This is a genomic window from Agromyces sp. NPDC055520 (assembly GCF_053619715.1).
In genome coordinates this window covers 1-41683 of sequence record NZ_JBSHJY010000029.1, presented here as the reverse complement: position 1 = coordinate 41683, position 41683 = coordinate 1, and the positions used below count along the sequence as shown (strand labels likewise).

41 protein-coding genes are annotated in these 41683 nt (G+C 68.3%); 18 read left to right on the top strand and 23 right to left on the bottom strand.

The window, feature by feature from the left end:
• Positions 1–44: 44 nt before the first annotated feature.
• A complete protein-coding gene (locus ACWGST_RS12250) occupies positions 45–656 on the bottom strand; it encodes an HdeD family acid-resistance protein (RefSeq protein WP_452046944.1) in 612 nt (203 codons plus the stop codon).
• A gap of 132 nt (positions 657–788) precedes the next feature.
• On the opposite strand from ACWGST_RS12250, the gene ACWGST_RS12245 reads away from it, so the two are divergent.
• Together ACWGST_RS12245 and ACWGST_RS12240 are read left to right on the top strand one after the other, a co-directional pair.
• A complete protein-coding gene (locus ACWGST_RS12245; protein WP_452046943.1) occupies positions 789–1493 on the top strand; it encodes a M23 family metallopeptidase in 705 nt (234 codons plus the stop codon).
• Positions 1494–1545: 52 nt separating this feature from the next.
• Positions 1546–1956, top strand: coding sequence for a VOC family protein (locus ACWGST_RS12240; protein ID WP_452046942.1), 411 nt, complete (start codon positions 1546–1548; stop codon positions 1954–1956).
• Positions 1957–1991: 35 nt separating this feature from the next.
• On the opposite strand, the gene ACWGST_RS12235 is transcribed toward ACWGST_RS12240, so the two are convergent.
• From ACWGST_RS12235 to ACWGST_RS12225, 3 genes are all read right to left on the bottom strand, one after another.
• Positions 1992–2216 (bottom strand): DsbA family protein, encoded by a 225-nt coding sequence (locus ACWGST_RS12235; protein ID WP_452046941.1) that lies wholly within the window; start codon positions 2214–2216, stop codon positions 1992–1994.
• A gap of 324 nt (positions 2217–2540) precedes the next feature.
• A complete protein-coding gene (locus tag ACWGST_RS12230) occupies positions 2541–3692 on the bottom strand; it encodes a M20/M25/M40 family metallo-hydrolase (RefSeq protein ID WP_452046940.1) in 1152 nt (383 codons plus the stop codon).
• The gene (locus tag ACWGST_RS12225; protein WP_452046939.1) at positions 3689–4852 is read right to left on the bottom strand and encodes a diaminopropionate ammonia-lyase; all 1164 of its coding nucleotides are present in this window, start codon (positions 4850–4852) and stop codon (positions 3689–3691) included. The genes ACWGST_RS12230 and ACWGST_RS12225 overlap by 4 nt, the downstream gene beginning before the upstream one ends.
• Positions 4853–5041: 189 nt before the next feature.
• On the opposite strand from ACWGST_RS12225, the gene ACWGST_RS12220 reads away from it, so the two are divergent.
• Positions 5042–5542 (top strand): hypothetical protein, encoded by a 501-nt coding sequence (locus tag ACWGST_RS12220; protein WP_452046938.1) that lies wholly within the window; start codon positions 5042–5044, stop codon positions 5540–5542.
• Positions 5543–6034: 492 nt separating this feature from the next.
• Here the strand turns inward: ACWGST_RS12220 and ACWGST_RS12215 are convergent, their stop codons facing one another.
• The 4 genes from ACWGST_RS12215 to ACWGST_RS12200 form a co-directional block, all read right to left on the bottom strand.
• Positions 6035–6262: an RNA-binding S4 domain-containing protein gene (locus tag ACWGST_RS12215; RefSeq protein ID WP_452046937.1), complete on the bottom strand. Its 228-nt coding sequence runs from the start codon at positions 6260–6262 to the stop codon at positions 6035–6037.
• A 183-nt stretch (positions 6263–6445) separates the two neighbouring features.
• On the bottom strand, positions 6446–6829 hold the full coding sequence (locus tag ACWGST_RS12210) for an MmcQ/YjbR family DNA-binding protein (protein WP_452046936.1): 384 nt from the start codon (positions 6827–6829) through the stop codon (positions 6446–6448).
• Between the two features lie 59 nt (positions 6830–6888).
• Positions 6889–7098, bottom strand: coding sequence for a hypothetical protein (locus ACWGST_RS12205; protein ID WP_452046935.1), 210 nt, complete (start codon positions 7096–7098; stop codon positions 6889–6891).
• Between the two features lie 15 nt (positions 7099–7113).
• Positions 7114–7446: a hypothetical protein gene (locus ACWGST_RS12200; protein WP_452046934.1), complete on the bottom strand. Its 333-nt coding sequence runs from the start codon at positions 7444–7446 to the stop codon at positions 7114–7116.
• Positions 7447–7554: 108 nt separating this feature from the next.
• Between ACWGST_RS12200 and ACWGST_RS12195 the strand changes: the two genes are divergently transcribed.
• A complete protein-coding gene (locus tag ACWGST_RS12195; protein ID WP_452046933.1) occupies positions 7555–8319 on the top strand; it encodes an SDR family NAD(P)-dependent oxidoreductase in 765 nt (254 codons plus the stop codon).
• Between the two features lie 73 nt (positions 8320–8392).
• Here the strand turns inward: ACWGST_RS12195 and dhaM are convergent, their stop codons facing one another.
• Genes dhaM through dhaK form a run of 3 tightly spaced genes read right to left on the bottom strand, consistent with a single transcriptional unit; the run spans position 8393 to position 10832 of the window.
• A complete protein-coding gene (gene dhaM, locus ACWGST_RS12190) occupies positions 8393–9157 on the bottom strand; it encodes a dihydroxyacetone kinase phosphoryl donor subunit DhaM (protein WP_452046932.1) in 765 nt (254 codons plus the stop codon).
• 1 nt (position 9158) lies between these two features.
• Complete coding sequence (dhaL, locus tag ACWGST_RS12185; protein WP_452046931.1) at positions 9159–9806, bottom strand: dihydroxyacetone kinase subunit DhaL; 648 nt, start codon at positions 9804–9806, stop codon at positions 9159–9161.
• Between the two features lie 24 nt (positions 9807–9830).
• Positions 9831–10832 carry a dihydroxyacetone kinase subunit DhaK gene (gene dhaK, locus ACWGST_RS12180; protein WP_452046930.1) on the bottom strand — a complete coding sequence of 334 codons (1002 nt, stop codon included), beginning with the start codon at positions 10830–10832 and terminating at the stop codon, positions 9831–9833.
• Between the two features lie 208 nt (positions 10833–11040).
• Between dhaK and ACWGST_RS12175 the strand changes: the two genes are divergently transcribed.
• Together ACWGST_RS12175 and glpK are read left to right on the top strand one after the other, a co-directional pair.
• Positions 11041–11826 (top strand): MIP/aquaporin family protein, encoded by a 786-nt coding sequence (locus ACWGST_RS12175; RefSeq protein WP_452046929.1) that lies wholly within the window; start codon positions 11041–11043, stop codon positions 11824–11826.
• Between the two features lie 116 nt (positions 11827–11942).
• A complete protein-coding gene (glpK, locus tag ACWGST_RS12170) occupies positions 11943–13457 on the top strand; it encodes a glycerol kinase GlpK (RefSeq protein ID WP_452046928.1) in 1515 nt (504 codons plus the stop codon).
• A 115-nt stretch (positions 13458–13572) separates the two neighbouring features.
• Here glpK and trpD read toward each other — a convergent pair whose 3' ends face one another.
• Complete coding sequence (trpD, locus tag ACWGST_RS12165) at positions 13573–14625, bottom strand: anthranilate phosphoribosyltransferase (protein WP_452046927.1); 1053 nt, start codon at positions 14623–14625, stop codon at positions 13573–13575.
• Between the two features lie 138 nt (positions 14626–14763).
• On the opposite strand from trpD, the gene ctaE reads away from it, so the two are divergent.
• Genes ctaE through ACWGST_RS12140 form a run of 5 tightly spaced genes read left to right on the top strand, consistent with a single transcriptional unit; the run spans position 14764 to position 19819 of the window.
• Positions 14764–15393, top strand: a complete 630-nt coding sequence (gene ctaE, locus ACWGST_RS12160) for an aa3-type cytochrome oxidase subunit III (RefSeq protein ID WP_452046926.1) — start codon at positions 14764–14766, stop codon at positions 15391–15393.
• A gap of 49 nt (positions 15394–15442) precedes the next feature.
• Positions 15443–16237 carry a cytochrome bc1 complex diheme cytochrome c subunit gene (gene qcrC, locus ACWGST_RS12155; protein WP_452046925.1) on the top strand — a complete coding sequence of 265 codons (795 nt, stop codon included), beginning with the start codon at positions 15443–15445 and terminating at the stop codon, positions 16235–16237.
• A gap of 38 nt (positions 16238–16275) precedes the next feature.
• A complete protein-coding gene (gene qcrA / locus ACWGST_RS12150; RefSeq protein ID WP_452046924.1) occupies positions 16276–17352 on the top strand; it encodes a cytochrome bc1 complex Rieske iron-sulfur subunit in 1077 nt (358 codons plus the stop codon).
• Complete coding sequence (gene qcrB / locus ACWGST_RS12145; protein ID WP_452046923.1) at positions 17349–18959, top strand: cytochrome bc1 complex cytochrome b subunit; 1611 nt, start codon at positions 17349–17351, stop codon at positions 18957–18959. The genes qcrA and qcrB overlap by 4 nt, the downstream gene beginning before the upstream one ends.
• A gap of 32 nt (positions 18960–18991) precedes the next feature.
• Positions 18992–19819 (top strand): methyltransferase domain-containing protein, encoded by an 828-nt coding sequence (locus ACWGST_RS12140; RefSeq protein WP_452046922.1) that lies wholly within the window; start codon positions 18992–18994, stop codon positions 19817–19819.
• 174 nt (positions 19820–19993) lie between these two features.
• Here the strand turns inward: ACWGST_RS12140 and ACWGST_RS12135 are convergent, their stop codons facing one another.
• From ACWGST_RS12135 to ACWGST_RS12115, 5 genes are all read right to left on the bottom strand, one after another.
• Positions 19994–20425, bottom strand: a complete 432-nt coding sequence (locus tag ACWGST_RS12135; RefSeq protein ID WP_452046921.1) for a cytochrome c oxidase subunit 4 — start codon at positions 20423–20425, stop codon at positions 19994–19996.
• A complete protein-coding gene (gene ctaD / locus ACWGST_RS12130) occupies positions 20425–22161 on the bottom strand; it encodes an aa3-type cytochrome oxidase subunit I (protein WP_452046920.1) in 1737 nt (578 codons plus the stop codon). The genes ACWGST_RS12135 and ctaD overlap by 1 nt, the downstream gene beginning before the upstream one ends.
• A 6-nt stretch (positions 22162–22167) precedes the next feature.
• The gene (gene ctaC, locus ACWGST_RS12125; RefSeq protein WP_452046919.1) at positions 22168–23061 is read right to left on the bottom strand and encodes an aa3-type cytochrome oxidase subunit II; all 894 of its coding nucleotides are present in this window, start codon (positions 23059–23061) and stop codon (positions 22168–22170) included.
• Positions 23062–23259: 198 nt separating this feature from the next.
• Positions 23260–23610 carry an iron-sulfur cluster insertion protein ErpA gene (erpA, locus tag ACWGST_RS12120; RefSeq protein ID WP_452046918.1) on the bottom strand — a complete coding sequence of 117 codons (351 nt, stop codon included), beginning with the start codon at positions 23608–23610 and terminating at the stop codon, positions 23260–23262.
• An 84-nt stretch (positions 23611–23694) separates the two neighbouring features.
• Positions 23695–25137, bottom strand: a complete 1443-nt coding sequence (locus ACWGST_RS12115) for a M20/M25/M40 family metallo-hydrolase (protein WP_452046917.1) — start codon at positions 25135–25137, stop codon at positions 23695–23697.
• A gap of 37 nt (positions 25138–25174) precedes the next feature.
• Between ACWGST_RS12115 and ACWGST_RS12110 the strand changes: the two genes are divergently transcribed.
• Complete coding sequence (locus tag ACWGST_RS12110; protein ID WP_452046916.1) at positions 25175–25759, top strand: DUF3043 domain-containing protein; 585 nt, start codon at positions 25175–25177, stop codon at positions 25757–25759.
• A gap of 33 nt (positions 25760–25792) precedes the next feature.
• On the opposite strand, the gene ACWGST_RS12105 is transcribed toward ACWGST_RS12110, so the two are convergent.
• Complete coding sequence (locus ACWGST_RS12105; protein WP_452046915.1) at positions 25793–26941, bottom strand: alkaline phosphatase family protein; 1149 nt, start codon at positions 26939–26941, stop codon at positions 25793–25795.
• A 74-nt stretch (positions 26942–27015) separates the two neighbouring features.
• Between ACWGST_RS12105 and ACWGST_RS12100 the strand changes: the two genes are divergently transcribed.
• Together ACWGST_RS12100 and ACWGST_RS12095 are read left to right on the top strand one after the other, a co-directional pair.
• The gene (locus tag ACWGST_RS12100) at positions 27016–29490 is read left to right on the top strand and encodes a DNA gyrase/topoisomerase IV subunit A (protein ID WP_452046914.1); all 2475 of its coding nucleotides are present in this window, start codon (positions 27016–27018) and stop codon (positions 29488–29490) included.
• A gap of 110 nt (positions 29491–29600) precedes the next feature.
• A complete protein-coding gene (locus tag ACWGST_RS12095; protein ID WP_452046913.1) occupies positions 29601–30938 on the top strand; it encodes an FAD-binding oxidoreductase in 1338 nt (445 codons plus the stop codon).
• 5 nt (positions 30939–30943) lie between these two features.
• On the opposite strand, the gene ACWGST_RS12090 is transcribed toward ACWGST_RS12095, so the two are convergent.
• Complete coding sequence (locus tag ACWGST_RS12090) at positions 30944–33022, bottom strand: DNA gyrase/topoisomerase IV subunit B (protein WP_452046912.1); 2079 nt, start codon at positions 33020–33022, stop codon at positions 30944–30946.
• 146 nt (positions 33023–33168) lie between these two features.
• Here ACWGST_RS12090 and ACWGST_RS12085 point away from each other — a divergent pair, with 146 nt between their 5' ends.
• On the top strand, positions 33169–33405 hold the full coding sequence (locus ACWGST_RS12085) for a DUF7455 domain-containing protein (RefSeq protein ID WP_452046911.1): 237 nt from the start codon (positions 33169–33171) through the stop codon (positions 33403–33405).
• Between the two features lie 143 nt (positions 33406–33548).
• Here ACWGST_RS12085 and ACWGST_RS12080 read toward each other — a convergent pair whose 3' ends face one another.
• From ACWGST_RS12080 to ACWGST_RS12065, 4 genes are all read right to left on the bottom strand, one after another.
• Positions 33549–34286, bottom strand: coding sequence for a type 1 glutamine amidotransferase (locus ACWGST_RS12080; RefSeq protein ID WP_452046910.1), 738 nt, complete (start codon positions 34284–34286; stop codon positions 33549–33551).
• Complete coding sequence (locus ACWGST_RS12075; protein WP_452046909.1) at positions 34283–35554, bottom strand: Mur ligase family protein; 1272 nt, start codon at positions 35552–35554, stop codon at positions 34283–34285. Before ACWGST_RS12075 ends, ACWGST_RS12080 begins: the two co-directional genes overlap by 4 nt.
• A 7-nt stretch (positions 35555–35561) precedes the next feature.
• Positions 35562–36884, bottom strand: coding sequence for an RNA polymerase sigma factor (locus ACWGST_RS12070; protein WP_452046908.1), 1323 nt, complete (start codon positions 36882–36884; stop codon positions 35562–35564).
• Positions 36885–37150: 266 nt separating this feature from the next.
• Positions 37151–38077, bottom strand: a complete 927-nt coding sequence (locus ACWGST_RS12065) for a proteasome assembly chaperone family protein (protein WP_452046907.1) — start codon at positions 38075–38077, stop codon at positions 37151–37153.
• A gap of 86 nt (positions 38078–38163) precedes the next feature.
• On the opposite strand from ACWGST_RS12065, the gene ACWGST_RS12060 reads away from it, so the two are divergent.
• The 3 genes from ACWGST_RS12060 to ACWGST_RS12050 all read left to right on the top strand — a co-directional run.
• Complete coding sequence (locus ACWGST_RS12060; protein WP_452046906.1) at positions 38164–39636, top strand: leucyl aminopeptidase; 1473 nt, start codon at positions 38164–38166, stop codon at positions 39634–39636.
• Positions 39637–39733: 97 nt separating this feature from the next.
• Entirely contained in the window at positions 39734–41107 is a 1374-nt protein-coding gene (gene lpdA, locus ACWGST_RS12055) for a dihydrolipoyl dehydrogenase (protein ID WP_452046905.1), read from the top strand.
• A 69-nt stretch (positions 41108–41176) separates the two neighbouring features.
• Positions 41177–41683, top strand: a 507-nt coding sequence (locus tag ACWGST_RS12050) for a biotin/lipoyl-containing protein (protein ID WP_452046904.1), incomplete at its 3' end; no start/stop codon positions are given.

The window sequence follows — 41683 nt, the reverse complement described above, 5'->3', positions numbered from 1 at the left end:
CCGCCGAAGCGAATCGCTTCGGCGGGCTTCGTCGTCGGTTCGGGCTACTCCGCGGCGGGCGTGACGCCGCGGCCGAAGGTGAACGCACGCACGATCTGCACGATGCCGAGCACGATCAGGCTGATGCCCGCGATGATGAAGAGCACGACGGCGCCCCAGAGCGGCGAGAACAACAGGATGATGCCCGCGACGATGCTCAGGATGCCGAAGAAGATCGCCCAGCCCCTCGAACCCGCGTCACTCGACTGTGCGAGCGCCACGACCCCCTCGACGATCCAGAGGATGCCGACGAGGATACCGAGGAAGATGCCGAGGAAGACGGCGGACTCGCTCGGGTTGGCGAGTACGATGATGCCGCCGATGATGAACAGCACCCCGAGGATGATGTCGAGTGCCCTGGCGCCGCCCGAGATGCCCTTCGAGAAGATGCCGAGGCCGAGGTAGGCGATGCCGGCGATCAGGAAGTAGATGCCGAACAGCACCGTGATGACCACGGCCGAGTTCTTCGGCCAGAACGTGATCAGCAGGCCGAAGATCAGCGCGACCGCACCGCTGATGCCGAGCGTCGCACGGATGGTGTTGATCGCCGACTTCGTGAGCGACGAAGCGTCGAGCGAGAATGACGCGAAGACCCCGGTGGGTTGCGACGTTGACATGATGAGTCCCTTCCGGCGGCGGGTGCCGCGCACGGTCAGGCTACGACCGCACGTCGCCTGAGTGTTGGATGTGAATCAGCGAGTCGCCGGATGTCGCGGGGTGACGTGTGCATCGTCTGCGAGTATCGGGGGGTGACCGAACCGGCCCCGAGCGACGCAACGCCCACCGCGACCGCGCTCGCCCTTCCGTTCGCGGGGCTGTGGATGGCGCAGAACAGCCCCGCCCGTCGAGTGCCGAGCCACGGGGTCGATCTCTTCGGCGAGCGATACGCGATCGACTTCGTCGCGGTCGACCTGCGGCGACGCTCGTCGGAGCGACGGGACTGGCGCACGATCCTGGCGACCGAGCCGGTCGAGCGGTTCCGCGGCTTCGGGCGGCCCCTGCTCGCCCCGGTCGACGGCGTCGTCGTCGATGTGCACGACGGCGAGCCCGATCACGAGGGCCGGCGTTCGCAGCTCGCGCTCGTGCCGTATGTGTTCGGGCAGGCCGCCCGGCTTCGGCAGGGGATTCATGCGATCGCGGGCAACTCGGTGACGATCGCGCGTTCAGGCGGACGCGCGTTCGTGTCGCTCGCGCACGTGAGGCTCGGCTCGATCAGCGTGGCGGTCGGCGACTCGGTGACGACGGGGCAGGTGATCGCCGAGTGCGGCAACTCGGGCAACTCGACCGAACCCCATGTGCATCTGCAGGTCATGGATCACGCCGATCCAACCGTCGCCGAGGGGCTCCCGCTGACGTTCCGGCACTTCAGGGAGTGGCGACGCGGTTCGACACGAGCGATCGTCGTCGAAACGGGCATCCCCGGGGAGCGGTCCATCGTCGATCCGATCCTCTGAATCGCGCAGGAACAGAGAAGCGGCGCGTGACCGCGACTACTAGCGTGGCGCCATGGGCATCACGATCCACTCGAGTTTCCTGCCGTACACCGACGCCGAGGCATCCGTCGCCTTCTACCGCGACGTGCTGGGATTCGACGTGCACACCGACGTCGAATACGAGGGGATGCGCTGGATCACCGTCGGCCCGGCCGAGCAGCCCGGCATCTCGATCGTCTTGGAGCCCCCGGCGGCCGACCCCGGCGTCACCGACGCGGAGCGCGACCTCATCGTCGAGATGATGGCGAAGGGCACGTATGCGGGGATCCTGCTCGCGACACACGACCTCGATGCCGTGTTCGGCCGCTTGCAGGCGGCCGGCGTCGAGGTCGTTCAAGAGCCGCTCGACCTCGGCTACGGTGTGCGCGACTTCGCGGTGCGCGACCCGGGCGGCAACCTGATCCGAATCCAGGAGGCGAGCTGAGAAGAGCTGCGGCGAGCTGAGACGCGCCGCGGCTGCTACTTCGACGCCGCGATCGCCCGGTCGAGCGCGGCGCGGATGTCGTCGGGCGACGTCAGCGGAATGAGTTCGTCGTCGATGAAGATGGTCGGTGTTCCCTCGGCTCCGAGCGCCACGGCGGCGTCGAAGTCGAACTGCACGCGGGCTTCGGTCGCGGGGTCGGCGACGGCTGCGTCGTAGGCATCCATGTCGAGCCCGAAGTCGGCGGCGTACGTGCGGAACACGTCGGCCTTCGACTCCTGCTGCTCGCCCCAGCCCTCCGATCACGGCGAGTTGGATCTTCGTATGGTTCTTCATCGCCACGGGGGGAGTGGCCTCTCGTGTTCACGGCAGGGCGGATGCCTCGGAGCGCGTCAGCTCCGAGGCATCCGTCGGTCGAATACAGCGTACGGGAGCGGCCTCAGGGAGGCGCTCAGTCTTCGGGAACGGCCCACCCGAACAGCCAGCGCGGACGCTGACCCACATCTTGGTCTCGATGATGACCTCGCCGCGCGCCAGGCGCTGATCTACGTTCGCGCAACAACGGGCAACAAGAGGAGGAGCCGGGGTCATCGGCAGAGCTCGCCGATGCTCCGCTCGAGAACGCGGGTCACGGTGTGCAGCGAGGCGACGTCGACCCACTCCTCTGCGGCGTGCGCGCCGCCACCGTCGACGCCGAACAGCACCGCCGGGATGCTGGCATCGGCGATCAGTGCGCAGTCGGTCCAGAACGGCTCGCCCCGAGTGGTGGCCGGCTCGCCCGTCACCACTTCGATCTGCTCCGCGACGATCCGCACGATCGGGGCATCCTGATCGACGGCGAAGGGTCTGCGGTGCAGCCCGGTGCGGAGCTCGTAGCGGAAGGCGTCGTCGGTGCGTGCGAGCTCGTCGAGGATGCCCCGCACCTCTCGCTCCGTGGTCGCCTCGTCTTCGCCGGGGACGGTTCGGCGCTCGAGCGAGATCGTGCAGCGCGCGGGATAGCTGGAGAATTCGTCGCCGCCGGAGATGAGGGACGCGTGCACATTGCCGGTGCCGAGCAGTGGATGTCGCGGGCCGATCGCGAGCGCCTCGTCGAGCTTCCCGAGCTCGACGAGGAACCGCCCCGCCTTGACGATCGCGTCGACGCCGAGGTCGGGGCGCGAGCCGTGGGCTGCCACGCCGTGCACGTCGACCTCGAACCAGGCGAAGCCCCGGTGCGCGACCACGAGGTCGAGCCCGCTCGGCTCGACGACGATCGCGCCGTCTGCCGAGACGGTTCGCAAGACCTCTTCCGTGCCCGCGCTGCCGTACTCCTCGTCAGCGACCAGGGTGACGATGATGTCGCCCCGATGCGGGCGGGCTGCTGCCGCAGCCGCGGCGACCATGATGGCCGCGACGCCCGACTTCATGTCGTACGCGCCGCGCGCGAAGATCTTGCCGTCGCGGTGCACCGGTGCGAGCCCGTCGCCGTCGTAGCTCGCCAGCGACACCGTATCGAGGTGTCCGTTGAGCATGATGCTGCTCCCGCCGCCGCTGCCCGTCGCGATGGCGACGACGGAGGGGCGGCCGCTACGGGCCTCGAGCAGGCGGACATCGAAGCCGCGCGAGCTCAGCCAATGCACGGTGTACTCGGCGATGCGCGACTCGCCGGCGGCCCCCGGCACGAGGTCGGGATTCGAGGAGTCGATCCGCAGCAGTGCATCGAGGAGTTCGGTGACCTCGCCACGTTGCAGCGCGCTCACGGTGCGTCGCCGCCTTCTGCGTCGCCGGCTTCTGCGGGGAGCGGATTGGCGGCCCGGCCCTCGGTGCTGAACAGCACGAGCACAGATGCCTCGTCGAGTCCGAGCTCGTCACGCCGCTCCGGCGTCGACAGGGCGATGCGAACGCCGGCGAGTGTCGCGGCGCCGCACGGGCCGGCGTCGATCCCGTGCCGTTCGAGATCGTGAACGGCGATCGTCGCCTCGAGCTCGGTCACCGTCGTGGCCGCATCGACGCCGCGGGCCAGGTACGGCCACGCGAGACTCGACGGGGTGCCGCAGTTCAGCCCGGACATGATCGTGTGGCGGGTCGCGACGGTGGTCGGTGCGCCGTTGCGGAGCGACTCGATGATCGCCGGCGCGTTCTCCGACTCGACGGAGAGGACGACGGGAGCCGCGACATCCGACCGGTAATGCCGAACCGCAGCCTGCGCGAAGGAGCCGACTCCTACCGGAACGGCGACCAGGTCGGGGCCGTCGGAGCCGACACCGGCGGCTGCGAGCTGGTGGTCGACCTCGCGGAACAGCGTGGAGTAGCCGTCGACGATCCACTGCGGCACGTCGACGTAGCCGGGCCAAGCCGTGTCTTGGATGACGATCTCGTCAGCCCCCTTCGCGGCAGCGACGCGAGCCATCTCGGCCACCACGTCGTCGTACGGCAGGTCGAGTTCGACGGTGGTCGCGCCCTCATCGGCGATCGCCTGTTTCGCGGCATCCGTCAACCCTGCCGGATAGAAGACGGTGGCCCGAACACCCAGCAGCCTGGCTACATGGGCCACGGCACGGCCATGATTGCCGTCGGTGGCGGCGGTCAGCCCGAGCGACGGATCGCGCGTCGCCCGATCGGCGAGCTCGGGAAGGCTCAGTGCGACGTCGGGGGAGCCGTACCTCGACGACAACGCACGGGAGACAGCGTAGGAGGCACCGAGGATCTTGAAGGCCGGCAGCTCCATTCGTGACGACTCGTCCTTGACGAAGACGCGTCCGACACCCAGTTCTTCTGCAAGAGCGGGATCCTCGACCAGCGGCGTCTCGGTGTAGGCGGGAATCGAGCGATGGAATGCGAGCACGTCGTCGCTGATCGGCTCGTTTCGCCATGCTCGGGCTTCAGGATGCGTGAACCAGGGTCGTGTGGGGGAGTGCATGTCGACCATCCTGTCGGCTTCTGGTGCTTCTGTCTCGTGCGCGGCTCGCTCGTGATCAGGGCGTGTGACCGCTCGCGGGTTCGTGGTGGAGCCAAGGAGTGGACTCTGGCGTCGAACGGGTGATATCGGTTCCAGAACGATGCCGCGGGCAGCTTTCGCAGTGCGTGACGAGCAGGGCAGACTGCCGACATGGATACATCAGTGGCCAGTAGCCTTCCGCGGGCCACACGAACTCGAGCCTGGTGGCCACCGGTCGCGACCGGTGCCGCCTCGATCTATGCGCTCGCACTGATCGCACCTGTCGGCGAGATCTGTTCGGCGGTGTACCCGAGCGTGTGCGCTCCGGAGACGCGTGAGTCTGTCGCAGTGCAGAGCGTGCTGATTCTGCTCGTCGTCGTCGCTGCCGGGCTCATCCTGCTCGCGCTCGTCGGTTCGGCGCGACGACGCACCGTGAGCCGTTGGGTAACGGCCGGAATCGTGGTGGCGGGGGTGATTCTGTTCGGAAGGACACTGCTGTTCACAGGGTTCGGCTTGTCGCCGATCCCGCGGATCGATGCATCATTGACGACGCCGCTGATCCTCACGGCTGTGTCTGCCGTGATTGCCGTGATCGGTTGGGTCCTCGACAGCCACGTCCAGTCAGTCTCGCCAACGGTCAGTCATTCGATCCTTCGCGTGGGTCAGGTGTGACTCCTGGCCAGCGGCGCGTGGTTGCTCCTCTGGAGCACCTTCTTCATCCAGCAGTGATCTGTGGGTTACGCCAACGGACATAATCTATGCGGGCTGTCCAGTGGTTGCGTACCGGAACTTGCGGAGCAGACCTGATCAGTTCGTCAACCTGAATCGGCTGACGCGCCCTGCCGCTTGCAGGCGTCGCGAGTCGTTCTCGTGAGTTCGCTACGACAGAACCAACGCGAATTGGCTCTCGTTGAACATGGCGTCGCCGGTCGCAGGATGCATCCGGACGGCCCGAGCGCGTGTGCGCCGATAATGCACATTATGTCCGACTGGCGGGCCGAGGAGGCCGCTCCGTGGTCCACGGATCGCTCCGTGCTCCAGGCCTGGGCGCGTGATCAGCGCGGCATCCAGCCCGCCGATGCGTCACAAGCCAGTCCTCCACCTGGCACGACCAGGCACTCGGAGCGAGGTGCTGGCGATCCTAGATCCGCCGCATCGGTAGCCTCACGGGCACACGCGCACCCTGCGTCCATCGAAACTGACGATGTCACCGAGCTGCAGCTGGCGCCCTCGACGGCGATCGATCTCGCCGTTCACAGCCACCTCGCCGTCGATGATTGCCTCTTTCACGTCTCCACCGGAGTCGAGGAGCCCAGCGAACTTCAGAAATTGCCCGAGGCGAATGACCTCGCCACCGATCTGGACGTCGTCGATCGGAGCTGGATTCGTCATCCCCGAATGCTAGTAGACCAGGTGCACGAGTTGGTCCGGACGCACACTTGGAGCTCGAGTGCACGAGTAGGCGCGTCGTTCAACCGGCTAGCGTTGCGCTTACTGATCAACGGGTCCACTCCCCTGCCTCGGTCGAGTCACGTCCAGATGAGTCGTCGGCAACACGCGCCCACGATAGGAACCCTACGACTCATCGTGCGAGCGCACGAGGTACTTCGGCGCCTGCACCCGCCAGGCATCGGTCACGAGTTCGGCGAGATGAGCCAGGTCGAGACCGGCCATGCGGAACGCGATCTTCGGCTCGCCCCAGGCGGTCGTCGTGCGCAGGAATACGTCTGGCGCCATCTGGATCAAGGCGAGGGCATCGAGCGGATCGGCGACTTTCACCCCGACGACGAGTTCGCTCGCGATGATCTCGCGCATGTCTGCCGGAATGCTCGGCCACGGATGACACTCCCACGCGAACAACTTGTTGCGAACGAACCACGCGGCACCGCCCGTCGTGGCGCGCTCTCCACTGCCGGGCAACGCGGCTGCGACCCGGCGCACGTCGTCGAGAGTGGCCACGAGTCGAGCCTATTCCGCACCCCCGACAACTTGTCCGCGTCGACTACCTCGCCGGCAGGCTACTCGTCGGCGCCGTCGACGACGGCATTCACGTCCTGTCGAGCGCGCCGCTGCTGCCAGCGAACCCCGCGTGCGAGCAGAGAAGTGGGCACGAATCGCGGGTCGTCGTGATGCAGCAGCTCAGTGCGCACCGCACGAATGGCGAGAGGAATGCACAGCACGATCCCGATGACTGCGCTCCACGCGAGGAAGTCCAGAGCGAATTGCATCGGCAGAGGCCTGCCTCAGTCGTTCGCGTGACGCTCGGTGTACTTCTCGAGCCGCCGGCCCGTTGCCGGCATGCCGAGTTCGTTGTACGGCCCCGTGACCTCGTGCTCGGGCAGCCGCTCGTCGGTCGGGCAGACCAGCACGGTGTTGGGCGTCGAATGATCGATGAAGTGCTCGAACATCGGGTGTCCGCAGATCGGGCACGCCTTGCCGTCGGTCGGCTCGAGCGGCGCCTCGTTCGTCGGGTTCGGGGGGTTGCCGAACGCGGGCTCCAACGCCCGTTCGACCCGTTCGAAGAAGTGGGTGAATGCGTTGCCGTCTTCTCGGCTCGCTTCGTCACGTGCCATCATGCGCCTGATCGTACGCCCCGTTCACGCTTCGGCGCCAGCACTCCCGCGCGCGCCGAACGCCCGGCACTCTCCTGACTGACGGCCGGGCGACCGGAATAGGCTGAGGGCATGACGGATGCCGCAGCCACACGCCAGGTCACGATCATCACGGGTGCGAGCCGGGGAATCGGTGCTGCGATCGCCGAACGCCTCGCCGCAGACGGCCATGATCTCGTGCTCACATACCGTGAGCGACGCGACGAGGCCGATGCGGTCGCACGGCGATGCGCGGCATCCGGCGCCCGGGTGCTGTTGCTCCAGATCGACCTCGCCGATCTCACGGCTGCGGCCACCGTGGTTCCCACGGCGATCGCCGAGTTCGGCCGGGTCTCGGGCCTCGTCAACAACGCCGGCATCACAGGGCGCATCGGCGGGTTCCTCGATGCGACGCTCGACGAGAGCGAAGAGCTGTTCCGAGTGAACGTGCTCGCGCCCATCGTGCTCACGCGCGCCGCGATCGCGCACATGGCGACCGATCGCGGCGGGGCGGGCGGCAGCATCGTCAACATCTCCTCGGGCGCGGCCCGCAGCGGTGCCCCGAACACGTACATCCCCTACGCCATGAGCAAGGCGGCGCTCAACGCGCTCACGACTGGTGCGGCGAAGGAGTTCGGCCCTGTCGGCGTGCGAGTCAACACGGTCTCCCCCGGCACGACGCATACCGAGATCCACGCTGCGGCGGGTCGCCCCAACGCGCCAGCAGAGCGGGCGCCGAACATTCCGATGCGCCGGGCAGGCGAGCCGCACGAGATCGCGGGCGCGGTCGCCTACCTCTTCTCAGCGGATGCCTCGTACACCTCGGGTGCCGACATCCGGGTCGCCGGCGGCAACTGATCCGCGGCGCGATCGAACCCGACGGCAGCACCGTCGGGCCAGATCGCGCCGATCACGCCGATCGCGCCGGTCGTCAGGCCTCGCCGAAACCCGACTCCGCAAGTGCCGCCAAGGCGTCGACCGCCTCGCGACCGCTGAGGTCGCCGCTCGCGATCTCGACCTCGGCGCCCTTCGTGAGGCCGAGCGACATGATGCCGAGCAGGCTCTTGGCGTCGGTTCCGTTGACGGTCACCTTCTGCGGGAACGTACTCGCGAGTCTGACCAGCTCGGCGGCCGGTCGCGCATGCAGACCGTCTGAATTCACGAGACGGATGCTTCGGGCATAGCCGGATGTCGCGGGCGACGCGTGCCGCGCGGCATCCGTCGACACCGTGTTCGTCGGCCCCGCGCCCGCCGTACCGTCCATGCCGGGCACCGCACCGGCCGCGACCCCTCCCCCGTCGCCCGCCCAGCGGGCCGACTCGGCGGCCGCCACGACGAGGTCGAGGGTGTCGCCCGATTCCGCGGCGACCGCGGCAGCGACCCCGCCTTCGACGAGCGGCGCATCGACGATGCGCACGCGATCGCGCACCTCGTCGTCGAGGAAGTCGAGGGCGGTCTCGGCCGTGAGGATCGCGGACCCGAGATCGCACAGCACGACGACGCCCGCCCCGGAGTCGGCCGCCGCGATGCCGGCCGACACGAGGTCGAAACTCGTGCCGATGCGGCCGTCGTCGGTGCCGCCGGCGGCGAAGAGCGTCGCCGTCGGCGCCATCTGCCGGGCGAGCTGCACGAGGCCGTCGGCGATGCCCGCCGAGTGCGAGACGAAGACGACGCCGACCTTGCCGGGCGTGCCCATCTCAGGCCCCCGCTGAGGCCGCCGCTGCGTCGGCCGCCGCTCGGATGAGGAGAGCGCTCGATTCGGCGCCGGGATCGCGATGCCCGGCCGAACGCTCGCCGAGGTAGCTCGCGCGGCCCTTGCGGGCGACGAGCGGCTCGGTGGCGACGGCTCCGGCCTCGGCCGCGTCGGCAGCGGCGGCGAACACGCCGGCCGCGTCGGTACCCGCCGCCGCCGCGGCATCCGCCGCTTCGACGGCGGGCGTCAACGCATCGACCATCGTCTTGTCGCCCGACTCGGCCTTGCCGCGCATGACGACGCCGTCGCGCGCAGCCGTGAGAATCGCCGCGATCGCGGGCCCGTCGAGCGACACGGCGCTGCCGGCCGCCGCGGCCGCCTTCAGGTAGGCGGTGCCGTAGAGCGGGCCGGCCGCGCCGCCGACCGTCGAGATCAGCGTCGTCGCGACGAGCTTCAGCACATCACCGGGAGTCGAGCCCGCGGCGAGGTCGTCGAGCTTCGGCAGCACAGCCTGGAAGCCCCGATCCATGTTCTCGCCATGGTCGCCGTCGCCGATCTCGCGATCGAGCGTGATCAGCTCGACGCGGTGCTCGGAGATGACCTGTGCGCTCCGTCTGACCCAGTCCACTGCCCAGGTGATGTCCAATCCCACCGAGATTCCCCCTTCGATCGTTCTCTATCGTCCCCACCGCAGTGCAGCCGTCTGCACCGGAGCGTCCCACAATTCGATCATCTCGTCGTCGAGCTTCAGCAAGGTGATCGACATGCCCTGCATCTCGAGCGCCGTGATGAAGTTGCCGACGAGCGAGCGGGCGATCAGGATGCCGCGCTCTTCGAGCACTTCCGCTGCCCGACGATACGCGAGATACAGCTCGATCTGCGGCGTGCCGCCCATGCCGTTGACGAACAGCAGGGTGCGTTCGCCGCGCTCGTACGGCAGATCCTCGAGGATCGGCTCGAGCAGGCGGTCGACGAGGCGGTCGGCGGGTTCGAGCTTGATGCGCTCGCGGCCCGGCTCGCCGTGGATGCCGATGCCGATCTCGATCTCGTCTTCGGCGAGGGTGAAGCTCGGCTCGCCCGCGTGCGGCACGATGCACGGCGTCAGGGCGAGGCCCATCGAGCGGGCGTTGGCGTTGACGCGTTCGGCGACCGTTGCCACCTCGTCGAGCGAGTCGCCGCGCTGGGCCGCGGCGCCGGCGATCTTCTCGACGAGCACGGTGCCTGCGACGCCGCGCCGACCCGCGGTGTAGAGCGAGTCCTTGACGGCGACATCGTCGTCGGTGATAACGGCGCGCACGTCGATGCCGTCGGCCGCGGCCAGGTCGGCGGCGGTCTCGAAGTTCAGCACATCGCCCGTGTAGTTCTTCACGATGTGCAGCACACCGGCGCCGCCGTCGACCGCCTTCGTTGCGGCGAGGATCGGGTCGGGCGTGGGCGAGGTGAACACCGCGCCGGGCACGGCGGCGTCGAGCATGCCGAACCCCACATAGCCGGCGTGCAGCGGTTCGTGTCCGCTGCCGCCCCCGCTCACGATGCCGACCTTGCCGGCGATCGGCGCATCGGCGCGCACGACGTGGATCGGCTCGAACTCGACGCGCACGAGATCGGCGTGGGCCATCCCGAACCCGGCGACCGATTCGTCGACGACCCGCTTCGGATCATTGATGATCTTCTTCACGACATCCCTTCCCCTCAGCTGCCGGACGCCGTGCAGCCGTGCATCGACGCCGACGCAGCACTCCCCCGCCAACCTACGCCCGACGCGCGCTCAACCGTAAGGGGTCGAGCCGAATCTCACCCGCCCCATTCCCCGCCACGGTCGGTCTGAGTATCGTTGGCAGTGTTCCGCCCCTGGGCGACGCCCACCGGGCTAGCGAAAAGGATGGATGGTCAACGTGGACAATCTCGGAGTGCTGTTCCTCAGCGAGCTCGTCGGTACCGCGATGCTCGTGCTCCTCGGCTGCGGTGTGGTGGCGAACGTCGCCCTCGCCAAGACGAAGGGCTTCAACGGCGGGTTCCTCATGGTGACGATCGGCTGGGGCCTCGCGGTCTTCGCCGGTGTCATCGTCGCGTACGCCTCTGGCGCGCACATCAACCCGGCCGTCACCCTCGGTCTCGTGGCCAACGGCGCCACGGAGTTCGGCAACGCGAACCTCGGCCTCACGGTGCCGGTCGATGCACTTTCGGTGAGCGCCTACATCGGCGCCCAGCTCATCGGAGCGATCATCGGTGCGGTCTTCGTCTGGCTCGCATACAAGCAGCACTTCGACGCGGAGCCGCAGGCGGCGTCGAAGCTCGGCGTCTTCTCGACGGGCCCCGGCATCCGCAACTACGGCTGGAACTTCGTGACCGAGGTCATCGGCACCTTCGTGCTGGTCTTCGTCGTGATCGGCTTCGGCGGCGGCCGCCAGGGCGACGGCGGCCTCGCTGCTCTCGGCGCCCTGCCCGTGGCACTGCTCGTGATCGGCATCGGCGTCTCGCTCGGTGGCCCGACCGGGTATGCGATCAACCCGGCCCGTGACCTCGGCCCGCGCATCGCACACGCCATCCTGCCGATCCACGGCAAGGGCGGCAGCGACTGGTCGTACTCGTGGGTGCCGGTATTCGGCCCGATCGTCGGCGGCCTGCTCGCAGGATGGCTCGCGATCCCGCTCCTGCCCATCATCACCTGATTCGTCGGGGGCCGGTCCGTCGGGCCGGCCCCGACTCATCGGCCGACCGCGGCTGACACCGCTGACACCGCCGACCATCGCCGGTTCGACCGGCAGAGCAGATTGAGAGAAAACGAATGGCCGACTACATCCTCGCGATCGACCAGGGCACGACCTCGTCGCGCGCGATCATCTTCGACAAGGCCGGATCGATCGTCTCGACCGGCCAGCTCGAGCACGAGCAGATCTTCCCCCAAGCGGGCTGGGTCGAGCACAACGCCACCCAGATCTGGGACAACACGCGCGAGGTGATCGGTCAGGCCCTCTCGAAGGCGAGCCTGACCCGGCACGAGATCGCCGCGGTGGGCATCACGAACCAGCGCGAGACCGCGGTGGTCTGGGACAAGACCACCGGCCGGCCCGTGTACAACGCGATCGTGTGGCAAGACACCCGCACGCAGCCGATCGTCGACCGGCTCGCGGCCGACGGCGGCGTCGAGCGGTTCAAGCAGCAGGTGGGCCTGCCGCTGGCGACCTACTTCTCGGGCACGAAGATCGTGTGGATCCTCGAGAACGTGCCCGGCGCACGCGAGAAGGCCGAGGCCGGCGACCTGCTGTTCGGCACGACCGACAGCTGGGTGCTGTGGAACCTGACGGGCGGCGTCGATGGCGGCGTGCACGCGACCGACGTGACGAACGCGTCGCGCACGATGTTCATGGACCTCGAGACCCTCGCGTGGGACGACGAGATCCTCGCTGCGTTCGGCGTGCCGAAATCGATGCTCCCCGAGATCAAGTCCTCCTCCGAGATCTACGGCACCGTGCACGGCTCGAGCCTCCTCCGCGAGGTGCCGGTCGCCGGCATCCTCGGCGATCAGCAGGCCGCGACTTTCGGCCAGGCGGCGTTCGATGCCGGCGAATCGAAGAACACCTACGGCACCGGCAACTTCCTGATCTTCAACACCGGTGAGGAGATCGTCCACTCCAAGAACGGGCTGCTCACCACGCTCGGCTACAAGCTCGGCGACGATGCACCGCACTACGCGCTCGAGGGTTCGATCGCGGTCACCGGGTCGCTGATCCAGTGGCTCCGCGACAACCTGGGCCTCTTCTCGAGCGCACCCGAGGTCGAGGCGCTCGCCAAGACCGTCGACGACAACGGCGGCGCGTACTTCGTGCCGGCGTTCTCGGGCCTGTTCGCGCCGTACTGGCGGCCCGACGCCCGCGGTGCACTCGTCGGCCTCACGAGGTTCGTGAACAAGGGCCACATCGCGCGCGCCGCCCTCGAGGCGACGGCCTTCCAGACGCGCGAGGTGCTGGACGCCGTGAACGCAGACTCGGGAGTCGACCTCACCGAACTCAAGGTCGACGGCGGCATGATCGCCAACAACACGCTCATGCAGTTCCAAGCCGACATCCTCGGCGTGCCGGTCGTGCGGCCCGTCGTCGCCGAGACGACCGCGCTCGGCGCGGCGTACGCGGCGGGCCTCGCGGTCGGCTTCTGGTCGAGCCTCGACGAGCTGCGCGCCAACTGGCAGGAGGACTCGCGCTGGACCCCGTCGATGGATCCGGCCGAGCGCGACCGTCAGATCAGACTGTGGAAGAAGGCGGTCACGAAGACCTTCGACTGGGTCGACGACGACGTGAGGTGATCGAAGCGACCGGATGCCGCGGCGGAATCGGACTCGGTTCCGTCGCGGCGTCCCGTGCCTGATCTGCCTGGCGCCTGGTCGGGCGAGCCGCTTGGATCGAACCGGCCGCGCCCGCTCACGACCGCGTTGCCGCGATCCACTCGTCGAGCTTGCGGGCGGCGGCGCCGCTGTCGATGGACGCTTCTGCGATGGCGATCTTCTCGGTGAACCGTTCGAGGATCGCTCGCTGGAACTGGCTCGGATCCTTCGCCAGCTCGAACGAGACGAGACCGGCGGCCGCGTTCAGCACGACGATGTCGCGTACCGGGCCGCGGGCTCCGCCGAGCACCTCGTGCACGATGCCCGCATTGTGCTCGGCGCCGCCGCCGGCGAGCTGGTCGATCGTCGCGCGGGCGATGCCGAGGTCGCGCGGGTCGAGGTCATGCTCCTTCACGGTGCCGAGCGAAACCTCCCACACGTGGCTGTGACCGGTCGTCGTGAGCTCGTCGAGGCCGTCGTCGCCGCGGAAGACCAACGCGGTCGCACCCCGGGTCTGGAAGACGCCGACGATGAGCGGCACCCGGTCGAGCTGCGCGACACCGACGGCGGAGGCCTCGGGGCGGGCGGGGTTCACGAGCGGGCCGAGGAAGTTGAAGACCGTCGGTACGCCGAGCTCGGCGCGCACGCGCCCCGCGTGACGGAACCCTGGATGGAACGCCGCGGCATAGGCGAAGGTGATGCCCGCCTCGCCGAGCACGCTCGCGACGCGCTCGGCAGGCAGCTCGAGATCGAGGCCGAGGGCGGCCAGCACGTCCGACGAACCCGAGGACGAGCTCGCCGCGCGGTTGCCGTGCTTGATGACCGGCACGCCGGAAGCCGCGGCGACGATCGATGCCATCGTCGACACGTTGACCGTGCCGAACCGGTCGCCGCCGGTGCCCACGATGTCGAGCGCCATCGGGTCGACGGGCAACGCCACCGCGTGTTCGAGGATCGCGTCGCGGAAGCCCACGATCTCGTCGACGGTCTCCCCCTTGACGCGGAGCGCGATGAGGAATCCGGCCAGCTGTGCCTCGCTGATCGCACCCGTCATGACCTGTTCCATGCACCACGCGGCATCCGAAACACTCAGATCGGCACCCTCGAGGAGGGAATTCAACATGTCTGGCCAGTTCTGTGCTGCGGGCATGGGTCGATCCTAGCGGCGGGATTCACGGCGAATTCGCGGCCTTCGCACAGCGGAACTTAGGCTTGCCTTACTCGACGGGAACGACACGACTCCTCCGGATGACGAAAACTCAGCGCTCGTTTCAGCCATAATGGGAGGGTGACGAGCACCTCAATCACTTATCAGGCGAGCGCGCCCCTGATCAAACGACCCAACACCGTAGCTGTTGGAACGATCGTCTGGCTGGGCAGCGAGGTCATGTTCTTCGCGGGCCTCTTCGCGATCTACTTCACGCTGCGATCGACATCGCCCGAGCTCTGGAACTTCGAGGCCGGTCGGCTGAACGTTCCGTTCGCGGCGGTGAACACGCTGATCCTCGTGCTGTCGTCGGTCACGTGCCAGTTCGGCGTCTTCGCGGCCGAGCGGCTGCAGCCGTACGCCACGGGATGGAAGCCGACCCAGTGGGGCGTGGTGGAGTGGTTCTTCCTCACCTACGCCATGGGCAGCGTCTTCGTCGCGGGCCAGGTCTGGGAGTACGCGACCCTCGTCTCTGAGGGCATCGCGATCGACTCCAACGCCTACGGTTCGGCCTTCTACCTCACGACGGGCTTCCACGCCCTGCACGTGACCGGTGGCCTGATCGCCTTCCTCTTCGTCATCGGACGCGTGTTCGCCGTCAAGAACTTCGGCCACCGCGAGGCGACCAGCGCGATCTCGATCTCGTACTACTGGCACTTCGTCGACGTCGTCTGGATCGGACTGTTCTTCGTCATCTACGTCCTCAAGTAAGTCGCATCAGGAGCGTCATCACAGCATGCCCGTGAACAGGAAGATACCCATGACTCGCCAGAAGCGACGCACCGGACGCCGGCACCCGCTCGCCACCGTCGCGCTCCTCGCGCTCGGCCTCGTCTTCACCGGCGGCGCGTACGCCGCGCTGAGCAGCGGCACCATCGCACAGGCCGAGGTGGACCCGAGCTCGCAGCAGACGATCGAAGAGGGCAAGAAGCTCTTCGCCGCCAACTGCGCGACCTGCCACGGGCTCTCCGCCCAGGGCACCACCGAGGGCCCGAGCCTCATCGGCGTCGGTGCGGCGGCCGTCGACTTCCAGGTCGGCACCGGCCGCATGCCGATGCAGATGCAGGGCCCGCAGGCGCAGCAGAAGCCCGTGCAGTTCACCGACGAGCAGGTCAAGCAGCTGGCGTACTACGTCGCCTCGCTCGGCCCGGGCCCCGACATCCCCAGCGACCACGTCGTCAACGGTGGCGGCGACGCGGCCAACGGCGCAGAGCTCTTCCGCATCAACTGCGCGATGTGCCACAACGTGGCGGGTGCCGGCGGTGCGCTCACCGAGGGCAAGTTCGCTCCCCCGCTGACCGATGTCTCGGGCGTGCACATCTACGAGGCCATGGTCACCGGCCCGCAGAACATGCCGGTCTTCAACGACCTGAACATCTCGCCCGAAGACAAGCGCGATGTCATCACGTACCTCAAGTACCTGCAAGACAACCGCTCGCCCGGCGGCATCGAACTCGGCTCCATCGGGCCGGTCGCAGAGGGTCTGTTCATCTGGATCTTCGGTCTCGGCGCGATCGTCGCGATCACCGTGTGGATCACGGCGAAGTCCAACTAGCGCTCGCCCGGCACAGAAGTAGCTGAAGAAGGAGAACCATGGCACAGGACGACCACAGCGGCGCGGAGCTCGTCGCTGCCGACTCGTCGCACGCCGCGCACGATTTCGCCGGAGATTCCGGCACAGCGGTCATCCCACACGACGGATTCGAGAATCCTGGGTTCGAGCCGCACCGCCCTCGTGTCACCGACGAAAACCCGAAGCGCGAGAAGCGGGCCCAGCGCACCGTCTACACGCTCTTCTACCTGTCGATCCTCGGCAGCGTGTGGGCGATCGCCGCCTACATGCTCTTCCCGATCGAGTCGAACGACGTCGGCGCCGTCCGCCTCAACAACATGTTCATCGGGCTCGGAGCGACCCTCGCGCTGCTCGGTATCGGGTTCGGCGCGGTGCACTGGGGCAAGTCCCTGATGACCTCGAGCGAGTCCATCGACATCCGCCACCCCATCGGTGCGAGCCAGGCCACCCAGCAGGGCGCCGTAGAGGTCTTCCGCCAGGCGGACGAGGAGTCGGGGTTCTCCCGCCGCACCGTCATCCGCAACAGCCTGATCGGCGCACTGCTGGTCTTCCCGCTGCCGGCCGTCGTGCTGTTCCGCGGCCTCGCGCCGCAAGACCAGATTCCGGTCGAGTTGCTCAGCCACACGATGTGGAAGAAGGGCACCCGCCTCGCGCTCGACCCCTCCGGCGTGCCGATCAAGGCCGCCGACGTTACGATCGGCAGCGCGTTCCACGTCATCCCCGAGGGCCTGCAAGACCTCGAGCACGGCAAGCTCGAAGAGAAGGCCAAGGCCGCGGTGCTGCTCATGCGCCTCGAGCCGGGCGATCTCAACCCGGCACCGGGCAAAGAGAACTGGTCGTATGAGGGCATCGTCGCCTACTCCAAGATCTGCACGCACGTCGGGTGCCCCGTCGCCCTGTACGAGCAGCACACGCACCACCTGCTGTGCCCGTGCCACCAGTCGCAGTTCGACGTCGCCAACAACTGCGAGGTCATCTTCGGCCCGGCAGCGCGTCCGCTGCCACAGCTTGCGATCGAGGTTGACGACGAGGGCTATCTCGTCGCGCAGCACGACTTCACCGAACCCGTCGGCCCGAGCTTCTGGGAGCGCAATTGACCACCGCACCGACTCAATCACCCGCGCCCGTCAAGCGCTCGATCACCGCATCGGCTTCCGAATACATCAATGACCGCACCGGCATCGCCGTCGCGATCAAGGGGCTCGGTCGCAAGGCATTCCCCGACCACTGGTCGTTCCTCCTCGGCGAGGTCGCGCTCTTCAGCTTCATCGTCGTGCTCGTCTCAGGCACCTTCCTGACGTTCTTCTTCCAGGCGTCCATGGTCGAGGTGCACTACGACGGGTCGTACGTGCCGCTCAAGGGCGTCGAGATGTCCGTCGCGATGGCGTCGACCCTCGACATCTCGTTCGACATCCGCGGCGGCCTGTTCGTGCGCCAGATGCACCACTGGGCGGCGCTGTTGTTCGTGGCGGCCATCGGGCTGCACATGCTCCGGGTGTTCTTCACCGGTGCGTTCCGCAAGCCGCGCGAGATCAACTGGGTGTTCGGGTTCGTGCTGTTCATCCTCGCGATGGCCGAGGGCTTCACGGGCTACTCGCTCCCCGACGACCTGCTCTCGGGCAACGGCCTCCGCATCATCGACGGCATGGTCAAGGGCATCCCGCTGATCGGCACGTGGACCTCGTTCCTGCTCTTCGGCGGCGAGTTCCCCGGCACTGCCATCGTCGGCCGCCTGTACACCCTGCACATCCTGCTGCTGCCGGCACTCGTCGTGGCGCTCATCGGGGTTCACGTCGTGTACGTGTTCATCCACAAGCACACCCAGTTCGCCGGCCCCGGTCGCGAGCCCACGAACTCCGTCGGCCCGCCCATCCTGCCGATCTACGCCGCGAAGGCCGGCGGCTTCATGTTCATCGTCTGGGGCGTGATCGCCGTCATCGCGGCGCTCTTCACAATCAACCCGATCTGGAACTACGGTCCGTACGACCCCTCCCCCGTGTCCGCCGGCACCCAGCCCGACTGGTACATCGGATTCGCCGACGGCGCCCTGCGACTGATCCCGCCGGGCTGGGAGTTCGTCTGGCTTGACCGCACGTGGTCGTTCAACATCCTCGTGCCGTTGATCGTGATCGGCATCTTCATCGTCACCGTGCTGATCTACCCGTTCATCGAGGCCTGGGTCAAGGGCGACAAGCGCGAGCACCACATCGCCGACCGCCCTCGCAACGCTCCGACCCGCACGGCGATCGGTGCCGCCGGTGTCACGTTCTACGCGGGCCTCTGGGCCGCTGCGAGCTCCGACATCCTGGCGACGCACTTCTCGCTCACAATGGAGGGCGTCATCCACGCACTCCAGGCGGTCGTCATCATCGGCCCGTTCATCGCCTACTTCATCGCGAAGCGCGTCTGCCTCGCGCTGCAGAAGAAGGACCGCGAGATCGTGCTGCACGGCTACGAGTCCGGTCGCATCGTGAAGCTGCCCGGCGGCGAGTTCATCGAGGTGCACCAGCCTCTCGACGAGTACGACCGGTGGAGGCTCGTCAGCTTCGAAACCTACGAGCCGCTCATGATCCGCCCGAACGCGCGTGGCAAGATCACGATGGGCCAGCACGTGCGCGCCGCAGTCTCGCGTTGGTTCTTCGAAGACCGCATCGCGCCGGTCTCGAGGGGCGAGCTCGAGTCCGGCCACGACACCCACCACTGACGATCCCGTCAGACGGTACCGGGCACCGCACCATGTCGATCGATTCGACGTGGTTGCGGTGCCCGAACTGCTTTCACGACCTCGACGCGATCTCCGATCGTGTGCTCGGCTGCGAACTCGGCCACCGGTTCGATCTGGCCAGACACGGTGCCGTCACGCTGCTCCCCCCTCGAGCGCCTCGCACCGTCGGCGATGACCGGCAGATGCTCGATGCGCGCTCCAGGCTGCTCGAGTCGGGCGCGTACGCGCCGATCGTCGATGCGCTGAGAGCGTCGATCGGCGTTCACTCGGCGCCCCTGAGAGTCGCGGATCTCGGCTGCGGCACTGGGTACTACGCTCGCGGTGTGGCGGCGAGAGCCGATGTCGGCTCGGTACTGCTCGCAGACCGCTCGTCGACGGCTGTGCGCCTGGCCATGCGATCCGTGCCCGGCTCGACGGGCGTCGTGCTCGACCTGTGGCGTCCTCTCCCCCTCCGCGACGCGAGCGCTGATGTGGCGATCAACGTCTTCGCCCCCCGCAATCCGCCCGAGTTCGCGCGCATCGTTCGCGCCGGCGGCCGGCTACTCGTGGTCGTGCCCACCGGTTCGCACTTCATCGAGCTCCGCCGCATGGGAGCCGCCCTCGACATCCCCGAGGGCAAGGCCGAGTCTGTCACGGCTCAGCTGAGCGCACACGGCTTCTCCGCACTGCGATCGACCCGGGTTGAGTACCCTCTCGTCACCGATGCCGAGACGCGCGAGCTCTTGGTCGACATGGGTCCGGCCGCGCATCACCGCACCGCCGACGCCAACGCCGACCAGGCAGCGGCGCTCGTCGTCACCGTGTCGATCGACGTCATCACCTTCGTTCGCACGCCGTAGCGCCGTCCTCGCGCGCTGACCTCGGGCCCGCCCTGGCCAAGTTCCCTCGTAGCCCAACTCCTTCCGAGCCCGCTCCTCTGTCGCGGGTCATCGCTCCATCCGCGCATCCTTCCCCGGGCGCACGAAACGGGCCCCGTGCGCGATGCACGGGACCCGTTCACGGGCCGACCTGGGTCAGCGCGCGAAGTGTCCGCGGTAGTACTCGTAGACCCAGCCGACGAGCGCCACGATCCCGACGACCACCGCGATGTACGAGATCCAGAAGCCGACGGCCAGACCGAGCACCAGCAACGCTGCCGCGCCGGCGAGCATGATCGGCCACCAGCTCCACGGGCTGAAGAAGCCGAGCTCGGGGTCGCCGTCGTCGATGTTGGCGTCGAGGCGGTCTTCAGGCAGCTCCGCGCCCTGAGCCTTGTGCACACGACCGAGGTAGAACGCGATGAACGCGCTCAGCACCGCTGTCAGGGCGAGCGCCACGGTACCCGCCCACTCGGGGTGGTTCATGCCGTGCGCCTGGTTGTCGGCCAAGGACCACACGCAGTACACGGCCGCGACGATCCCGAGGAAGACCGTGAGGATCCAGAACATGTTGGCATTGGCGCGCATTACTTGATCTCCTCCGAAGCGGCGTCATACGTGGGCGACTGCGGTGCGTCTTTCGCCGGACCGATGCCGACCGGAATACCGGCCTCGGGGTGGTTGAGATCGAACGCGGGGCGCTCCGAACGGATACGCGGGATCGACGTGAAGTTGTGTCGCGGCGGCGGGCAGCTCGTCGCCCACTCGAGCGATCCGCCGTAGCCCCACGGGTCGTTCACGGTCACCTTCGGTGCGCGACGCGCGGTGATGTAGACGTTCAGGAAGAACGGGATCATCGAGACCGCGAGGATGCCGGCGCCGAAGGTCGACAACTGGTTCATCCACGTGATGTTGTCTTCGGGCAGGTACGAGTAGTACCGGCGGGGCATCGCCACGACTCCGAGCCAGTGCTGGATCAGGAACGTGGTGTGGAAGCCGATGAAGAGCAACCAGAAGTGCCACTTGCCGAGCGTCTCGTTCAGCATCTTGCCGGTCCACTTCGGCCACCAGAAATAGAAGCCGGCGAACATCGCGAAGACGACGGTGCCGAACACCACGTAGTGGAAGTGCGCCACCACGAAGTACGTGTCGGAGACGTGGAAGTCGAGCGGGGGCGACGCGAGGATCACGCCGGTGAGGCCACCGAACACGAAGGTGACGAGGAAGCCGAGCGACCAGATGAGTGGGGTCTCGAAGGTGATCGAGCCGCGCCACATGGTGCCGATCCAGTTGAAGATCTTCACACCGGTGGGCACTGCGATGAGCATCGTCATGAGCGCGAAGAACGGCAGCAGCACCGAGCCGGTGACGTACATGTGGTGCGCCCACACCGTGACCGAGAGAGCGGCGATCGAGATCGTCGCGTAGATCAGCGTCTTGTACCCGAAGATCGGCTTGCGGCTGAACACAGGGAAGATCTCGGAGACGATGCCGAAGAACGGCAGCGCGATGATGTACACCTCTGGGTGGCCGAAGAACCAGAAGAGGTGCTGCCACAGGATGACACCGCCATTGGCGGGATCGAAGATGTGGGCGCCGAAGACTCGGTCGGCGGCGGCGGCCAGGATCGCAGCGGCGAGCACCGGGAACGCCATCAGCACGAGGATCGACGTGACGAGCGTGTTCCACGTGAAGATCGGCATGCGGAACATGGTCATGCCGGGTGCACGCATCGTGATGATCGTCGTGATGAAGTTCACCGCACCGAGGATCGTGCCGAAACCGGACAGACCCAACCCGAGCATCCAGAGGTTGCCGCCGACTCCTGGTGAGAATGTCGTGGATGCCAGTGGTTGATAGGCGAACCAGCCGAACGATGCGGCGCCCTGCGGGGTGAAGAAGCCCGCGACGGCGATGAGCGAACCGAAGTTGAAGAGCCAGTACGCGAAGGCGTTCAGCCGCGGGAAGGCGACGTCGGGAGCGCCGATCTGCAGCGGCATGATCACGTTTGCGAATCCGGCGAACAGCGGCGTCGCGAACATCAGCAGCATGATCGTGCCGTGCATCGTGAAGAGCTGGTTGTACTGCTCGCGCGTCTGCACGATCTCGAGGCCCGGCTCGAAGAGCTGCGCCCTGATGATCAGCGCCATGACGCCGCCGATGCAGAAGTAGATGAACGAGGTGATCAGGTACATGTACCCGATGACCTTGTGGTCGGTGGACGTGATCCACTTGACGAGGATGTTGCCCTTGTGTTCGACCTGTGAAGAGCCGAACGGAGACGTGCTCGCAGAGGGGCGAGCCGGTGCGGTCGTGGTGCTCATCGCGGCTTAGTGCTCCTCTTTCAGTTCGGGCGCGCCCGTTCCGGGCAGGTTCTGGTTGCGGTCGTACTCGTTCGACAGCTGGCCCTCCTGGCCGGCGTCGCGCAGCGACTGGATGTAGTCGTCGTACTCGGCCTGAGAGACGACCTCGACGTTGAAGAGCATGAGCGAGTGGTATTCGCCGCAGAGCTCGGCGCACTTGCCCGCATAGGTGCCTTCGCGCTCGGGCACGAGCGACATGTAGTTGGTCTTGCCCGGGAACATGTCTTTCTTGTAGAGGAAGTCGGCGACCCAGAACGAGTGGATGACATCTCGCGACTCGAGTTCGATCTCGACGTTGGCGCCGACCGGCAGGTACAGGGTGGGCAGCTCGGCCTCGACGAGCGAGCCGTCGGGCCCCTCTGCCGATGGCTGGCCCTGGATGCCGGGAGAGTACACGTCTTCATTGACGTAGTTGAAGTCCCATGCCCACTGCTTGGCGATGACCTCGACCTTGACGTCGATGTCCTCTTCGGCGAAGCGCTGCTCGATCGCGGCCTGGTCGCGTGCCGTGAAGGCGAAGAAGCCGAGCACCAGGATCAGCGGGATGACCGTGTACAGGATCTCGATCGGCATGTTGTAACGCAGCTGCACCGGCAGGCCCGTCTGGCCCTTGCGGCGGCGGTAGGCGATGACGGCCCAGATCGTGAGACCCCAGGTGATGACACCCACGATCAGCAGCACGATCCACGAGGTGACCCACAGGCCCGAGACACGCTCGGTGTGGTTCGTGACCGGTGGCTCGCCCTCGACGAACCCGGGGAGGAATCCGTGCAGCTGGGCCTGTGTGCACCCTGCGAGGACAAGACTGAGCGACGCTGCGATCGGGATTGCAGCCCATCGGAGTCGGCGGTTGTTGCGCACCGGTGACCTTTCGGGAGACTCGAAGGCGCTTCACAGTGAAGCGCGGTGATCGTTGTCTAGCCTACTCCGACTCGACCCCCGGGGTGTGCACTCTGAGGCGGTGTCGGGCGAGTCGCAGCCCGGAATTCAGGTTCCACCGGCGGAAACGACGAAGGGAGGCCGCGGACGCGGCCTCCCTTCGGAGTGGATCGGGATCGTTCAGTGGAACGAATCACCGCACGCGCAGCTGCCTGCCGCCTGCGGATTGTCGATCGTGAAGCCCTGCTTCTGGATGGTGTCCTCGAAATCGATGGACGCTCCGTCGAGGTACGGCACGCTCATCTTGTCGACGACCACCTCGACGCCCTCGTAGTCGACGACGGCGTCGCCGTCGAGCAGACGCTCGTCGAAGTAGAGCTGGTAGATGAGGCCCGAGCAACCGCCGGGCTGCACGGCGACGCGCAGGCGCAGGTCATCGCGGCCTTCTTGCTCGAGGAGGCTGCGCACCTTGCCGGCAGCAGTGTCGCTCAGCTTCACGCCGTGCGTGGATTCGGTGATCGTGTCGCTCATGTCTCTCCTCGATGCGTCGGAAACGCCGTTACGCCTTCCATGCTAACCGCAGAAGTCGCAACCGCGCCCGGCGCGCTCTCAGGTTCATTCGTTCCGCGCGTCGAGTCGAGCGAGGAAGAGCGCTTCGCTCAGCAGCGCCTTCTGGAATACGCCGAGGTGCAGCGACTCGTTCGGGCTGTGCGCGCGCGAATCGGGGTCTTCGACGCCGGTCACGAGGATCTGGGCCGTGGGGAACTCCGCGACGAGTTCGGCGATGAACGGGATGGACCCGCCGACGCCGATCTCGACCGGCTCCTCGCCCCAGGCCTCGGCCATCGCCGCATTCGACTCGGCGACCGCCCAGCCGGAGGTGTCGACGAGGAACGGGTTGCCGAGCTCGACCGCATCGAACTCGAGCTTCGCCCCGAACGGCGCGTTCGCCTCGAGGTGGGATCGGATCGCCGCGAGTGCGTCGACGTCGCGCTGCCCGGGTGCGACGCGCGCGCTGACCCGCACCGCGACGCTCGGTACGAGCGTGTTCGAGGCGTTGGCGACCGAGGGCGCGTCGATGCCGGTGACCGTGATCGCCGGTTGCGCCCAGATGCGCGAGAGGATCTCACCCCGGCCGATCGGCGAGACGCCGTCGAGCAGACCGGTCTCGGCACGCAGCTGGGCCTCGTCGTAGGCCGGGGTCTCGATGCCGGCCGAGGTCAGTCCGGCCACCGCCACGGAGCCGTCGGCGTCGTGGAGCGTCGCGAGCAGCCGGATGGCCGCGAGCATGGCGTCGGGCACCGCTCCCCCGAACATGCCGGAGTGCGAGGCGTGCGAGAGCGTCGACACCCGCATGCGGAAGGCCACCGCTCCGCGGAGCGCGACGGTCAGCGCCGGCGTCTCGGTGTCCCAGTTGCCGGAGTCGGCGACGACGATCGCGTCGGCCTCGAGCAGCTCGCGGTTCTCGTGCAGGAAGTTGGCGAACGAGAGCGACCCCGACTCCTCTTCTCCCTCGATGAAGAGCGCGATGCCGAGGTCGAAGTCGGTGCCGAGCACCTCGGTGAACGCGCGGATCGCGCCGATGTGCGCCATCACGCCCGCCTTGTCGTCGGCGGCGCCGCGCCCGTACAGGCGGTCTCCGCGCAGGGTCGGCTCGAACGGCGCCGACTCCCAGTCGGCGTCCTCTCCGGGCGGCTGCACATCGTGGTGGGCGTAGAGGAGCACCGTCGGCCGGCCGTTGCGCGCGGCACGGCGGGCAACGACCGCAGGTTTGCCGATCGCGACATCCGACCCTTCGCCCTCGCCGTCGCCGATCGGGGCGCGACGGATCTCGACGAGGTCGAACACGCCGAGCCCGCGCACGAGTTCGGCGACGGCCTCGGCGCTCGCCTCGACGTGGATGTCGTCGAACGCCGCCCACGACACCGAGGGGATCTTCACGAGCCGCGTGAGGTCGGCGATCGTGGCGGGGAAGGCGGCCTCGACGGCGGCGCGCAGGGCATTGCTCGTGGCGGATGGGTCGGAAGTTCCGCCGGCGGCGGGAAGAGACTCGGTCATGCCGGTAATCTTAAGGGGAACCGATTCGAGGAATCCCGTGGCCAAGAACCCGAACAACACCGATCAGCCGAGCGCAGAGACGCTCGACGAGACGCAGGCTCGCCTGAAGGCCGGCAAGGGTGCGCCCACGCCGAGCCGGGCCCAGCAAGAGGCCGCGCGCAAGCGACCGCTCGTGCCGAACGATCGCAAAGAGGCGGCGAAGCAGGCGCGCGCCAAGGCTGCCGAGTCGCGCGAGCGCGCGCGCATCGGCATGGCGGTGGGCGACGAACGCTACCTGCCCGCTCGCGACCGCGGCCCGCAGAAGAAGTACGTGCGCGATTACGTCGACGCCCGATTCAGCATCGGCGAGGTGCTCATCCCGGTCATGTTCGCCGTGATCCTGCTGACCTTCGTGCCGAGCCCCGAGGTGCAGTCCATCGGCATTCTCGCGCTCTGGGCGTTCTTCCTGGTCGCGGTCATCGACGTCGTCGTGCTCGGCTTCATCCTCAACAAGAAGCTCGCCGCGAAGTTCGGCGCCGACAAGGTCGAGCGCGTGCGCTGGTACGCCGCCATGCGCGCGCTGCAGCTGCGGCCCCTGCGCCTGCCGAAACCGCAGGTCAAGCGCGGACAGTACCCGTCCTGACACGCGGGTAGCCGCGCACGCGGCGGCCGCGCGTCAGTTGCGGGCGAACACGCCGGCCCGGATGAGCGGCACCCGCGTCTCTTCGTCGCTCAGTGAGCCGTGCTGGCCGATCATCGCCTCGGCCTGACGGTTCGGCTCCCTGCGATCGTAGTAGGCGATGCCCGCGCGAGCCGCGACGATGACGTCGCCGATTCGATCGCGCACCTCGTCGGCGACCGTGCCGTAGAGACCCGCGTCGATCGCCTCGTCACGGCTCAGCACCCACGAGCGGTGACCCTCTGCCTCGCGCCAGCGTTCGACGAGCGCGAGGCGGTCGGATGCCGCGAGTCCGGGTTCGAGGTAGAGCGAGAGGCATCGCGGCTCTCCGCCGACATGCCGCACGCCCACGAGCAGCTCGGGCCGGTCGTCGATGAAGACGTGGCGATGCGCCGGCACGTCGACGACCCCGTGGTCGGCGGTGACGAGCAGGCCCGCGCCACGAGGCATCCGCCGTTCGAACGCGGCCAGTTCGCCGTCGAGCGATTCGAGGAGGCCCAGCCATTTCGCCGACTCCCAGCCGTGCGCGTGCGAGGCCTGGTCGAGTTCGGGCACGTAGAGGTAGACGACTGCGCGTTCGCCGGTCGCGAGGATGCGATCGGCTTCGACGAAGCGGTCGGCGACGGATGCCGCGGGGCGATACTGTGCTCCGCGAAGCACGGCGTGCGTGAACCCGGAGTCGGAGTAGCGCTGGGCGCCGATCGCGTAGCTCGGCACGCCGACGCCCTGCATCGTCTCGAAGACGGTCGGCACACGCTGCCAGGTCTCGGGGCGCATGCCGGCGTCCCACCCGCTCAGCTGCGTGACGAGCCGGTCGTTGGCGGCGTCGAGCACGCGGTAGCCGACGAGCCCGTGCTCGCCGGGCGGGCGGCCCGTGGTGAACGTCGCGATCGCCGACGCCGTCGTCGAGGGGAACACCGTACGCAGCACATCGCGCTTCGCCAGTCGGGAAGCGAGGAAGCGCGCGTGCCCGGCCCGCGCCTGGAGGTTCGCGACGCCGAGGCCGTCGACGAGCACGACCACGGCCGCCGTCGCCGGCGGCAGCTCGAGTGCGTTCGGAAGCCCCTGCACGGCCGACATCGAACTGCCGAGCACCGCGGCAAGCCGCGGGGCGGTGTCGGCGGGCACCGGTAGCATGGCAGACATCGCGCCCAGTCTGGCACAGGCCGGGCGCTCCCCTGTTTCCCGCGTGAACGCCACGCCCGCCCCAGAGACGACGGATGACCCGAGCCAAGAATCAGCCCGCTGAAGAACCGATCGTCGAGCGCATCGAAGACGTCGACGTCGCCGCCGAGATGCAGGGCTCGTTCCTCGAGTACGCATACTCGGTCATCTATTCGCGTGCGCTGCCCGATGCTCGCGACGGGCTGAAGCCGGTGCAGCGTCGCATCCTCTACCAGATGACCGAGATGGGGCTTCGGCCCGACAAAGGCCATGTGAAGTCGGCGCGCGTCGTCGGCGAGGTGATGGGAAAGCTCCACCCGCACGGCGACACGGCGATCTACGACACCCTCGTGCGCATGGCCCAGGCGTTCACCCTGCGCGTGCCGCTCATCGACGGCCACGGCAACTTCGGCTCGCTCGACGACGGCCCAGCCGCATCGCGCTACACCGAGGCCCGTCTCGCCTCCCCCGCGCTCGCGATGACCGAGGGGCTCGACGAGAACGTCGTCGACTTCGTGCCGAACTACGACAACCAGCTCACCCAGCCCGAGGTGCTGCCCGCGGCCTACCCGAACCTGCTCGTCAACGGCGCGAGCGGCATCGCCGTGGGCATGGCGACCAATATGGCCCCGCACAACCTCATCGAGGTCGTCGGCGCAGCGCGGCACCTGATCGCCCACCCCGACGCGACGCTCGACGAGCTCATGGAGTTCGTGCCGGGCCCCGACCTGCCCACGGGCGGCACGATCGTCGGCCTCTCGGGCATCAAAGACGCCTACGCAACCGGGCGCGGCAGCTTCAAGACACGGGCAAAGGTCAGCGTCGAGTCGATCACCGCCCGCAAGACCGGCCTCGTCGTGACCGAACTGCCCTATCTCGTCGGCCCCGAGAAGGTCATCGAGAAGATCAAAGACGGCGTCAACGCCAAGAAGATCAACGGCATCTCCGACGTCACCGACCTCACCGACCGCACGAACGGGCTGCGGCTCGTCATCGGCATCAAGACGGGCTTCAGCCCCGACGCCGTGCTCGAGCAGCTCTACCGGCTCACGCCGCTCGAGGACTCGTTCAACATCAACAACGTCGCGCTCGTCGACGGCGGCCCGCAGACCCTCGGTCTGCGGGAGCTCCTCCAGGTCTACGTGGCGCACCGCATCTCGGTCGTCACCCGTCGCTCCGAGTACCGGCTCGCACGTCGGCGTGAGCGGCTGCACCTCGTCGACGGCCTGCTCATCGCGATCCTCGACATCGACGAGGTCATCCAGCTCATCCGCGGCAGCGACGACACTGCCGCGGCTCGCGCCCGGCTGATCGAGGTCTTCGACCTCAGCCAGGTGCAGGCCGAGTACATCCTCGAACTGCAGTTGCGCCGCCTCACGAAGTTCTCGCGCATCGAGCTCGAGGCCGAACGCGACAAGCTGCGCGCCGAGATCGAAGAGCTCGAGGCGCTGCTTGCGAGCCGGCACCGCATCGAGGCGCTCGTCTCCGACGAACTCGCAGAGATCGCCGAGCGCTTCGGCACGCCGCGTCGCACCCTGCTGACCGACGCCCGGCCGAGCATCGCAGGTGCGGCCGCGAAGCGCGCCGCCGCCGTCCTCGAGGTCGCGGATGTGCCGTGCCGGGTGTTCCTCTCGGCCACGGGGCGCATCGCGCGCGTCGACCTGCCCGTCGGCGACGAGGGCGCACCCGTCATCACGGTGCCCGCCCGTCGCAGCAAGCACGACGCGATCCGTTCGACGCTCGACACCACGAGCCGGGCCGAGATCGGCGCCGTCACGAGCCTCGGCCGGCTCATCCGCTTCACCGCCGTCGACCTGCCGATGCTGCCGCCGACCTCGGTGCAGCTCGGCGCCGGCGTCAAGATCGGCGACTACCTCGCCCTGCCGAACCGCGACGAGAAGGTGCTCGCGATCGTCTCGCTCGATGCCGAGCGCTCGATCGCGCTCGGCACCAAGCAGGGGGTCGTCAAGCGCGTCGCCACCGGCGCCTACCCCAACAAGCCCGAGTTCGAGGTGATCGGCCTGAAGGCCGGCGACGAGGTCGTCGGCGCCGTGCAGGGCGACGAGAGCGACGAACTCGTGTTCGTGGCCTCCGACGCCCAGCTGCTGCGCTTCTCGGCGGCGAACGTGCGCCCACAGGGCTGCCCGGCGGGCGGCATGGCGGGCATCAATCTCGGCAGCGGCGCACACGTCGTGCACTTCACGAGCATCGCGGCAGACGACGTGCCCGAGACGGTCGTGGTCACGATCGCCGCCGCGAGCGACACCCTGCTCGGCGCCGATCCCGGCAGTGCGAAGGTCAGCGACTTCGCCGAGTTCCCGGCCAAGGGCCGCGCGACTGGCGGAGTACGCGCGCAGCGCTTCCTGAAGGGCGAAGATGCGCTGCACCTCGCCTGGGTGGGCCGCTCCCCCGCACTCGCCGTCGGCCCCGACGGCACGGCACGTACGCTGCCCGACAGCGGCGCCAAACGCGACGCCTCGGGCCAGCCCCTCGACGCCGTGATCGGCGCGATCGGCACGCGCATCGGCTGACTTCTTGTGCCCGGGTTGACGCGGGCGCTGCGGAGGGGCATATTCGGCCGTGCCCTCGATGACCGCCGCAGTCGTTCGCGCGCCGGCTCGCGGGCGTCGGGAGGCCAATCATGGTGCACGCCACCTTGCGCGACATCGCCGGCACCGTGCTGGAACCGGGCGACGACGGCTACGACGAAGCCCGCAGGGTCTGGAACGGCATGATCGACCGGCACCCGCGCTTCATCGTCCGCTGTGCCGACGCAGCCGACGTCGCGACCGCCATCAGGTTCGCGACCCGGCACGATCTCGAGATCGGCGTGCGCTGCGGCGGGCACGGAATCGTCGGCCACGCCGTTCCCGACGACGGCCTCATGATCGATCTGCGCCCCATGGGCGATGTGCAGGTCGACGCCGCGCGTCGGCGCGCGCGGGTGCAGGGCGGCGCGCTCCTCGGGGCACTCGACCGGGCATCGCAGCAGCACGGCCTCGCGACGACGGCAGGCAATGTCTCTCACACCGGTGTCGGCGGACTCACTCTCGGCGGCGGCATGGGGTGGCTTGCGAGGCGCGTCGGGCTCGCCTGCGACAATGTGGTCGCGTTCGAGGTCGTCGCTGCGAGCGGCGAACGACTCCGGGTCGATCCCGACTCGCACCCCGAGCTCGACTGGGCGCTGCGGGGCGGCGGCGGCAATTTCGGCGTCGTCACAGAATTCGAGTTCGCGCTGCACCCCGAACCCGGCGATGCGATGGCCGTCGAGTTCCATTACCCCATCGAGCAGGATGCCTCGGCGACCGCGATGCGCGTCTGGCGCGACCTCAGCGTCGAGGCACCGCGGGAGGCGACCTTCACGGCCACGATCTCCGGCGGCACGGTCGCGCTCGGATTCGTATGGGTCGGCGATCCCGACACTGCTCGCCCGCACATCGACGAGCTCGAACAGCGCCTCGGCGAGGCGGCGACGCCCGCTTCCACGTCGATCGCTCCGCTCGGCTACCTGGAGCTGCAGACCCGCGAAGACGATGCTGAGGGGCATGCGTGGCGTCGGTATTGGAAGGGACACTACTTCCGTGCGCTCGACGACGACCTCATCGATGCGCTGCTTGCTCGCGATGGCGAGTGGCAACCCGACGTGAGCCTGCAGGCGTACGGCGGCGCGATCGCAGATGTTCCTCGCGACGCGACCGCGTTCTCAGGGCGCGATGCGGCGTTCGAGTTCGTCGCCGCATCTCGCTGGCGCTCGCCTGACGACGATGCGCCGAGGATGGCAGCCGCGCGGCGCTATGCGAGCACGATGGACGGGTACGCCAGCGGCGCGTACGTCAACGTGCTCGGCGACGATGGGGAGGCCGGCATCCGGCGCGCCTACCCGCATGATCAGCTGGCTCGACTGACGGCCGTGAAAGACGCCTACGACCCCGGCAACGTGTTCCATCTGAATCAGAACATCAGGCCGACGACCGGTTGAGCGTCTTACGCGTCGATGCGGTCGCGCTCGAGCGAGTCGGAGCTCTCGATGATGAACTCCTTGCGCGGCGCGACATCGGTGCCCATGAGCAGTTCGAACACGCGGCCGGCGTTCTCGGCGTCGCCGATGCCCACGCGGCGCAGCGTGCGCTGCCGGCGATCCATCGTCGTCGTCGCGAGCTGATCGGCATCCATCTCGCCGAGGCCCTTGTATCGCTGGATCGGGTCTTGATAGCGCTTCTTCTGACGATCGAGCGTCGCGAGCACGCCCTTGAGCTCGGCTTCGGAGTACGTGTAGATCGTCTCGTTCGGCTTCGAACCCGGGTTCATCACCACGACCCGGTGCAACGGCGGCACGGCGGCGAACACCCGGCCGTGCTCGATCATCGGGCGCATGTACCGGAAGAAGAGCGTGAGCAGCAGCGTGCGAATGTGCGCCCCATCGACGTCGGCATCGGCCATCAGGATGACCTTGCCGTACCGCGCGGCCTCGAGGTCGAAGCTGCGGCCCGACCCGGCACCGATCACCTGGATGATCGAGGCGCACTCGGCATTCGCGAGCATGTCGGCGACACTCGCCTTCTGCACGTTGAGGATCTTGCCGCGGATCGGCAGCAGCGCCTGGTGCTCGCTGTCGCGGGCGAGCTTGGCCGTGCCGAGCGCCGAGTCGCCCTCGACGATGAACAGCTCGCTGTGCGCGACGTCGTTCGATCGGCAGTCGACGAGCTTCGCGGGCAGCGACGAGCTCTCGAGCGCGTTCTTGCGGCGCTGCGTCTCTTTGTGCGCGCGAGCGGAGATGCGCGACTTCATCTCGGCGACGACCTTGTCGAGCAGCAATGCGGACTGGTTCTTGTCGTCGCGCTTCGTCGACGAGAAACGGGCGCCGAGTTCGTTCGTCAGCACGCTGGCGACGATGGCGCGTGCTGCGGGGGTACCGAGCACCTCTTTCGTCTGGCCCTCGAACTGGGGCTCGGGCAGGCGCACGGTGACGACCGCTGTGAGCCCCGCGAGCACGTCGTCCTTTTCGAGCTTGTCGTTGCCCGCCTTCAGGCGCCGAGCGTTCAACTCGACCTGCTGGCGCAGGAACTTCAGGAGCCCCTGATCGAACCCGGCCTGGTGCGTGCCGCCCTTGGGCGTGGCGATGATGTTGACGAACGAGCGGATGACCGTGTCGTAGCCGGTGCCCCATCGCAACGCGATGTCGACGACGCACTCGCGCTTCAGCTCGGTCGGCACCATCGCGCCGCCCTCGGTGAGCACGGGCACGGTCTCGGTGAAGTGGCCGGTGCCCGTCAGGCGCCAGACGTCGGTGAGCGGGGCATCCGTGGCCAGGTGCTCGACGAATTCGGAGATGCCGCCCTCGAACTGGAAGGAGGTCGTGTGCGGGGCCTCGCCGCGCTCGTCGGTGACGTCGATCGCGAGCCCGGGAACGAGGAATGCCGTCTGCCGTGCGCGACCGAGCAGCTCGTCGGTCTGGAACTCGGCACCCTTCGTGAAGATCTGGCGATCGGCCCAGTAGCGGATGCGCGTGCCGGTGACGCCCTTCGCCACCTTGCCGACGACGCGGAGTTCGCTGCGCTGCTCGAACGGCGTGAAGGGCGCGTCGGGCGACGGCGCACCGGAGTCGGCGAAGTTGCCTGGTTCGCCGCGGTGGAACGACATGGCCCAGGTCTTGCCGTCGCGGTCGACCTCGACGTCGAGACGTTCGGACAGCGCGTTGACGACCGAGGCGCCGACACCGTGCAGTCCGCCGGAGGCCGCATAGGAGCCCGACCCGAACTTGCCGCCCGCGTGCAGCTTCGTGAACACGACCTCGACGCCAGACAGCCCGGTCTTGGGCTCGATGTCGACCGGGATGCCTCGGGCGCGGTCGCGCACCTCGACGCTGCCGTCGGGATGCAGCGTCACGCCGATCTCGGTGCCGTGGCCCGCGAGCGACTCGTCGACCGAGTTGTCGATGATCTCCCAGAGGCAGTGCATGAGGCCGCGGGAGTCGGTCGAACCGATGTACATGCCGGGTCGCTTGCGCACGGCCTCGAGGCCCTCGAGCACGGAGAGATGGCGGGCGGAATAGTCGGAGCTCACGTCGAACAAGCCTACTGAGCCGCGCCGACACTTGGGCTCAGCCACTACGCGGTGAGCGAAATGCCCGGCCCAACGGAAGGAACGGGCGCGCTCACGTGTTTTGATTGATGAACGGAGCACCAGACATGAGCGACGAAGGAGGAGCCATGACCCAATACACCGAGACCACCGGTGCGGTCGATGAACTCGAGACCCCTTACGAGCTCACCGCGCTCGATCGCTGCGACGCCTGTGGCGCGCAGGCCTACATCCGCGTCGTCGTCGCGAGCGGCGAACTGCTGTTCTGCGCCCACCACGGCCGCAAGCACCAAGAGAAGCTCTCGCAGATCGCACACAGCTGGCACGACGAGTCGAGCAGGCTGCTCGCCGACGACCGCAGCTGACCGACTGATTCACGAACGCCCCGGCTCGTCCGGGGCGTTCGTCGTCTCCAGCTGCCGGCTGCCGGAAACGACCGTCGGCTGACGACCGTCGGCCCAGGGCCGACGGCGACAGTCCTGCGCCGCCGGGCGACGGATGCCGCGGCTCAGGCCACGGGCAGGTCGACGCCGGCCGCCGTCAATTGCACGGCACGCGCGGCCGCAGCGTACTCGTCGACCGCACGGGCACGCTCGCCCGGCACGTACTCGAGGCCGGCGCGCTCGGCGATCGTCTCGAGCAGTCGGTCGGCGAACACCGGGTTCTTCGCGAGCACCGGCCCGTGCAGGTGGGTGCCGTACACCTCGCCCATGACGGCGCCCTCCTGCCCAGACTCGCGACCGTTGCCGTGACCGGCGCGGGTTCGCCCCAGGGGCGACGCCTCGGCACCGACGTAATCGCGGGCGTGGTTCTCGAAGCCCACGAGCGTGCCGAAGCGCGGGCTCTTCACGACGACGTCGCCGGTCACACGGCCCGCCCGCGGCACTGCGCGGCCGGGCAGGATGCCGAGCCCCTCGACAGTGCGGCCGCTCGCGAGCTCGATGCCCCAGCTGAGCAGCTCCCATCCGGTGCCGATCGAGAGGATGGGCACGCCCTCGGTGCCCCAGCGGCGGAACTCGTCGTGCATCGTGAGCAGCAGTTCGCGGCTCTCGTCGAGCGACGAGTCGCTGCCCGAGCCGAGCACGATCGCGTCGACCCGCTCGGGCAACTGCGCGGCGGTCTCGACCTCGACGATCTCGGCGTCGAGACCCGCCCATCGCGCACGGGCGGCGAGCACACCGGCGTTCTCGGCATCGCCGTTCGTGTTCTGCAGTCGCGGCAGCAGCGAGACGATCGAGAGGGTCATTCTGCTCCAGCGAGTCCGAGGTGGGTGCGGGTGCGCCGCATGGCGTCGGCGGTGAAGACGATCGTCTTCACGCCCGAGGCAGGCGCCGGCAGTGCGAAGAAGTCGTCGAGCGCCGTGCCGAGATCGGGTTCGACTCGGTCGATCACGACACCGTCGTAGGCGAGCATGAGGGCTGCCTCGGCCGACTTCGAACCCGACACGATCGAGACCCGCTCGAGCGCCGCGGCATCCGTCGGCCAGAAATACGAAGGGTCGCGCACGTCGGAACCGATCGCGAACAGGATCTGCTCGGTGCCCGGCGCGATGCTGTCGACGTTGAGCTGGTAGCTCGCTGGGTTCTGCACGAGCACGAACTCGACCTCCTGACCGCGCACGGTGGTGCGCTCGCCGCGGCCGAACACGGCCGGGATCGCACTGAGCGCCTCGGCCGCCGTCGAGCTCGAGAACCGCTCGCCGAGCACCGCCTTGGCCGTCGCATAGGCGGCGGCCGCGTCGACGGCGTAGTGCACACCGCGGGCCGGCAATCCGATCGAGACGGATGCCCCGGCGTCGTCGAGCACCGCGGTGGCGCCGTCGACCGTCTCGACGAGCACGTCGGTGCCGCTCGGCAGTCTCGCGTCGCTCGTCTCGGTGTAGCCGAGGCCGCGCGGTGAGGCCGCCAGCACGGCGTCCGTGACCCCGAAACGGTGCACCGCGACATCGGGCCGCGCCTTCGCGGCCAGCCGCTCGAGGTAGGCGTCGTCGGCGTTCACGACGATCGCCTCGCCGGCGCGCGCCGCGATGCGAGCGAGCATCGAGGCGACCATGTCGGAGTCGTGGAAGCGGTCGATCTGGTCGACCATGACGTTCGTCAGGCACACGACCCGCGCATCGACGCCGTGCATGACGAGCGCACCGTGGCCCTCGTCCATCTCGAGCACCGCGACATCGCCGGGCACACGCCCGCGCCAGTCGGCCTGTTCGAGCAGCGCCGAGGTGAGGCCCTGGCTGATGTTCGCGGTCGACGGGTTCGTGAAGACGTCGACCCCGTGCGCGCGCAGGATCGCGACGAGCATCTTGGTCGTCGTCGACTTGCCGCTCGAACCGGACACCACGACGAGCCCTTGGGGGAACCCGGAGAGCGTGCGCTTCAGGTACTTCGGCGCGATGCGGTTGACGACGAGGCCGGGAATCGCCGATCCGCCGCCGGGCTTGCGCAGCCGGGCGGCGAATCGGGTGAGTCTGCCGACGAGGATCGCCGGCCCGTAACGCAAGGATCCAGCGCTCATCGGCGGTCTACTCGAGGTAGTCGCGGAGCGACTGCGAACGCGAGGGGTGGCGCAGCTTCGCCATCGTCTTCGACTCGATCTGACGGATGCGCTCGCGCGTGACCCCGAAGGTGTCGCCGATCTGGTCGAGGGTCTTCGGCATGCCGTCACCGAGGCCGAAGCGCATGCGGATGACGCCCGCCTCGCGCTCGCTCAGCGAGTCGAGGAGCGACTCGAGCTGCTTCTGCAGCATCGTGAAGCCCACCGCATCGGCCGGGACGACCGCCTCGGTGTCCTCGATCAGGTCGCCGAACTCGCTGTCGCCGTCTTCGCCGAGGGGCGTGTGCAGCGAGATGGGCTCGCGGCCGTACTTCTGGACCTCGATGACCTTCTCGGGGGTCATGTCGAGCTCGCGGCTCAGCTCTTCGGGCGTGGGCTCGCGACCGAGATCCTGCAGCATCTGGCGCTGCACGCGGGCGAGCTTGTTGATGACCTCGACCATGTGCACGGGGATGCGGATCGTACGTGCCTGGTCGGCCATGGCACGCGTGATCGCCTGGCGGATCCACCACGTCGCATACGTCGAGAACTTGAAGCCCTTGGTGTAGTCGAACTTCTCGACCGCACGGATGAGGCCCAGGTTGCCCTCTTGGATGAGGTCGAGGAACTGCATGCCGCGACCCGTGTATCGCTTCGCGAGGGAGACGACGAGGCGGAGGTTCGCACCGAGCAGGTGGCTCTTCGCGCGCTGTCCGTCTTTCGCGACCCACTGCAGCTCGCGACCGAGCTGCGAGCGCTTCTCGGCGTCGGTCATGTGCGAGAGCTTCTCTTCGGCGAAGAGGCCCGCCTCGATGCGCATCGCGAGCTCGACCTCTTCGGCCGCGTTCAGGAGCGCGACCTTTCCGATCTGCTTCAGGTAGTCCTTGACGGGGTCGGCCGTCGCGCCCGTGATGGCGCTCGAGTAGACCGGAACCTCGTCTTCGTCGTCGACCGCGCGGAGCACGAGTGCGCCGGTGGGATGCGGCTCGACGGCGACGGCCTTCGTGTCGTCGTCGTCGGCGTCGGCCGCGTGGTCGTCGACCTCGACGGCCTCGAGCTCTTCGCCCTCGTCGTCGTCGCTCTTGGCCTTGGCCTTGCCGCGGGGCTTGGTCGCCGCCTTCGCGGTCGCAGCACGCGGCGTCTTCGCCGCGGTGGCGGTGGCCTTCGCGGGGGCCTTCGCAGCGGCAGGTGCCTTCGCGGGCGCCTTGGCCGCCGTGGTCTTCGCGGCGGTCGACTTCGCGGCGGTCGCACGCTTCGCAGCGGGCTTCTCCGCCTCGCTCGCAGCCTTCGTCGCGGCTTTCGTCGTTGCCATTCGTTGAACCTCTCCTACCGGGTGCTGCGTGCCCTGCAGGCTCGGCTCATGCACGCGGTCCGGTCGTTTTCGGACACTCTGTGTTTTCGGACACTATGAGGACCCATGTCAAGTCCGCTGCAACGGCATGGCCGGAAGCCACACCAGCGGACCAGAACGGGTCCTGCCCCCATTATACAGACGTCCGCTCCGCGAAATGACTGAACGGGGGCGTCTCGGCCTGCGTTGACTACAACAGTCGGCCCGCGGCGGGCATTCCCCGGCTGCTACAGCCCGCGCGGCGTGTCGTCGTCGCTCGCGCGGCGGAACGCGAGGAACTTCTCGAGCTCTGCCGCGATCTCGTCGGCCGAGGGCAGCTCGCCGTCTTCGTCGGTCAGCGGCGAGCGAAGCGTCGTGCCCTCCATGTAGGCGTCGTGCCGCTGCTCGAGCGTGCCGACGAGCTTTGCGAGCTCGGCGTTCTCGGCGACCTGCTCGTCGATGCGGGCCACGAACTCGCGCCCCTGCTCGCGCAGCGCATCGGTCGGGAAGATGCGGCCGGTCGCAGCGCTGATCGCCTCGAGCGCGGTGATCGCGGCCGTCGGGTATTCGGCATCGGACAGGTAGTGCGGAATCAACAGCACGAACCCGGCGATCGGGTGCCCGAGCTCTTGGAGCCGGTACTCGACGAGGTGCAGCACGTTCGCGGGCACCTGCGTCGTGGGGCGCCAGACCGACATCGACTCGATCAGCTCGGTGCGATTGCCGCTCACGGTGACGCCGACGGGCCGGGTGTGCGGCACCGGCATGGGGATCGAGTTGATCCACGTGGTCGACGACACCTCGAACCGCTCGATGAGTTCGAGCACGGCCGAGCTGAACCGCTGCCAGCGGTAGTCGGGCTCGAAGCCCGTGAGCAGCAGGAACTGCCGACCCAGCTCGTCGACGGCGAGATCGAGGCTCAACCGTGGCGGTGTGTAGTCGGTCAGGTGATCGCCCTCGAAGAGGATGATGGGCCGCCGGGCCCGGTAGTCGAGCAGTTCGTCGACGTCGAAGGATGCCACGACGGTGCTGTCGAGGGTCGACAGCAGGTACTCGGTGGTCTGCGCGACCGCACCGCCCGCGTCGGCGTAGCCCGTGAGCCCCGCGACGAGCGGCAGGCCGGCGGGAACCGACACCTCTGGGTTCAGCTCGTACAGGGAGCGCGGATCGTGCATGCTTCCAGCCTACTGAGGCACGTCCCGCCCTCCCCCTGATCGCCCCCTCCGACGTGATGCCCAGAGCGAACACGTACGATCGCTGCATGGCTGTTCCCACCTTGATCGTGACCGATTCCCCCGCCGTCTCGTCCGACGCCGACGTCGTCCTGCTCGCCGCTCGCGCGGGCGAAGCCGGGCCCGAACTCCTCGCCGGGCCCGGCTTCGAATGGGTCGGGTCCGTGCTCGAAGCGCTCGATGTCAGCGGCGCGGCCGAAGAACTCGTGCGCGTGCCCGGCCGGGAAGGCGGCCCCCGCGTCGTCGCGATCGTCGGCATCGGCGAGCGATCGGATGCCGCAGCCCTCCGCCTCGCCGCAGGCAGCGCCCTTCGGCAGCTGAAGGGAGAGCTCACCGTGGCGATCGCCGTTCCGACCGATGACGCGGCGTCGGCAGCCGCCCTGCTCGAGGGCGCCGCGCTCGGCGCGTACGGCTACGACGGCTACCGCTCGGAGGCGAAGCCCCGACCCACCGCTCTTCGACTGCACTCGGCCTTCGACGACGATGAGATCGGCCTCGACCGGGTGCGCGCCGTGACCGCGGCCGTGGCTCGCACGAAGGACCTCGTCAACATGCCGCCCGCAGATCTGTATCCGGCGCGACTGGCCGAGATCGCCGTCGAGACGGCCGCTGCCGCCGGCATCGACGCCAAGGTGTGGGACGAAGCGGCGCTCGCGGCCGACGGGTTCGGCGGAATCCTCGCCGTGGGTCAGGGATCCAGTCGCGGTCCGCGGCTCGTGCGCCTCGAATATGCGCCGGCCGAGGCATCCGCTCACCTCGCTCTCGTCGGCAAGGGCATCACCTACGACTCCGGCGGCATCTCGCTGAAGCCCATGACGGCCCTCGTCGGCATGAAGACCGATATGGCCGGCGCCGCTGCCGTGCTCGCGGCCATGGTGGCCCTCGCCGAGCTCGCGGTGCCGATCAGGGTCACCGGGTGGCTCTGCATCGCAGAGAACCTGCCCTCGTCGACCGCCGTGCGCCCGAACGACGTGCTGCGCATCCGCGGCGGCAAGACCGTCGAGGTCATCAACACCGACGCAGAGGGCCGGCTGGTGCTCGCCGACGGGCTCGTCGCCGCGAGCGAGGAGCAGCCCGACGCGATCGTCGACGTCGCGACCCTCACCGGCGCGCAGGTGGTCGCCCTCGGCCACCGCATCGCAGGGCTCATGGGCGAGGACGAGTTGGTGGCGCACGTCCTGGCGGCGGCCGACGCGGTCGACGAGCCGACCTGGCCGATGCCGCTCCCCCGCGACCTCATGTCGTACCTGAAGTCGGACGTCGCCGATCTCGCGAACACCAAGCTCGGCGTGACCCTGCCCGGGATGCTGCTCGCGGGCGTCTTCCTGCAGGAGTTCGTCGGCACGCGCGAGGGCGAGGAGACGCGCATCCCGTGGGCGCACCTCGACATCGCGGGCCCATCGCACAACGCCGCGGCGGGTTTCGGCTACACCGGTTCGGGCGCCACCGGCGTCGCCGTCCGCACCCTCGTGCGGCTGGGCGAGCAGCTCGCCGCAGGGTAGTAAGGTCATATGGGCGAGTACGTCGCCCATGCACCCTGCCCCGGCAACGAACCGGGGGCAGTCCGTGACGCAGATCTATGCGCAAGGGAGAGAACGTTTGTCCGAGCAGAACTTTGACATTGTCGTCCTGGGTGGAGGCAGTGCCGGCTATGCCGCCGCGATCCGCGCCGTCGAACTCGGCATGACCGCCGTGGTGATCGAGAAGGACAAGCTCGGCGGAACGTGTCTGCACCGCGGTTGCATTCCCACGAAGGCGCTGCTGCACTCGGCAGAGGTCGCCGAAGTGGCCCGCGAATCGGCGAAGTACGGTGTCAAGGCCTCGTTCGAGGGCGTCGACATCGCCGGCGTCTCCGCCTACCGCGAGGGCATCGTCGCGAGCAAGTGGAAGGGCCTGCAGGGCCTGCTGAAGGCGCGCGGCATCCCCGTGGTCGCCGGTGAGGGCCGACTCGTCGGCGCGAGTGCCGTGGCCGTCGGCGACGACCGCTACATCGGCAAGAACGTCGTGCTCGCCACCGGCTCGTACTCGCGCTCGCTCCCCGGCCTCGAGATCGGCGGCCGCGTCATCACGAGCGAGCAGGCGCTCGAACTCGACTTCGTGCCCAAGAAGGTCGCGGTGCTCGGCGGCGGCGTCATCGGCGTCGAGTTCGCGAGCGTGTGGAACTCGTTCGGCGCCGACGTCACGATCATCGAAGCGCTGCCCCACCTCGTCCCCAACGAGGAGGAGACGATCTCGAAGCAGCTCGAGCGCGCCTTCCGCAAGCGCGGCATCGAATACTCGCTCGGCGTGCGTTTCCAGAGTGTGACCCAGAACGACGACGGCGTCGTCGTGACGCTCGAGAACGGCACCACCTACGAGGCCGAGCTGCTGCTCGTCGCCGTCGGTCGCGGCCCGGTCACCCAGAACCTCGGCTACGAAGAGGCCGGCATCACGATCGATCGCGGCTTCGTCATCACGAACGACCGCCTCGAGACGAGCGTCCCGGGCGTCTACGCCGCGGGCGACATCGTCCCCGGCCTCCAGCTCGCGCACCGCAGCTACCAGCAGGGTATCTTCATCGCCGAAGAGATCGCGGGCCTCGCCCCGATCGTCGTCGAAGACGTGAACATCCCGAAGATCACCTATTGCGAGCCCGAGGTCGCCTCCGTCGGCTACACCGAGGCGAAAGCCGGAGAGAAGTTCGGCGCAGAGCAGGTCTCGTCGTTCGAGTACAACCTCGCCGGCAACGGCAAGAGCTCGATCCTCGGCACGTCCGGCTCGATCAAGGTCGTGCGGGTCAACGACGGTCCCATCGTCGGCGTGCACATGATCGGCGGCCGCGTCGGCGAGCTGATCGCCGAGGCGCAGCTCGCGGTGAACTGGGAGGCCTATCCCGAGGACATCGCGCCCTTCATCCACGCCCACCCGACCCAGGGCGAGGCGTTCGGGGAGGCCGTGCTGAAGCTGGCCGGCAAGCCGCTGCACGCCATCTGACCCCCGCCGCCCCGAACCACGACTGCAATAAGCTAGAAAGCGTTCCCACGCTGTGAAGGAGACAAGCGCATGAGCGAATCCGTCAGCCTCCCGGCACTCGGAGAGAGTGTCACTGAGGGCACGGTCACCCGCTGGCTGAAGAATGTCGGCGACCGTGTCGAGGTCGACGAGCCGCTGCTCGAGGTCTCGACCGACAAAGTCGACACCGAGATCCCGTCGCCCGTCGCGGGTGTCATCGAGGCGATCCTCGTCCAGGAGGACGAGACCGTCGAGGTCGGCACCGCGCTCGTGACCATCGGCGACGGATCGGGTGCGGCAGCTGCGGCACCGGCCGCCCCCGAGGCCGCGGCGCCCGTGGTCGAGGCTGCTCCGGCAGCCCCCGCAGAGCCCGTCGCACCGGCAGCACCCGTGCCACCGGCAGCCCCGGTCGCAGAACCGGTCGCGCAGGCGCCGGCGGCTCCGGTCGCTCCGCCGGCTCCGGTCGCAGAGCCGGCGGGCCCGGCGTTCGCGCCGCCCGTGGCACCCGCGGCCCCGGCGTACGCGCCTCCCGCGGCTCCTGCAGCCGTCGCCCCCGCC

Coding starts and splice junctions, on each gene's coding strand:
- ACWGST_RS12200 (WP_452046934.1), bottom strand. CDS start 7,446: ATGATGGCACGTGACGAAGCGAGCCGAGAAGACGGCAACGCATTCACC.
- ACWGST_RS12095 (WP_452046913.1), top strand. CDS start 29,601: ATGGTGCACGCCACCTTGCGCGACATCGCCGGCACCGTGCTGGAACCG.
- ACWGST_RS12075 (WP_452046909.1), bottom strand. CDS start 35,554: ATGAGCGCTGGATCCTTGCGTTACGGGCCGGCGATCCTCGTCGGCAGA.
- ACWGST_RS12215 (WP_452046937.1), bottom strand. CDS start 6,262: ATGACGAATCCAGCTCCGATCGACGACGTCCAGATCGGTGGCGAGGTC.
- ACWGST_RS12070 (WP_452046908.1), bottom strand. CDS start 36,884: ATGGCAACGACGAAAGCCGCGACGAAGGCTGCGAGCGAGGCGGAGAAG.
- glpK (WP_452046928.1), top strand. CDS start 11,943: ATGGCCGACTACATCCTCGCGATCGACCAGGGCACGACCTCGTCGCGC.
- qcrC (WP_452046925.1), top strand. CDS start 15,443: ATGACTCGCCAGAAGCGACGCACCGGACGCCGGCACCCGCTCGCCACC.
- dhaM (WP_452046932.1), bottom strand. CDS start 9,157: ATGGGCACGCCCGGCAAGGTCGGCGTCGTCTTCGTCTCGCACTCGGCG.
- ACWGST_RS12105 (WP_452046915.1), bottom strand. CDS start 26,941: ATGTCTGCCATGCTACCGGTGCCCGCCGACACCGCCCCGCGGCTTGCC.
- ACWGST_RS12195 (WP_452046933.1), top strand. CDS start 7,555: ATGACGGATGCCGCAGCCACACGCCAGGTCACGATCATCACGGGTGCG.
- ACWGST_RS12080 (WP_452046910.1), bottom strand. CDS start 34,286: ATGACCCTCTCGATCGTCTCGCTGCTGCCGCGACTGCAGAACACGAAC.
- ACWGST_RS12205 (WP_452046935.1), bottom strand. CDS start 7,098: ATGCAATTCGCTCTGGACTTCCTCGCGTGGAGCGCAGTCATCGGGATC.
- erpA (WP_452046918.1), bottom strand. CDS start 23,610: ATGAGCGACACGATCACCGAATCCACGCACGGCGTGAAGCTGAGCGAC.
- ctaD (WP_452046920.1), bottom strand. CDS start 22,161: ATGAGCACCACGACCGCACCGGCTCGCCCCTCTGCGAGCACGTCTCCG.
- ACWGST_RS12115 (WP_452046917.1), bottom strand. CDS start 25,137: ATGACCGAGTCTCTTCCCGCCGCCGGCGGAACTTCCGACCCATCCGCC.
- ACWGST_RS12240 (WP_452046942.1), top strand. CDS start 1,546: ATGGGCATCACGATCCACTCGAGTTTCCTGCCGTACACCGACGCCGAG.
- trpD (WP_452046927.1), bottom strand. CDS start 14,625: ATGCCCGCAGCACAGAACTGGCCAGACATGTTGAATTCCCTCCTCGAG.
- ACWGST_RS12060 (WP_452046906.1), top strand. CDS start 38,164: ATGGCTGTTCCCACCTTGATCGTGACCGATTCCCCCGCCGTCTCGTCC.
- ACWGST_RS12065 (WP_452046907.1), bottom strand. CDS start 38,077: ATGCACGATCCGCGCTCCCTGTACGAGCTGAACCCAGAGGTGTCGGTT.
- ACWGST_RS12100 (WP_452046914.1), top strand. CDS start 27,016: ATGACCCGAGCCAAGAATCAGCCCGCTGAAGAACCGATCGTCGAGCGC.
- ACWGST_RS12175 (WP_452046929.1), top strand. CDS start 11,041: ATGGTCAACGTGGACAATCTCGGAGTGCTGTTCCTCAGCGAGCTCGTC.
- ACWGST_RS12225 (WP_452046939.1), bottom strand. CDS start 4,852: ATGCACTCCCCCACACGACCCTGGTTCACGCATCCTGAAGCCCGAGCA.
- ACWGST_RS12085 (WP_452046911.1), top strand. CDS start 33,169: ATGACCCAATACACCGAGACCACCGGTGCGGTCGATGAACTCGAGACC.
- qcrA (WP_452046924.1), top strand. CDS start 16,276: ATGGCACAGGACGACCACAGCGGCGCGGAGCTCGTCGCTGCCGACTCG.
- ACWGST_RS12135 (WP_452046921.1), bottom strand. CDS start 20,425: ATGCGCGCCAATGCCAACATGTTCTGGATCCTCACGGTCTTCCTCGGG.
- ACWGST_RS12220 (WP_452046938.1), top strand. CDS start 5,042: ATGGATACATCAGTGGCCAGTAGCCTTCCGCGGGCCACACGAACTCGA.
- ACWGST_RS12140 (WP_452046922.1), top strand. CDS start 18,992: ATGTCGATCGATTCGACGTGGTTGCGGTGCCCGAACTGCTTTCACGAC.
- ACWGST_RS12250 (WP_452046944.1), bottom strand. CDS start 656: ATGTCAACGTCGCAACCCACCGGGGTCTTCGCGTCATTCTCGCTCGAC.